Raw genomic sequence first — 57671 nt, 5'->3', positions numbered from 1 at the left:
GCGGATGGTGATCTCGGCCCCTTCGGGCAGCGACGTGATGTAGCCGCCGATGCCGCGCGCCAGGAACGAGAGCTCGGGGTGGTGGAGCATGGCCGTGCTGACCGGCGTGGAGTCGGACTCCGGCAGGGGCGCACTGTGGTGGACGACGCCACCACGCGCGCGGGGCGCGCTAGGGTACGGGGTATCCATCAGGAAGGGCTGCTTCCTCGTTGGTCAGGCCCTCGATCGGGATGCCAGTCCCGGCCGGGGGCCGAACGTTTTTCAGTTCGTGTTCGGCGTGAGCATATGCCAGGCAACCACCTGGAAATCCAGCCGAGTTGGCAAGGTTCCCCCAGGAGAGTGACGCCCGCGCGCGCGGTTGCCGTCGGAGGGGGACAGGGAGGGGGGAGGGGGTGAACCACCCCTCCCCCCTCCCCCTTGAGAACCCCCTGGTTACCTCGTGGAACGCCGCTTCGCGGGCGACCGCGACGCGGTACCGCAGCGCGCGGAACGAGGGGTCAACGCGCGCCCATGGGACAGCACTCGCTCACGGGCGCGCGTACGGCACCGTCATGATCTCCATGTTGTGGCCGTCCGGATCGTCGAAGTACGCGCCCCGGCCGCCGAAGAGGGTGTTCACCTGATGCGGCTGCCGGTGGGCCGGGTCCGCGTAGTAGGTGACCCCGGCCGCCTCCAGGCGGCCGATCATGGCGTCGAAGTCCTCGTCGCGGACGAGGAAGGCGTAGTGCTGGTCCTGGATGGGCCCTTCGGCGGCCTGGTAGAAGTCGAGCGTCACGCCGTTGGCGAGGTCGACGGGGAGGAAGGGGCCGAAGGGGGCGCCCACTTCGAGGCCGAGGATCCCGGCGAGGAAGGCGGCGGAGGCGGAGCGGTCGGAGGAGTGGATGACGGTGTGGTTGAGCTGGACCTGAGGATCTGTCACCTTCCGACCGTACGTCACCCCTTCCACGTCCGACCATCGCGTTTCGGCCCGGACGATCAGGCCCGGCGGCCGAGTTGGCGCTGGTGCTCCAGGGCGCGGCGCAGCTCCGCCGCGAGCGGGTGGTAGGGGCCGTACAGCCGCTCCGCGTCGAGGAGGAGCCGGTTCAGCTCGCCCTGGCCCTCCGCGTGCTGCCCGGTGGCGACGAGCAGGAGGCCGGTGCGGCGGCGGATGTCGAAGGCCCGGCCCGGGTCCCGCGCGGGGCCGTGCTCGAAGGCGGGGAGGACGGCGCGGAAGGCGGCGAGGGCGTCGGCGGTCTCGCCGAGCTGCTCCAGGCAGAGCGCGATGTCGTAGCGGAACTGGGCGTTGCCGGGGTCGTCGGCGGAGAGCCGGCGCAGTTCGGGCAGGGCGCGCCGGTACTGCCCGTCGTCCAGGAGCGTGGAGGCGTACTGCTTGCGCAGGATCCGGACGATCGGGGAAGCCTCGCCGTGCTCGGCGGCGGCGGCCGGGAGGATCCCGCCCAGCATGTCGACGGCCTGGGTCAGGGCGCCCTCGCTCAGGAGCCGCTTCACCTCCTCGACGGCTCCCGCCACGTCCGCGCGCCGGGGCGCGTGGGCCGGGGCCGGAGGGTGCGGCGGGGGCTGGCGGGGCTGCGGGGGTGCCGCGACCCGGGGGTCCGCGACGGGCGGGCGGGCGGCCGGGGCGGCGGGCGGGCGCGGTGTGGCGGGCCAGGGGGCGTGCGGGCGGAGGAAGGGGCGGGTGGGGTCCATGGGGCCGGAGGGGGTGCCGCGCGCGGGGAGCAGGGGGAGCAGCGCCTCGTACACCTCGTGGGCGCCGGAGGGGCGGGCGGCCGGGTCCTTGGCGAGGAGGCGCAGGACGAGGGCCTCCAGGAGGGAGGGGACCTCGGGGCGCACCTGGCGGAGCGGGAGGGGCGGCTCGTGGAGGTGGCGGTGGAGGACGCCGAGGGCGGTGGAGCCGGCGAAGGGCACGTTCCCGGAGAGGAGTTCGTGGAGGAGGACGCCCAGCGCGTACAGGTCGGTCCGCGGGCCGACGGCGCCGCCCATGGCCTGTTCGGGGGCCATGTAGGCGGGGCTGCCGATGGGTTCGCCGGTGTGGGTGAGGCGGGTGGTGTCGGTGTCGAGGACGGAGGCGACGCCGAGGTCGAGGACGGTGACGGTGCCGTCGGGGCGGACCATCACGTTCCGCGGCTTGAGGTCGCGGTGGACGATCGGGACCGCGTGGACGGCGGCGAGCACCGCGCAGAGCTGGGCGGCGACGCAGACGGCCCACTCCCACGGGTAGGGGTCGTGCTCGGCGAGGTGGTCGGCGAGGTCGGCGCCGTCGAGGTACTGCATGACGAGGTACAGGTCGTCCTCGTCGCTGCCGGCGTCGTGGACGGTGACGAGGCCGGGGTGGTCGACGTGGGCGGTGACCCGGCACTCGCGGACGAAGCGGCGGCGCAGTTCGTCGGCGGCGGTGGCGGGGCCGGTGAGGGCGGTGGGGCTGAGGAGCTTCACGGCGACCCTGCGGTCGAGGCGGGTGTCGTACGCGGTCCACACCTGGCCCATGCCGCCCTGACCGATGACGGTGGAGAGCTCGTACCGCCCGCCGACGACGCGGCCGTTCACTTGTCGCCCTCCTTGCGGAGGAGATCGCTGAGCTCGTCCAGTTCGGCGCGGACCTGGTCGATGCGGGGGGAGGGCGGGGGCGTGGGGGTGTTCACGGGGGGCGCCGGGTCGGCGGGGACCGGCGGGGTGCTCGCGTACGGGTTGGGGGCCGGGGGCTGCGGGGTGTACGGGCTCGGGACCGTGACGGCCGTCGCCGGGTTCGCGGAAGGGTAGCCGTACGCGGGCGCGTGCCCGGGCATGGGCGTGTGGGTGGAGTGCGGGGTGTACGGGTTCGCCGCCGCGGCCGCGAGCGCGCGGTGGTGCTTGATGTCGGTGGCCAGGTAGTACCAGGTCACGGCGACGGCCATGACGAGGATCAGGCCGACGCCGACATTGACCTGCCAGGAGTTCTGGTCCTCCTCCTGGAGGAGGACGCAGCAGCCGACGGTGAAGGCCACCTGGGTCCAGAAGAGGACCCAGTCGAGGACGGTCCTGCGCATGATCGCGAGGCGGAGCATCGCCACCCAGGCGAGGAAGCCGAGGGAGAGCACGGGGATCGCCGCCAGGAGGACACGGACGGCGACCGTCCCGGCGGACGGCCCGCCGGGTCTCGGCGCGGGAGCGGCAGGCATCTGTCCGTACATGCGAATTCCCCCCTGGGACGGCTGTTCAGGCTACGAGATTAGCCCCGGTCTCCCCCTGGCTGAACGCTTCCGTCCGCGAGCCCGTCGTACAGGCCCTGGACCAGCTGTTCGCCGAGCCGGGCGGTGAGTCGCAGGGCCTCCTCGAAGGCGGCGAGGGAGCGGTAGCGCTCGCCGTGCCGGCGCTGGTCGGCGAGGGGGAGCCGGGGCAGCTGGAGACGGCGGACGTCGAGCCGGGTGGCGGTCGAGGCGAAGCTGCTGGCCTGCCGGTTGTTGGCGGTGCCGCGCAGGAAGCCGGCGAGGAACCAGGGGTCGAGGGCGTCCGGGTCGGGGCGGAGCAGCTGGAGGCTGCGGCCGAGGGCGGCGCCGGCGGTGGCGGCGTCGACGACCCGGGCGGACGGGCCGCCGCCGAGGACGGGGACGACGACGTCGCCCTCGCGGACGAGGACCGGCTCCTCGCTCCGGCCGTCGGCCGCCTCGGGGAGGGTGCCGGAGGGGGCGGCGCCGGTGAGGACGTCGTGCTCGGTGAGGACGGGGATCTCACGGCCGGCGGGTGCGGCGCCCTGGCCGCCGGTGCGGAGCTGGAGGGCGCCGGTGCGGGCGAGTTCGCCGACGGTGGTGAGCGGGCGGGGCGCGGGGCGGGCCGGCTCTGGCGTCGGGGCGAGGGCGAGGGTGCTGCGCAGGGTGGCGTCCAGGCGCTCGCGGACGGCGGCGAGTTCGGCGGCGGAACCGCCCGCGTCGGGGGCGGTGAGGTAGCGGGCGGGGGCGAGGTCGACCTCGTCGTCGAGGAGTTCGATGACGGGGACCGCGCGGGCGAGGGTGTCGTCGCCCGCGCGTCCGGCCCAGGCGTCGAGCACCGCGTGGTGCAGGGCCGCCCAGGGGAGCTTGTCGCGGCCCGCGTCGGGCACGAGCCCGGCGGTGTCGACGAAGAGGGCCTCGGCCGGGGGGCGGCGGTCGGCGGCGGGGCGGACCAGGACCCAGAGGTGGAGCGGGATGCCGTACGGGGGCGCGGCGCCGGCCGGGAGAGCGATGACGGCCCGCAGGGCGCCTCGGCGCAGCAGGTCGGCGCGGATGCGGCGGCCTGAGCGGCGGGAGGCGACGGCGGGGGGCATGAGGAGGACGGCGGTGCCGCCGTCGCGGAGCCGGGCCAGGGCGTGCTGGACCCAGGCGAGCTCGGACTCGGTGCGGGCGGGGAAGCCGTACTCCCAGCGGGGGTCGTAGGCGAGTTCGTCGTGGCCCCAGGCGCGCTCGTTGAACGGCGGGTGGGCGAGCACGGTGTCGGCGCGCAGCTCGGGGAAGGCGTCGGCGCGGAGGGTGTCGCCGACGGCGGAGCGGATGTCGGCGTCGCCGTGGAGGGCGAGGCGGAGCGCGGAGAGCGCGGCCAGGCCGGGGTCGGCGTCCTGGACGGCGAGGGTGGCGGGGTGGGCGGCGGCGCGGAGGAGGCCGCCGGTGCCGGAGGCCGGGTCGAGGAGGACGCCCGCGGGCGGGTCGCCGGCGCCCGCGGTGGCGGCGGCGGCGAGGGCGGCCATCAGCTCGGCGAGCGGAGGCGGGGTGAGCGTGTACTGGCGGGGGTTGGCGTCCAGGTGCCGGCCGAGGAGGAACTCGAACGCCTGCCGGGGGCCGCCCAGTTCGGCGGCGAGCTCGACGGCGGCGCGGAGCAGCGGGGCGGCGGGGGACAGCTCGCCCCGGGTGGGGGTGGGGACGGCCCTGGACGCGCCGAAGCGGACGGTCAGGACCTCTTCGAGGGCGGCGGGCAGGGCCTCGGCGAAGCGCGGGTCGGGGAGGGCCGCGAGGGCCGCGAGGGCGGGGGGCCGTTCGCGCAGGAGCAGCAGGGCGCAGCCGGTGTGGACGAGGCCGGCGAGGGTGCCCGCGGGGTGGCCGGCGAGCTGCTGCCAGACGCGCTCGCGGAGCGGGACCTCGGCGAGCTTGCCCTGGTCGCGGAGCCACCGCTCGACCTCGGCGAGGGAGAAGGAGGGGCTGGTCTCGGTGCCGCCCACGGGCTTGGGGAAGTCGGTGTGACGGCGGCGCCAGTTGCTGACGGCGGCCCTGCCGACGCCGGCGAGCCGGGCGATCCCGGCGGCGGTGACCTCTGTAGCGCTGTCCTCGGGCACCTGCACCCACCGTCCTCCCGCTCGTGCGTCCTGTGAACGCGGCCTGTGCGCGGCCGCGTGGACGACGAGCATACCGACAGAACACGTTCACAGCGTGAGCCGACTTGAATCCCGTGAACATGGTTGACTCGGTTCACAGACTCTGTTGTGATTACGACATCGAAACACGGAGTCCCCAGGAATCCCTCGACACCTGAAAGGTGTTCACAGCCATGTCGAAGTCTCAGACGCAGCGCAGCTGGTTCGCCCGCCACAAGGTCCTCACCGCCGCCGGAGCGGTCGTGGTCGTCGTCGCCGTCGGCGCGGCGATGGGCGGGGGCGGGGGCGAGGGCGGCGCCGAGGCGAAGCCCTCCGCGTCGGCCTCCTCGGGCGGGAAGGCGACGGGCTCCGGCTCCAAGGCACCGGAGTCGAAGGCGCCGGAGAAGGAGGCACCGGAGAAGAAGGCCGTCACGATCGACGGGGACGGCGACTTCGAGGTCGGCTCCGACGTCCGTCCGGGCCTCTACCGCTCGACGGGCAACGAGGACGCGATGTGCTACTGGGAGCGCTCGAAGGACGCCACCGGCGAGCTCGACTCGATCCTCGCGAACGACAACGTGACGGGCACGGCCTACGTCGAGCTCAAGAAGAGCGACAAGTTCTTCAAGTCCACGGGCTGCTCGGCCTGGGAGGCCGTGGACCCGAAGGCCGCCGGCACCCCCGGGAGCACGCTCAAGGGCGACGGCGGCATGTTCAAGGTCGGCGTCGACGTGGCGCCCGGCACCTACAGGTCGACGGGCAACAAGGACGCCGGGTGCTACTGGGAGCGCTCGAAGGACGCCGGCCACGGCATGAACGGCATCCTCGCGAACGACAACGTGACCGGGACGGCCATCGTCAAGATCTCCGCCGGGGACGGCTACTTCAAGTCCGTCGGCTGCGGCGACTGGACCAGGACGTCCTGACGCTCAGCCCGCGGCGACCGCGTGCCGCACCCAGACGTTGGGCTCGACGTAGACCGCGTACCCGAGCGCGGCCTCGCAGTGGACGGGCACCAGCGCGCCCGGGACCTCGACCGGCCCGTCGGCGTCGAAGGGCAGCCCGGTCCACTCCCGCCACTGCTCCAGGGAGCCGGAGATCGTCATGGAGGCGGGCGCGACCGCCTCGATCCTGCCGCCGGCGCGGACGTGCACCCGCAGCCACGGGTCCTGCGGCAGACCGTCGGACTCCCGGGTGCGGAAGGCGTACTCGTGGAGGGAGGCCGAGGCCTCCAGGTGCTTGGCGTTGGGCCGGACCGGGGCGACCAGTTCGGCGAAGCCGAGCCGGCGCGTGTTCTCCCGCATCGCGGCGAGCATCGCGTGCGAGACGCCCCGGCCGAGCGCGCCGGTGTCGACGGTGACCTCCAGCGCGCTGACCGTGTCGGGCTCCCGCCCGTGCCGCAGGTCGGAGAAGGCCCACAGCACCACCTCGTCCCAGCCCCGGGCCGGCAGCGCGCCGCGCCCCTCCTCGTCCAGCCGGAAGGGCACGCTGAAGCCGCGGGCGACGACCGCGCCCTCCGCGTCGGTCGCCACGAGCACGTACTCCGGGAACCGGCGCACCACCTGCCCCATGTACGCCCAGCTGACCGGGTCGTGCATCGTGAAGGCGGGCCAGAGGTCCTTCATGGACCACATCGGCCCTTCGAGCCCGGGCCGCTCGGCGAGCGTGGTGATCGTCAGTTCGTGGTCCATGGGCGCAGGTTAGGAGGCCTCCACCGGACCGCCAACCGATTATCGGACCGGCCGTCCGCTCAGTCGCCGCACTGGCGGAGCATCGTCGCGCGGTCCGCGGTGGTGACCGGCAGCTCGTACTTCTCCGCCACCTGCGCGAAGCGGACCGCGTAGGCGCAGCGGATCGTCCTGGCCGGCGGCAGCCAGGACGCCGGGCCCGAGTCGCCCTTGGCGGAGTTGGCGCGGCCCTGCACCGGCAGGAGGTTGAGGGGGTCGTTGGCGAGGCGCTTCCGCTGCTCGGCCGGCCAGCGGGAGGCGCCCATCTGCCAGGCGTAGGAGAGCGGGACGACGTGGTCGATCTGCACCTCGGCGGCCTTCTGCTTGCGCCAGTCGATGGTGGTGCCGGTGTACGGGTCGTCCAGCGTCATCGCGACGACCACGCAGTCCGAGCCGTCCCGGAAGCGGAGCTCGCGCCCGTCGCGGCGGAGCAGGTCGTTGCGGGTGTCGCAGCCGTTCCGGGCGAACGGCACGCCGTCGGCCTTGTCCAGCCAGGCGTGCCCGAAGGCGTCCCGCGCGTATCCGGTGCGCGGCCCGCGCCCCTTGGTGTCGAGTCCGCCGATGAGCGTCCGGGCCCGGGCCCGCTCGTCCCGTGCCGTCACCGGCGCGAGGCCCGGCCGTGTGCCGTCCGGGTTCCCGAGCGGGCTCGCGACGCGGGCGCCCGGCGCGGAGCCGCCGGACGACTCCTGTCCGCCGTCGCCCGGCAGGGTGCATCCGGAGAGGAGGACGAGCCCGGACAGCAGGGCGGCGGGCACGGCGGCGGGGTGGGGCCTTCGGCGTATGGGCACCCGGGAATCCTAGGGGTGAAGCCGCCGATAGCGATCATTTCATCAGATCCTGCCGATCCCGAGCGTGTTCTCCGCGGGCAGCAGGCCCGAGCCGACGGCCGCGAGCCAGGGCCCGCCGAGCAGTTCGGCGAGACGCCCGGTGGCGTCGGGGCCGAGCGCGGTCCAGGGCGCGGCGGCCAGTTCGTCGGTACGCCGCTCCACCTCGGCGCGCAGCTCCCGCCCGGCCGGCGTGGCGGCGCCTGCGGCGTCGACCAGTCCCCGCGCGGCCAGCCGCTCCCGGCCGGCGGCCCACTCCCCCGCGCTCCAGCCCCGGCTCGCGAAGACGTCCTCGGGCGCGGCCCCGACGGCGGCGAAGGACACCAGCGCCTCGACCGGGTCGAGGCCGGCCGCGAGCAGGGCGGCGACGTGCCCGTCGCCCCGGTGCTCGCGGAGCAGGGTCGCGGCCTGCCAGAGGACGAGGTGCGGCGCCTCGGCCCAGGGCAGTTCGGCGTGGGCGGCGGCGAGCGGCCGGCCGGCGGGGTCGGCGGCCTCGGCGGCGCGGCGCGCGAGCGCGGCGGCCTCCCGCACCTCCGTGACGTCGAACAGCGCCCGGTACGTCCGGTCCACCGCCCGCAGCCGCGCGGCGAGCACGTCACCGGGCGCGGCGGTCCCCCAGGCGGCGGGGACGTACCGCGCGACCATGGCCGGGCTGAAGCTGTAGAAGGCGGAGGCGACCCGGGCAGGTCCGGCGGCCCCCAGCGGCGCGGCCCGCCAGGCGAAGTAGGAGGGCCAGCGCCCGCCGGTGTCGTACCCGAGCGCGGCGGCCTCCTCGAAGGCCTCGGGGGCGTAGTAGTGCAGGGCGTGGAGCGGTTCGAGCAGGTGCCACATCTGTCGTACGCGTGCGGTGTCCACGGGGACCTCCGGGAGGGCGAGCACTCTCATCCGTCACTCTCATCTATCCACTGACTAGATTGCGCCCGCGCGGGGCAACTTGTCAATGACTAGATGAGGGCTAGGCTGCTGCCATGACACCTCGGAGCACGGAGCGGAGCAGCTACCACCACGGCGACCTGCGCCAGGCGGTCCTGGCGGCGGCCCTGGAGGTGATCGCGACGGACGGCCCCGGCGCCCTCAGCCTGCGCGACCTGGCCCGCCGGGCCGGCGTCTCCCACGCCGCGCCCGCCCACCACTTCGGCGACCGGACGGGACTGCTCACCGCCATCGCCGCCCAGGGCTTCGGCCTCCTCGCCGACGCGCTCGCGGGCGGCGCCGACCTGGCGGACCGGGGCCGCCGCTACGTCCGCTTCGCGGCCACGCACCCCGCCCACTTCCAGGTCATGTTCGCCCCGGCGCTGCTGCGCGCGGACGACCCGGAGCTCGCGGCGGCCCGCGAGCGGGCGGGCGCCGAACTGCGCGCGGGCGTCGCCGACCTGCCCGGCCGGGACGCCCGCGCGACCGGCATCGCGGCCTGGTCGCTGGCCCACGGCTTCGCCACGCTGTACCTCACGCACAACGTGGACGAGGCCGTGGGCGGCCTGGCCCCGGAGGAGTACTTCGCCTCGCTCACCGGCTTCCTCACCGACCCGGGGAAGTGAACCCGGGGAGTGGACCTGGGGTGCTGAACCTGGGGAACTGGACCCTGAGAGCTGAACGCGCGGGAGCTGAACCCGGAGACCTGGACCCGCGGGACCTGGACTCGCTGGACCTGGACTCGCGGGACCTGGACCCTGAGGCCTGGTCCCGCGGGACGGGAGTGAACGGGCCCAGGAGGGACCTCAGTCCAGGATCGTCGTCAGGAACTCCCCGGTCCACGCCAGCAGTTCCCGCCCGACGAGCGGCTTCCCGCCGATCGGACGGGTGGCCGGGCGCGGCACCAGGATCTGGTGGACGGCCGGCTTGATCACGGACTTCGGGTGAAGGCGCTTCAGGCGCAGCTCCTGGGACTCGCGGAGCTCCACCGGGGCGAAGCGGATGTTCGGACCCTGGAGGACGATCTCGGCGACCCCGCAGGCCCGGGCCAGCATCCGCAGCCCGGCCACGAGCAGCAGGTTCTCCACCGGCTCGGGCAGCTTGCCGTAGCGGTCGGTCAGCTCCTCCCGCACCGCCTTGATGTCCTCCTCCGAGTTCGCCGAGGCGATCGCCCGGTACGCCTGGAGGCGCAGCCGCTCGCCCGGCGCGTAGTCGTGCGGCACATGCGCGTCGACCGGCAGCTCGATCTTGACCTCCAGCGGCGGCTCCTCCTCCACCCCGCCCTCCAGGGAGGCGCGGTAGTCCGCCACCGCCTCGCCGACCATCCGCACGTACAGGTCGAAGCCGACGCCCGCGATGTGGCCGGACTGCTCGCCGCCGAGCAGGTTGCCCGCGCCGCGGATCTCCAGGTCCTTCATGGCCACGTACATGCCCGCGCCCATCTCGGTGTGCTGGGCGATGGTCGCGAGGCGCTCGTGCGCGGTCTCCGTGAGCGGCTTCTCCGGCGGGTAGAGGAAGTAGGCGTAGCCGCGCTCGCGGCCCCGGCCGACCCGGCCGCGCAGCTGGTGCAGCTGCGACAGGCCGAAGTTGTCGCCGCGCTCCACGATCAGCGTGTTGGCGTTGGAGATGTCGATGCCGGACTCGACGATCGTCGTCGAGACCAGCACGTCGAACTTCTTCTCCCAGAAGTCGACGACGACCTGCTCCAGGGCGCTCTCGGTCATCTGGCCGTGGGCCGTCGCGATCCGCGCCTCCGGGACGATCTCGCGCAGCCGGGCCGCCGCGCGGTCGATGGAGTCGACCCGGTTGTGGATGTAGAAGACCTGTCCCTCGCGGAGGAGTTCGCGGCGGACGGCCGCGCCGATCTGCTTCTCCTCGTACGGGCCGACGAAGGTGAGGACCGGGTGCCGCTCCTCCGGCGGCGTGGTGATGGTGGACATCTCGCGGATGCCCGTGACCGCCATCTCCAGGGTCCGGGGGATCGGGGTGGCGGACATGGTGAGCACGTCGACGTCGGCCCGGAGCTTCTTCAGCTGCTCCTTGTGCTCGACGCCGAAGCGCTGCTCCTCGTCGACGATGACGAGGCCGAGGTCCTTGAACTTCGTCTCGGAGGCGAAGAGGCGGTGGGTGCCGATGACGACGTCGACCGAGCCCTCGCGCAGCCCCTCCAGGGTCGCCTTCGCCTCGGTGTCCGTCTGGAAGCGGGAGAGGGCGCGGACGTTGACGGGGAACTGGCCGTACCGCTCGGAGAAGGTGCCGTAGTGCTGCTGCACGAGCAGCGTGGTCGGCACCAGGACCGCGACCTGCTTGCCGTCCTGGACCGCCTTGAACGCGGCCCGGACCGCGATCTCCGTCTTGCCGTAGCCGACGTCGCCGCAGATCAGCCGGTCCATCGGGACCGTCTTCTCCATGTCCTCCTTGACCTCGGCGATCGTGGAGAGCTGGTCGGGGGTCTCCGCGTACGGGAAGGCGTCCTCCAGCTCGCGCTGCCACGGGGTGTCGGGGCCGAAGGCGTGGCCGGGGGCGGCCATCCGGGCGCTGTACAGCTTGATGAGGTCGGCGGCGATCTCCTTGACCGCCTTCTTCGCCCGCTGCTTCGTCTTCGTCCAGTCGGCGCCGCCGAGCCGGTGCAGGGTGGGCGCCTCGCCACCGACGTACTTCGTGACCTGCTCCAGCTGGTCGGTCGGGATGTAGAGCCGGTCGCCGGGCTGGCCGCGCTTGGCGGGGGCGTACTCGACGAGCAGGTACTCGCGGGTCGCGCCCTGCACCGTGCGCTGCACCATCTCCAGGTAGCGGCCTACGCCGTGCTGCTCGTGCACGATGTAGTCGCCGGCCTCCAGGGTCAGCGGGTCGATCGTCTTGCGCCGCTTGGCCGGCATCCGCTGGCCGTCCTTGCCCGCCGCCTTCTGGCCGGACAGGTCGGTCTCCGTCAGCACGGCCAGCTTCAGCTCCGGGTCCACGAAGCCGAAGTCGATGGAGCCGCAGGCCACGTGCACGACGGCCGGGTCCACCTCGGTCAGGTCGGCGGTCAGCCGGGCCGGGATGCCCTCGCCGCCCAGCACCTCGACGGTGCGGGACGCGGGCCCATGGGCCTCCGTCACGTACACCGTCCGCCAGCCCTCGGCCAGCCGGCCCTTGGTGTCGGCGAGCGCGCGGGCGGTGTCGCCGCGGTACGCCTCCGGGGCGTGCATGCCCAGCGTGAGGGTGTCGGCCTCCTGGTCGAGGCCGGCCGCGAAGGGCGACACCGACCACCACATCATCCCGAGCTCCCGCGCCCGGTCCCGCACGTCCGCGATCCCCCACAGGGAGGCCGCGCCGACGTCGATCGGCGCCTCGCCGCCGCCGGCCGTCGCCGCCCACGAGGCCTGGAGGAACTCCTGGCTGGTGGCGACGAGGTCGGCGGCGCGGGTCCTGACCCGCTCGGGGTCGCAGACGACGGCCATCGCGCCGGCGGGGAGGACGTCGAGCAGCAGCTCCATGTCGTCCACGAGGACCGGGGCCAGGGACTCCATGCCCTCGACCGCGATCCCCTCGGCGATCCTGTTCAGCATCTCGCCGAGCTCCGGGTGCTCCTCGGCGAGGGCCGCGGCCCTCTCCCGCACCTCGTCGGTGAGCAGCAGCTCGCGGCAGGGCGGTGCCCACAGTCCGTGCTCGGCGACCTCCAGGGAGCGCTGGTCGGCGACCTTGAAGTAGCGGATCTCCTCGACGTCGTCGCCCCAGAACTCGATCCGGAGCGGGTGCTCCTCGGTCGGCGGGAAGACGTCGAGGATGCCGCCGCGCACGGCGAACTCGCCGCGCTTCTCGACCAGCTCCACCCGGGAGTACGCGGCGGCGGCGAGCCCCGCGACGATCTCGCCGAGATCGGCCGTCTGCCCGGACCGCAGCGCCACCGGCTCCAGGTCGCCCAGACCCTTCACCTGCGGCTGGAGCACCGAGCGGATCGGCGCGACGACCACGCTGACCGGCCCCGCGGCTGGGTCGTCCGGCCGGGGGTGGGCGAGCCGCCGCAGCACGGCGAGGCGCCGGCCGACGGTGTCCGAGCGGGGCGAGAGACGCTCGTGCGGCAGGGTCTCCCAGGACGGGTACTCGGCCACGGTGTCCGGGTCGAGGAGCGACCGCAGCGCCGCCGCCAGGTCCTCGGCCTCCCGGCCGGTCGCCGTCACCGCGAGCACCGGCCGCCCCGAGTCCCGCGCCAGCGCGGCCACGGCGAAGGGCCGGGCCGCCACGGGCCCGACCAGATCCACGTGCGGACGCTTCCCGTCGGACGCGGCCGCCACCGCCTCCGCGAGGGCCGCGTCCTTGACGACGAGGTCGAGCAGACCGTGCAGGCTCATGGAGCTTCCATCCCGGTACGTACGAGGGTGGGCAGGGACGACACCGAACGCGCGGCCACCGGACATCCGGGCGCCCGGACAGGCAACGCGAACGGCCCGACACGTCGCACGGGCCGGGGCCTCCACCCTACGACGCCCCTCCGACACCGGCGCGGGGGATCCGCTCACCCGGGGGCGCGCGCACACCCTCGATGGGGTGAAGCACCTGACCCCACGGACTCACGGTTCCACCGCCCCACGGCCTGACAGGCGCCCCCAGGTCCACGGGCCCCCCGGGCAGCCGTACGGCCCCGGAGCGGCGGGCGCTCCGGGGCCGTACGCGTCCCGCGGCGGGGTCAGTCGCTCGCGATCGCGTTCAGGACGTTCATGCGGCCCGCGCGGAAGGCGGGGACCAGGGCGGCGAAGAGGCCCACGAAGGCCGAGCCCACGAAGACCGTGAGGATCGTCGGCCACGGGATCTCCAGGACGCCGAAGCCCTCCAGCGCGAGGAGCTTCTGCGCGGCCGTGCCCCAGCCCATGCCCAGCCCGAGGCCGAGCAGGGCGCCGAAGAGGGCGATGACGACCGACTCCAGCCGGATCATCCTCCGCAGCTGGCGGCGCGAGAGTCCGATGGCCCGCATGAGGCCGATCTCCCGGGTGCGCTCGACCACCGACAGGGCCAGTGTGTTCACCACGCCCAGGATCGCGACGACGATCGCCAGCGCCAGCAGGCCGTAGACGATGTTCAGGAGCTGGCCCACCTGCTTCTGGAGGGCCTCCTTGTAGTCGGCCTGGTTCGAGACCTTGTACTGCGGGTACGGCTCCAGCGCCTTCTTCAGCGCCTCGTACGCCGCCTCCTCCTGCCCGTCCTTCGCGCTCGCGAGGAGCAGCGCGCTGGCCGGCATCCGCTCGGCCGGGACATGGGCGCGGGCGGTGGTGACGTTCGTGTACATGGCGCCGTTGTCGACGTTCCCGCCGTCCTTCGTGATCGCCGCGACCCTCAGCTTCGCCGTCGAGCCGTGGGCGAAGGCGACCGCGAGGGTGTCGCCGACCTTCACGCCGTGCGCCGTCGCGTAGTCGCTGCCGACGGACATCGCGCCCGGGCCGTACGCGGCGGCCAGGTCACCGGAGGCGACCTCGCGCTTCAGGTCCCCCGGGTACGAGGGCTCGGTCGCGGCCAGCCACTCCTCGGTGACCTTGCCGCGCGGGTCGGTGATCCGCACGTCGACCGGCCGGTACTCGGTGACGTGGTCGAGGCCCGCGACCTTCTCCACCGCGGCCTGCGCCTGCGGCACGATCGGCGCGCCCATCTGGTTCTGCACGATGTAGTCGGCGCCGACGGACCGGTCCAGCTCGTCGGTGGCCGAGGCCACCATGGAGGAACCGACGACGGAGAGGCAGGCGACGAGCGCCAGGCCGATCATCAGGGCCGCGCCGGTCGCGCCGGTGCGGCGCGGGTTGCGGAGCGCGTTCCGCTCGGCCATCCGGCCGACCGGGCCGAAGATCCGCAGGACGACGACGCCGAGGACCCGGACGACCCCGCCCGCGAGGAGCGGGCCGATCACGACGAAGCCGAGCAGCGACAGGACGACGCCGAGGCCGAGCCACAGGGAGCCCGTACCGGCCTTCTCCGCCTGCGTCGCCGCCCACAGCGCGCCGCCGCCGGCGAGCGTCAGCAGCAGGCCGAGGGCTCCGCGGACCCGCCCGGCGCGCCCGTCGGCCGGGGTGCCGGAGTCGCGGAGGGCGGCCATCGGGGAGACCTTGCCGGCCCGGCGGGCCGGGACGTACGCGGCGAGGACGGTGACGAACACACCGAGGGCGAGGCCCACGACGGGGGTGGTCCAGGCGACGGTGAGGTCACGGGTGGACAGGTCCATGCCCATCGAGGACATGAGCTTCATCAGGCCGACGGCGAGGCCGACACCGGCGGCGACGCCGGCGACGGAGCCGATCACCCCGAGCAGGACCGCCTCGACGAGCACCGAGCGGTTGATCTGCTTGCGGCTGGAGCCGATGGCCCGCAGCAGGCCGATCTCCCGGGTGCGCTGGGCGACCAGCATCGAGAAGGTGTTGACGATGAGGAAGATGCCGACGAGGAAGGCGATACCGGCGAAGCCGAGCATCGCGTACTTCATGACGTCGAGGAAGCCGGCGACGTCCTCGCGGCCCGCGTCGGCGGCCTCGGCGGCGGTTTGGAGTCCGTAGCCGTCCCCGAGGGCCGCGGCGACGTCCGCCTTCAGCGTGGTGTCGGCGACACCCGGCTCCCCCTCCACCATCACCTGCGTGAACAGGCCCTCCGCGCCGAGCAGCCGACGCTGCGCGGTGGCGGTGTCGAAGTAGACGACGGTGGCGCCCGGGTTGGTGACCTTGAACTCGACGATGCCGGAGATCTTCGCGGTGTGGTCGCCCGTGGCGGAGATCGTACGGAGGGGGGCGCCGACCTTCAGGCCGTGCTTGTCGGCGGTGCCGCGGTCCACGACGACGTCGGTGGGGCCGCGCGGTTCGCGGCCCTCGGCGAGCCGCACCGAACGGAGCTCGTACGGGCTCCAGTTGACGGCGATCGTCGGGGCGCCACTGGTCGGGCCGACGTTCTTGTTGTTCTCGTCGACGACGGTGACGCCCATCGAGGTGACCGAACCCTGCGCCTCCGCCACGCCCTTCACCGCGCGCACGTCGGCGACGACGGAGGCGGGGAGGGCCTCGGGGCGGCCGGTGTCCGGGGTCTCGTCCTCGGGGTCGGCCTCCTTCGGGGAGACCGTGACGTCGGAGGCGGTGACGGCGAAGAGCTTGTCGAAGGTGGTGTTCATCGTGTCGGTGAAGACCAGCGTGCCCGACACGAACGCGACCGACAGGAGCACGGCGACGGCGGAGAGCGCCATCCGGCCCTTGTGCGCGAGGAGGTTTCTCAGCGAGGCGCGGAAGACGGTCACGACGTCCGCCCGCGCGCGTCGAAGTCCTTCATCCGGTCGAGGACGGCGTCGGCCGTCGGCCGCTCCATCTCGTCCACGATCCGCCCGTCCGCCAGGTACAGCACCCGGTCCGCGTACGAGGCGGCGACCGGGTCGTGGGTGACCATGACGATCGTCTGCCCCAGCTCGTCCACCGACTGCCGCAGGAAGCCCAGGACTTCGGCGCCGGCCCGCGAGTCGAGGTTCCCGGTCGGCTCGTCCCCGAAGATGATCTCCGGCCGGGCGGCGAGCGCCCGCGCGACGGCCACCCGCTGCTGCTGGCCGCCGGACAGCTCGGTCGGGCGGTGCTTCAGCCGCCCGGCGAGCCCGACGGTGTCCACCACCCGGTCCAGCCACTCCCGGTCGGGCTTGCGGCCGGCGATGTCCATCGGCAGCGTGATGTTCTCCAGGGCGCTCAGCGTCGGCAGCAGGTTGAACGCCTGGAAGATGAAGCCGATCCGGTCCCGGCGCAGCTGGGTCAGCTTCCTGTCCTTGAGCCCGGTGATCTCGGTCTCGTCGAGATAGATCTGCCCGCCGGTGACGGTGTCGAGACCGGCGAGGCAGTGCATCAGGGTCGACTTGCCGGACCCCGAGGGGCCCATGATCGCGGTGAACCGCCCGCGGGCGATGTCCACGTCGACGTGGTCGAGCGCGACGACCCGGGTCTCCCCCGAGCCGTACGACTTGACGACCTGTCGCGCCCGCGCGGCGACGGCCGCACTCCCTCCCGCCACCCGACCACCGCCCCTCACCGAGGCGCTGCGCGCCGCCCGTTCTTCTCCCCCGTGCCCGGGGATGGTCACAGCCGTGGTCACGGTCTTCTCCTAGGGATGGTGACGACAGAGGGGCGGCGCCCGTGAGCGAGGCCGCCGTATAAGAACAAGCTAAGAACCGGCCCCGTCCCTTCTCGTCCTCCGCCGGGACGACCGTCCCCTGGCTCGCATGGGGGAGCTCCCCCTAGGGGTTCCTCCACCCCCGGTCGGAGTGAGAGTCTGACCCCACACATTTAGGTGTACGAAGAAAGAGAAGGGCGGGACAGCAGGGTGACGGACGGCAGAACGGCCCCCGCGGGAGCCACCACCGAAGCCGCACCCCCGGACCGCCGCCGCGGTGCCGTCGTCGCCGCCCTCATGCTCTGCATGGCGCTGGCCGCCCTCGACGGCACGATCGTCGCCACCGCCGTCCCCCAGATCGTCGGCGACCTCGGCGGACTCTCCGTCTTCTCCTGGCTCTTCTCCGGCTACCTCCTCGCCGTGACCGTCACCCTCCCCGTCTACGGCAAGCTCAGCGACACCTTCGGCCGCAAGCCCGTCCTCGTCGCCGGCACGATCCTCTTCCTCGCCGGCTCGCTGCTCTGCGCCGCCGCCTGGAACATGGCGGCCCTCATCGCCTTCCGCGTCGTCCAGGGCCTCGGCGGCGGCGCCCTCCAGGGCACCGTCCAGACGATCGCCGCCGACCTGTACCCGCTCAAGGAACGCCCCAGGATCCAGGCGCGGCTCTCCTCGGTCTGGGCCACCTCCGCCGTCGCCGGCCCGGCCGTCGGCGGCCTCCTCGCCGGATACGCGGACTGGCGCTGGATCTTCCTCATCAACCTGCCGCTCGGCGGCCTCGCCCTGTGGCTGATCCTCCGCCACCTCAGGGAACCCGCCCGGGCCCCCCGTACGACCCCGGTCCGCATCGACTGGCCGGGCGCGCTCGGCGTCTTCGCGACCGGCGCGCTGCTGCTCACCGCCCTCGTGCAGGGCGGCGTCGCCTGGCCCTGGCTGTCGGCCCCGTCGCTGGGCCTGCTGGGCGGGGCGGCGCTGCTCGGCGCGGTCACGGTGGTGGTCGAACGCCGGGCGGCGGAGCCGATGCTCCCCGGCTGGGTGTGGCGCCGGCGCACGATCGCGGCCGTGAACCTGGCCCTGGGCGCCCTCGGTCTCGTCATGGTCGCCCCGACCGTCTTCCTGCCGACGTACGCGCAGTCGGTGCTCGGCCTCGGGCCCATGGCCGCCGGCTTCGTCCTCTCGGCGTGGACGCTGAGCTGGCCGATCACGGCCGCGTTCTCGAACCGCGTCTACACCCGCATCGGCTTCCGCCTCACCGCCGTGCTCGGCATCTCCGGCGCCCTCGCCTGCCTCCTCGCCTTCCCCTTCCTCCCCTATCCGGGCGAACCCTGGCAGCCCGCCCTCCTCATGCTGCTGCTCGGCGGCTGCCTCGGCTTCTTCCAGCTCCCGCTGATGGTCGGGGTCCAGTCCACCGTCCCGTACGGGGAGCGCGGCACCACCACCGCGTCCGTCCTCTTCTGCCGCCAGGTCGGCCAGAGCATCGGCGCGGCGGCCTTCGGCGCGGTCGCCAACGGCGTCCTCGCCGCCCGCCTCGGCGGCGACACCGACCTCGACTCCCTGGCCGGTTCCCTCAGCGCCTCCGACGAGATCCGCCGCGCCGTCGACGCGGCCGTCGACTGGGTCTACCTCGGCGCGGCCGTCGCGGCGGCCCTCGCCCTCCTGGCGCTGCTCACTCTGGCCCCGCGTCGCTTCCCGGTGCTGAAGGAGGAGTGAAGGAGGAGTGCCGGACGCGAGAGGGCCGGTGCCCGGGAAGGAGAACCCGGAACCGGCCCGTCACGTCACTTCACTTCACTTCACGCCGTCAGAACGCGGTGTCGAACCGGGTCGAGCCGGTGACGTCGGTCTTCGCACCGGCCTTGAGAGGCGCCTTCCAGTTCCCCGTGCCGGCGTAGAAGGTGACTCCGGTGGTGCCGGTGGCCATCAGGTCGGCCCGCCCGTCCCCGTCGGCGTCACCGATGCCGACCAGGTCCCGGAAACCGCCCCAGCCGCCGCCGATCCTGGTGCGGGCGGCGAAGGTGCCGTCACCCTTGCCGAGGTACAGCCACAGCACACCGGAAGTGTCCCGCGCGAGGAGGTCGCCGGCGGGGCCGCCGGCGAGGTTCCCCACAGCCGACACCTCGTTGTAGACGCCCCACCCGCCGCCGACCCGCTTGCGGGCGGAGAAGGGGGCGGAGGCGTTCCCGGTGCCCGGGTACAACCACAGCACACCCGCCCTGTCGGTGGCGACGAGGTCGACCCGCCCGTCGCCGGTGACGTCGGATCCGCCGGCGAGCCGGTCGTACGCCTGCCAGCCGCCGCCGATCCGGGTCCGGCCGGAGAGCGGCTTCGCGCGGTTCCCGGTGCCCTGGTAGAGCCAGAGGACCCCGGCGCCGTCCCGGGCGAGGACGTCGGGCGCGGTCGTGCCCGCGATGTTCCCGGCGGTCTCCAGCCGGTCGTACGCCTGCCAGCCGCCGCCGACCGACACGGACTCCCCGGCGGCGACCGTGCCGCCCGCCCCGGGCCTGCTCCCGAAGAGCCGCAGGAGCCCGCCGGGCTCCCGTGCGAGGAGGTCTGCGGTGCCGTCCGCGTCGAAGTCGTGAGGTGCGGGAGGACGGTTCACGGTGAACCGGCCGGTGGCGACGAGGTCGGGGCCGATGCCCTCGTCCGGTGCGGCCGTGAGGCGCCACTCGTAGGTGCCCGCCCGCGCCGGGCCGTGTACCTCGGACCCCAGGTCGGTGCCCTCCCAGTTCCAGGCGATCCTGCGGGCGCCCGTCCCCGTCGGGTCCCAGAAGGTGGAGCCCTGCGCGCCGCTGGCGAGGTGGGTGAGGGTCAGACCGGCCCGGACGTCGCCGCGCGAGAGTTCCCACGCGAAGTCGAGGCCCTTCGCGACCTGCCCGCCCGTGAGCGCCCCCGTGGGGACGGTGGAGCCGGTGAGGGTCACGGTGGTCGGCTCGCCGGTGGAGGCGACGAGCTCGACGACCGGCCGGCCGCCGTCGGCGCGCGGCGAGATCCGGTACAGGCCCTCGCCGTGCTCGGCGGAACCGCCGCGGACGAGGAGCGAGCCGCCGGGGCCGGGGACGGCGGAGGAGAAGGCGGAGAGGGCGGTGAACTTCTGGTCGGGGTTCTCGATCGACTGGAGGGTGAGGGGCCGGACCGTCTTCCGGCCGGCCTCGGCGGTCATGCCGAGGTGGGCGTGCTGTCCGGAGGCGATCCAGCCGCCGACCAGGTGGAGCGGGTCGGTGAGGTCGGCGTCCGACGGGATCCAGATCTCGTCGTAGGGGCCGCCGCGCTTGTGGGCGACGATCCCGTCGCCGCCGGGGACCCGGCCCTCCCGCCAGGCCACGTAGCCGGCGGAGACGGAACCGTCGAAGGCCCACCGGTCCCGGCCCATCGGGTACCAGGGCTGGTGGCCGGTGGCGAGGTCGACGAAGATCTTGGCGGCGGAGGCGCCCTCGATGTCGCAGTCGTAGAGCGCGCCGCCCGCGACGGCCCAACTGCCGTCGCCGTTGTCGCAGTCGACCTGGACGCCCCCGGCGAGCCTCCGGAACACCGGAGCGCCCCCGGCGAGCACGGCGGCGTCGAGGGTGGTGGCGTACTGGACGGTGCTTCCGTCCGCGTACCGCTCGACGAGGAGGGTGTCGCCGGTCAGGCCGGAGGCGGTGTAGTCGCCGAGCGCGTCGAGGTCGAGCTCCACCGGCGCCGCCCCGGGCCGCGCCATGTCGTACACCTTGAGCACCGAGCTGACAGTGAGCATGCCCCGGTTCCCGGTGACGACGAGGTCCGTGGCGCCGCCGGCGGCGCCGGAGGCGCCCGGCAGCACGACCGGCGCCCCGCCGTCGTAGGGGGTCCACCGGAGCTCCGGCGCGTCCCCCCGGGTCCGGGTCAGGAACCCGCTCGGGCCCGCCCCGACGACCTCGGCGTCGCGCGGGAAGGGCAGGGCGCTCTGCCCCGGGTCCTCCTGCGCGGCCGCCGGCCCGGCGGCCGAGGCCGGGAGTGCGGTGAGGGTGCCGCCGGTGGCGGCGAGGGCGATGGTGACGGCGGCCGCCGCGAGACGGCGGCCGCGCGTGCGCGCATACTGCATGAACGTTCTTCCTCCCCTGGGAGAGGGGAGGCTACCGGACGGCTCGCGTCCGGTGGCGGGCAGGTCGGCGCAGGTCAGAACAAGGTGTCGGAACCGACGATCAGGTCGGTGCGCCGACCCGCCGCGAACGGCGCCTTCCAGTCGCCCGTGCCCCGGTAGTACGTCACCAGGTCGCCGTCCCCGGCCATCAGGTCGGCCCGCCCGTCCCCGTCGGCGTCACCGATGCCGACCAGGTCCCGGAAACCGCCCCAGCCGCCGCCGATCCTGGTGCGGGCGGCGAAGGTGCCGTCACCCTTGCCGAGGTACAGCCACAGCACGCCGGAAGTGTCCCGGGCGACCAGGTCCCCCGGGCTCGCGCCGCCGATGTTCCCGGGGGCGGTGACCTCGTTGTAGACGCCCCAGCCGCCGCCGACCCGCTTGCGGGCGGAGAAGGGGGCGGAGGCGTTCCCGGTGCCCGGGTACAGCCACAGCACACCCGCCCTGTCGGTGGCGACGAGGTCGGCCCGCCCGTCGCCGGTCAGGTCGGAGCCGCCGGCGAGCCGGTCGTACACGTTCCACCCGCCGCCGACGCGGACGCGCGGGCGGAGCGGCTGGGTGAGAGAGCCGGCGCCCTGGTAGAGCCAGAGCACTCCGCTCGTGTCCCGGGCGACGACATCGGCGAGCCGCGTACCGGCGACGTCGCCGACCGACTCCAGCCGGTCGAACGCCCGCCAGTCGGTGCCGAACACCGCCTCCCTCGGGCTGACCGGCTCCCCGGCGGCCCGGTCGAGGACCAGGTCCAGCGCCTTGGCCCGCCCGCCGGACTCCCGCACCAGCAGCTCGGGCGCGCCGTTGCCGTCGAAGTCGTGCAGGCCGGGGGTGCGGCGGACGGTGAAGGTGCCGGTGTCGCGGACGTCGTTGAGATGGTTGAACTGCTCCGCCTCGAACTCCCAGGTGTACGTGCCCGCCTCGGCGGGGCGGCCCGGCGTACCGAAGTCCTCGCCGTTCCAGCGGAAGCGGAGCGCGTCGCTCCCTATCGGGTCGAGGTCGCGGATCACGACCGGCTCCTCGTGGTGGGGGCCGCTCGTACGGGTGATCGTGAGGCGGGTGTACGCGGCCCGTCCGGCGAGCTTCCACACGAGGTCGGCCCCGGGCTGCCGGTCCAGGTCGATCACGGCGGGCACCTCGGCGCCGCCGTACACGAGGACCGTCGGCTCGCCGGTGGAGGCGACGAGTTCGGCGACGGGCAGCCCCTCCGCGCCGAGGGTGATCCGGTACAGCCCCTCGCCGTGCTCGACCGACCCGCCCCGGGCGAGGAGGGAGCCGTCGGGGCCGGGGACGAGCCAGCCCATCGAGTCGAGCACCCGGACGGGCTCCCCGCTCCCGTCGGCGCGCTCGGCCCTCAGCGGCCCGCCCACGCCGGACATCAGGGGCAGGGTCTGCGAGCCGTGCACGAGCCAGCCGCCGAGGAGGGCGTACGGGTGGTAGGTCGCGACCGCGGTCCGCCGGACCGTGCCCGTCCCTCCGGTGCCCCGGGCGGCGACGGTCACGTGGCTCGGGTCCGCCGGGTCGGGCCAGGCCGCGTGGGTCGCGGAGACGGAGACGGGCGGGCTGTTGTACGCGTTCTCACGGGGGAAGTCGTCGGTGACGGCTCCGGACGGGACGTCGAGGACGCTGCGCGTGTACCGGACGGCGTCCTGCGGCCCTGCCGTCACCACGAGCACGGCCGAGTCGGCCGTGGTGTGCTCGACCCGGAAGCCGCGGTGGTCGACGGGAAGCCCCGTGACCGGGCGCTGTTCCGTACCGTCCGGGCCGGCGGTCACCAGCCGTCCCTCCACGGTCCCGTCCGCCTTCTTCACGGCGACGACGAGGGTCGCGCCGACGGCCCCCCGGTAGAGGTACTGCTCGCCGTCCTCCGCGAGCGCGCCGAGGTCGACGGTGTACGGCTGCGCGCCCGAGGCCGCGTCGTGGACCTTGAGCCTGCGAGCCTGCTCCCACGTGGACGTGGCGTCCTCGGCCGTCACCAGGACGTCCGACGCGCCGACGGCGTACCGCTGCCCCGGCGCGACCGGCAGCTTCCTCGTGACGCCGGTCGCGTAGGAGGTCCAGCTCACGTCGTACTCAATCCTGGTGAAGAAGCCCGCCGTACCGCCCCCCAGCAGTTCGGCGTACCCCCTCGGGTACGGGACGGACGTCCCCTGCTCGTCCTGCGCGGCGAGCGGTGCCGCCGTCGCCGGGAGTGCGGTGAGCGCGCCGCCGGTGGCGGCGAGGACGACGGTGACGGCGGCGGCCGCGAGTGTGCGGGCGTACATGCGCTGGCGGATCACGTGACGGGTTCCCCTCCCCTTGAAGATCGGGAGAGTACCGCTGCCGGCCGCTCACTCCTGACGCGGGGGCCTCGCCGACAGGCAGAAGGGGTGGCCGGCCGGGTCCAGGAGGACGCGCCACAGGTCGGGGCGGGGCTGTCCGGCGGGGAGCGTGGCGCCGAGCGCGGTCAGTTCGGCCACCGCCTCGTCGAGGTCGTCGACGTCGAAGTCCAGGTGGAGCTGCTGCGGGACCTCGCCGTCCGGCCAGGTCGGGGGGCGGTGGCCGTCGGCCTTCTGGAAGCCGATGACCAGGCCGTGTTCCCCCACGAGACCCGCGAACCCGGCGTCGGAACGCTCGTGCAGGGGCAGGCCCGTCGCCTTCGCGTAGAACGCGGCGAGGGCGAGCGGGTCGGGGCAGTCGAGGTTCACGGCCGTCAGTCGCATCTGCATGGGCGCGACCCTAGGGCCTGTCGTCACAGTCCCGTCCGCCCCGCGACGCCATGCCCGCGCTCGGGCCGCCCTTCGGGCGACGGCGGGAGCTCGACGACAGCCCTCAGGCGCCAAGTCCCTCCCCGCGCTCGGGCTTTCCCTCGGGTCCAGGCTCTTCCCCGGACTCGGCCGCCTCGACCTTGTCAGGTTCCCCGGGCGCGGGCGCCACCGCCGGGCGGCCCGTCAGGGCGGCCAGGGAGTTGCGGATGTGCTCCATATGGGAGTGCATCTCGTCGCGCGCCTCGTCGTGCTCGCGCAGCACCCGCTCCGTCTCCCGCTCGATCCGCTCGGCCTTCACCCGGGCCTGGGCCAGAAGCTCCCCGGCCTTCGCGTCGGCGTCCTCCTGGCCGTGCCGGGCCGCCTCCTCCGTACGGGCGAGGGCGCGGCGGGCCTCCTCCAGCAGGGCCTCGGCCGCCGTGATCCGCTCGTCGTGGCGGGCGTCGAGCGCGGCGGCGGCCGTCTCGGCGGCGCGGTCCGCGTCGGCGAGGCCGGTGCGGTGCTCCTCGGCCTGGCGGGACCGGAGTTCGGCCGCGCGGTGCTCGGTCTCCTCGTACGCCTCCGTCGCCGCCGCCCTGGCCCCCTCGGCGTCGCGGCGGGCGACGGTGCCGAGCTCGCCGGCCCGCTCGCGGGCGGCCTCCAGGGTCGCGCGGGACTGCGCCTCGGCCGCGGCCCGTACCCCCTCGGCGTAGGCGCCGGCCGCCTCCCGCGCCTCCCGGCCGGCCGCGTCGGCGGCCTCCGCGAGCGCCTGGGCCTCGGCCTCCGCCGCCCGTACCAGCCGCTCGTCCTCCCGCTCCGCCAGCTTCAGGATCTGCCGGGCGTCCTCGCTCAGCGACTCGTACCGCTGCGGCTTCAGCGCGGCGACGGCCTCCCTCAGCGCGGCGAGCTCCGCCTCCTTCTCCCCGGCGAGGGCGGTGAGCCGCGCGGCCCGCTCCCACGCCTCGTCCCGCTCCCCCGACAGCACCGCGAGGTGGTGGTCGACCTGCTCCGGGCGGTACCCCCGACCCCGTCCGACGGCAAAACTCATCCCTGGCGCCCCTTCCTACGGTCCCCTCCAGGATGCGCCATAAGAACGGACAAAAGGCGCCCGGTGCGATCACACACCGAGCGCCCTTCGTCACATTCCGCCTCAGAAGGCGTCAGAAAACACCCCTGCGGGCCGGCTCAGAGCAGCCCGTCCCACATCTGCTCCAACAGCACCGACCACCAGTTCTCCGGCGCCGACAGAGCCGCCGGATCCAGCATCGCCAGCTGCGCCTGGAAGTCCACCGTCCAGCGGCCCGCCTGCTCCGGCGTCAGCCCGAACCGCAGCCGCCACATCCGGCCGAGCAGCGCCATCGACCGGGTGAACTCCGGCAGGCCCGTGTTCACGAACTGCGGCGGCACCGACGCCCCGCCCGGACCGGCCTCCACCGGCACCGCCACGATGTGCGCGGTCCCGTACTGGACGCAGACGGCCCGCCCGAAGTCCGACCCCAGCACCAGATACGAACTCGCGTCCGCGGCCGCCTGCACCTGCCGCTGCTGCGCCAGCTCCGCCAGCGTCGGCACCACCGGCATCGCCGGCTGCGCCCAGAAGAACGGCCCGAAGTCCGCCGGCAGCCCCGCCCACATGAGCGTCACCGCCACCAGCTCCGGCACCCCCTGACGGGAGACCGCCCGCTGGTCGAACCGGAGGATCCCCGGCCCGAACGCACCCGCCAGCTCCTGCGCCACACCCTCCGGCGGAACCGGCGGCGCGGGCTGCACCTGCGGCAGCGGCGCACGCACCGGCGCGGGACGCGCCGGACCGTCCGCCACCTGGTGCAACTCGCCCTGGTGCGTGAGGAGCTGACGCATCCCCTGCTGACGGGCCGCGTGGTCACCGCCGTACGGGGCGATGCTGGTGATCCGCGCCTGCGGCCACGTCTCGCGGATCATCCGCGCGCAGTAGCCACCGGGCAGCTCGCAGGAACCCAGCTCCGTGTGGAGCTCCAGCACGTGCTGCGGCGGCACACCGAGGCCGCGCAGCTCGTGCAGGATCTGCCACTCCGGATGCGGGGTGCCCGGCGCCGAACGCCGGATGATCTGCTGCTCCGAACCGTCCGGAGCCCGGTACCGCAGCACCGCCTGGTATCCCGGACCGACCGTCGGCACCCCGGCCGGCGGCTGCTGCGGGTACCCGTACGCCGGAGCCGGAGCGGGCACCGGTACCGGGGCCGAGGCGGGAGCGGGCGCGGGGCCCGGCGGAGGCGGCGGCGCGCCCGGACCCGACGGACCCGGCTGGGCCAGCATCGTCGGCGCGTGCTCGATCCCGTGCGCCGGCGTCCCCGCACCACCGGGAGCACCCGGCGGCGGCGGGGGCGGCGGCGCGGCCGGACCGCCCCCGGGACCGGCGGGACCCGGATGCGCCAGCATCGTCGCCGCGTGGTGCACCGGCTGCGGAGGCGTCACCGGACCCGGCGGCGCGGGCGGCGGAGGCGTCCCCGGCTGACCCTGCTGCGCCGGCACCGGACCCGGCGGCGCGGGCGGCGGCGTCTGCGCCACCAGCTGCGTCGGTACGTACGCGGGCGCGGGCGCCGGCCCGCCGGACGTCGCACCGGGCACACCCGGCGGAGGCGGAGGCGCCACCGGCCCGCGGGCGGCCTTCTTCGGCGGCAGCGTCGCCTTGCTCGTCGCCGCGTCCGCGATGTCCCCTGCCCCCGGCACGGTCGGCGGAGCCACCGGAGGCGGCGGCGTCTGGCCCGGGACGACCGGCGGCGGCGTCGCACCCGGGGCGGCGGGCGGCGGCGGGGACGCGGCCGGGTCCAGACGCGGCGCCACAGCCGTCTTCGGCAGCGCGCTCCCGCCGTGCATCAGCGCCGTCGGCGCGTCCGCGCCCACCACCGGCTCCGGCGTGTCCTCGTCGTCGGCCCCCGACAGCGGCGGCGCGAACACCGTCGCCGGCAGCGGCACGCCCTCCACGCCGCCGGAGCTCGCGTTCGCGTCCACCCACGGACTGCTCGCCGACGACGAGGCCGGAACACCCTCCGTCGCCGTCGGCTCGTACTCCGCGTCCGACTCCGCCGACGACACGGAGGACCCCGAAGCGGAGGAAGAGGAAGAAGAAGGGGAGGAGGGAGAGAAGGAAGAGGAGGACGACGCGGGGACGTCCGACAGCGGCGTCGCGGCCGCCGGGGTCTCCGACCCCGTGGACGACACCGCACGCCCCTCCGACGCGCCGGACTCCGCCGACGACACCGAAGCCGAGGACACCGAAGCCCCCGACCCCGCACCGACACCCGAGCCCACCGGCGAATCCCCGTCACCACCACCGGCACCACCGGCACCGGAGTCCGCCTCGTCAAGCTCCTCCTGCGAGGCGTTCGGCCGCTGCGGCAGACCGATCTTGTCCGCCGCGTCCTGCAACCACTCCGGCGGACTCAGCAGGAACGACGTCTGGTTCAGATCGATCCGCGCCGGCGGCGCGGCCGGAGCCGGCACGACCGCCTCCTCGGCGACCCCGTACTCCTCCTCGTACCGCCGGATCACCTCACCCACCGGCAGCCCCGGCCACAACGTGGCCTCGCCCGAATCCCGGGCGATCACCAGCCGCTGCCGGCCCGTGTCGGCGGTCGGACCGCCCTCGCGGTCCTCCGCCCACACCACGAAACCGAGACCGAACTCCCGCACCCGCACCTCTTGGTGCTGATACGGAGGCAGATCACCGTTGATCCACTCCTCGGCGCGCTCCTGCGCCTGCGCGAACGTCACCACAGCCGGCTCACCCTCCCACCGGGGCCACGGGCACGGCGCGCGCGAAGCCGCCGTCCACCATCAGGTTCGCGACCGTCTCCAACTCCGGCGGATTACCCGCGAGACGCAGCAGAAACGCGTCGAAATCCACACCACAGGGCAGCAGCAACCGCTCCACCCGTTCGTTCACCGACCACCCCGCGGCCTCCTCACCGGAGTCCCGCACGTCGTCGTACGCACAGAACCACACCGAGCCGACCCCGGCACCCCGCACCTTCACCGCCACCAGACCGCCCTGCACGAACGCCACCCCCAGGTAGTCCTTCGTCAGATGGTCCCGCAGACACTTGTTCACGTAGACGAGGTCATTGATCCCCGCCTCCTCGCGCACCGTGAAGAACGGCTGGTCCACCAGCAGACCCAGCTCCGCGTCGAGCGCCGCGCCCACCGGGGCGCAGCCACCCGCCGCCTTCAGGAACGAGCGGTACGCCCCCGGCAGCCGGTAGCCGAGATCCTCCTCGACCCCCTGCAACTGCTGCTCCGACACCGCCACCCGGCCCTTCGGCAGACCGAAGTGCACCGGACGCGTCTCCTGCAGCGGCCGCGTACCCCGCTTCGAGTGATCCACCGCCGCCGTCGCCACACCACCGTGGTGCCGCAGCAGCGCCTTCACCTCGACCGGCACCAGCTCCAGCCGCCGCGACCCCAGCACGTGGTGCCACGTCCACCCGTGCGGCGTCGCCACCGACGGAATCGTGTCCCACAGCTCGTGACCGGTCGCCGCCATCGCCGCGTTCGCCGACACGTAGTCCGTCAGCCGCAGCTCGTCGACGCCGAAACCCTCCGGAGGCTCCGCGATCTCCGCCGCCGCACGCGCGTACGGCGAGAAATCCGGGAACCCCCGCTCGTCCACCCGCACCCCGCGCGGATGCCGCGAAGCACGCACCGGATCCGGGAAACGCACGACCTGCCCGGCATAGGCCGCGTTCGGAGGCGCGGTGGACTGCCCGAGCCGACCTGTCGTCATGGCGGTTGCCCCCTGCATGGCGTCACTGGCTGCTACTGCTTGCTACTGCCTGGTCCTGCTGGCGGACGCCACTGCACGCAGCCACGCCCGACCGATCCCGCACAGCCTATGCGCTGCCACAAGACCCCGAACCGGCCCGCGCCCCCACCCGGCCACCCCACCCACGCACCGTCACCAACCGTCACGAACCCATGACAGGCCGACCACGGCTCCGACACACCACCACGCCGAAACCCGCACCCAGCTTCCCCATATGGCTCCCTATTTGGCAGGCTGTGCACCGCAACTCGGGGGATTGCAGGAGGGGAAGACCAGCACCATGTACGCCAGCACCACGCCCACGCAGGGTGACCCACGCCTCAACTGGAGCAGCGACACCGACAACGGTCGCGCCCCCTTACTGCTGCACCGCCGCGACGGCATCCTCCCCGCCGTCGGCGCCGCCCTCTCCGTCCGCGGCGAGACCCTCACCTGCACCGCCGGACGCGGAGACGTCCCGCCCGTCCTCCACGCCCTCGTGCAGGACTTCCTCGACACGCTCACCAGCGGCCAGCGAGAACGCTTCACCGGGCGATGCCCCGAAGCCATCCTGCTCTCCCGGCACCTCACCGCCACCGAGACCAACCGCTCCCGGCGCGCCCAGCGCAGACCCCTCACCGCCGGCGAGGCCCGCCGCAGCCTCAAGCACGCCAAGATCACCGCCCGCCGCATCCGCGAGGACGGCGACCCCCTGCACGGCAGCTACGCCGCACCCTGTCGCTCCTGCGCCGCACTCCTCGACCACTTCGGCGTCCGCACCGTCGACCCCACACCCCCCACGCCCGACCGGAACGGCTGACCCCACCCCATGTCCGACACCACCCGCTTCCCCGTCAACGTCGACGCCGCCCTCCGCGACGCCGGCTGGCAGCCCGGACGCTGGGACATCAAACTCGCCGAGGAATGGGCCGACACCCTCCGCGCCCACACCTCCCCCGCCGGCCACCGCCACAGCGTCTTCCCCGCCGTCGTCGAGGCCTGGGCCGAATTCGGCGGCCTGCACCTCACCGCCCCCGGCCACGGACGCCAGATAGCGCCCGCCACCCTCCGCTTCGACCCGCTCGCCGGACTCCACCTCGCCCGCACCCTCGCCGACCTCGGCCGCGCCCTCGGCACCGAACTCGCCCCCCTCGGCGAGGAGGGCGACCACCAGGCCGTCCTCGCCATGGACGCCGAAGGGCGCGTCTACAGCCTCGACCACGCCGGCGACTGGTACCTCGGCCGCGACATCGACGCCGCGCTCTCCACCCTCGTCACCGGCACCCAGCCCGCCCGCCTCACCACCGGCTAGGACACGCTTCCCGGCACGGGACTCCCCGGCAGGGAACGCCCGGGCTGGGAACGCTCCGCCACGGGAATCACCGCCGACACCCTGAAACCGCCCGCCTCCGTCGGCCCCGACACGAAGGCCCCGCCCAGCCGCACGACCCGCTCCCGCATCCCCACCAGGCCGTTCCCCCCGCTCGGCAGACCCGCGTCCGCCGCCCCCTCGTCCGACGGACCGTTCTCCACCTGCATCGCCACCTCGGCGCCCCGGTGCGCCACCCGCACCACCACCTCCGCACCCGGCGCGTGCTTGTGCACGTTCGTCAGCGCCTCCTGCACCACCCGGTACGCCGTCCGCTCCACCTCCGGCGGATACGCCCCCGGCTCCCCCAGCTCCACCAGCTCCACCACCGCCCCCGCCAGCCGCGACTGCTGGCACAGGTCCTCCACCGCACCGAGACCCGGCCCGTCCTCGGACCCCGCCGCCTCCGCGGCCGCCGCCGCGGCCCGCCCCACCGCCGCCAACGGCACCGCCTCGGCCCCCACCGGAACGGCCTCCTCCCGCAGCACCCCCAGCATCTCCCGCAACTCCGTCAACGCCTGCCGCCCCATGTCACCCACCAGCGCGGCGTTCCTCACCGCCTTCTGCGGATCCTTCAACGCCACCGCCTGCAACGCCGCCGCGTGCACCACCATCAACGACACCCGGTGCGCCACCACGTCGTGCATCTCGCGGGCGATCCGCCGCCGCTCCTCCTGCCGCGCCCACTGCGCCCGCTGCTCCGCCCGGTCCGCCAGCAGCGACAACTCCTGCTCCAGCGAGTCCGCCCGCTCCCGCAGACTCTCCATCAGCCGCCGCCGCGCCCCTATATAGAGCCCGAACAGCACCGGAGGCGCGTTCAGCCCCAGCGTCATCAGCAGCGCCATGAGCGGCACGTACCAGGCACTCGGATCGAAGTCGTCCGCCTGCGCCGCGATGTCCCGCCGCAGCTCCACGGCCGTCACCACGAACACGGCCACCGTCGCCATGCCCGCCAGCACCGCCGTGAACCGCCGCGGCACCTCCGAGGCGGCGAGCGTGTACAGCCCGACGACCCCCATCAGATAGCCCATCTCGGCCGGCGCCACCGCGATCGACACCAGCACCACGGCGATCGGCCACCGCCGCCGGACCAGCAGCACCGACCCCACCAGCAGGCCGAACAACGCCCCCAGCGCCTCCGGAGCCCCCGCCCTCCCCGCGAACAGCACCCCCTCGACGGCACACTCCACCGCCGACACCAGCGCCAACCCGACGTCGAGCACGGCACTCCGCCGCCGCCCCCACCACCAAACCCCCGCGCCCGGCGCGTCCCGATCTGCCCCCGTTGTGGTCATGCCCCCACCCTACGGTCGCCTCCCGGCGAATTCCGAGGAGCGTCAACGCCCCGCACGCCAGTCCCTCGAACTGTTGAATCGATGGGATTTTCGACCCGAGAGTCCGCATTCCGGACGACGCTCATCACATGACCTCGGAATTGAACCGCTACGCGGACTTCGAGAGCCTGCGCGAGCAGGCGGTGACCCTCCGCCGCGAGGGCCTCAGCCGGCGCCAGATCCGTGATCGGCTGCATGTCCACAACAACGACCTCCTCAACCGCCTGCTGGAAAGCGAACCCCCACCGGATTGGACGAAGCGGCCCCGCGCCAAGGACGACCTCCGCGAGCGCGCCCGCGAGCTCCGCCTCCAGGGCATGACCTACGACCGCATCCAGGTCGAGCTCGGCTGCTCGAAGAGCTCGATCAGCCTGTGGGTCCGGGACCTGCCGAAGCCGGAGCGACGCCCCCCTGCCGAACAGGCCCGCCTCGCCAATCGGAAGCGCTGGGAACACGAGCTCGCCGTTCGGGACGAGAGGCGTCGCGCGACCAAGGCCGATGCGGCCCGCACCGTCGGCGAGATGTCCGAGCGCGAACTACTGCTGGCCGGTGTCGCGCTCTACTGGGCAGAGGGCACCAAGGACGAGCCGTACGATCGCCGCGAAACAGTCAACTTCGTCAACAGCGACCCTGGAGTCATCCAGCTCTACCTCGCCTGGCTGCGCCTCCTGAAGGTCGAACGAGGACGGCTCTCGTATCGCGTCATGATCCATGCGACGGCGGACGTCGAAGCCGCCGAACACTACTGGGCGGATCTGGTCGGCGTGCCCGTCCCGGCGCTGCAGAAGACGACGATCAAGAAGCACAACCCCAAGACCGTCCGGAAGAACGTGGGCGAGGACTACCGGGGGTGCCTGGTCATTCGCGTCGCGCAGGGAGCCGAGCTGTACCGGCGCATCGAGGGCTGGTGGTCTGGCATGGTGGAGGCCCAACGCCTAACCGCGTAGGCTGGCCAGGCCATCCCGGGTTGCTCTGTCGGCAGGGGCAACTGGACTTTGAATCCAGGTAAGACGCAGGTTCGACTCCTGCCCCGGGAGCCCATCAGGTTCGGGTCCTGACCGCACAGGTCAGGGCCCTTCCTCATGTCCGCCCCCCGACCCCCCGGTATCCTTCGTGCGTCCACCACCTAAAGCCGAAGGGCATATCCGTGAGCGCCAACCGCCCCCAAGTTCTCGGCTCCGCTCGCACAGGGGGGACCCCCTTGGCAGCCGTCGTCGTCCTCGCAGCGGGTGAGGGCACCCGCATGAAGTCCAAGACCCCCAAGGTGCTGCACGAGATCGCCGGGCGTTCGCTCGTCGGGCACGTCGTGTCCGCCGCGCGCGAGCTGGAGCCCGAGCACCTCGTCGTGGTCGTGGGGCACGCGCGGGAGCGGGTGCGGGGGCACCTGGAGGAGGTGTACCCGGGGACCCGTACCGCCGTGCAGGAGGAGCAGAACGGGACCGGGCACGCGGTGCGGATGGCTCTGGAGGAGCTGGGCGCCGCGCCCGAGGGGACCGTGGTCGTGGTGTGCGGTGACACCCCGCTGCTGTCCGGCGCGACGCTGGCGTCGCTGGCGGAGACGCACGCCGGCGACGGGAACGCGGTGACCGTGCTGACCGCCGAGGTGCCGGACTCGACCGGGTACGGGCGGATCGTGCGGGACCTGGCGACCGGGGCCGTGACCGCGATCGTCGAGCACAAGGACGCCTCGCCGGGGCAGCTGGACATCAAGGAGATCAACTCCGGGGTGTTCGCGTTCGACGGGGCGCTGCTCGCGGAGGCGATCAAGCAGCTGCGGACGGACAACAGCCAGGGCGAGGAGTACCTCACCGACGTGCTGTCGATCCTGCGCGAGGCGGGGCACCGGGTCGGCGCGTCCATCGCGGCCGACCACCGCGAGATCCTCGGGATCAACAACCGGGTGCAGCTGGCCGAGGCCCGCACGCTGCTGAACCAGCGTCTCCTCGCGGCGGCGATGACGGCCGGCGTGACCGTGGTCGACCCGTCGTCCGTCCTGGTGGACGTGACCGTGACGTTCGAGCCGGACGCCGTGATCCACCCGGGTACGCAGCTGCTGGGCGCGACGCACGTCGGCGAGGACGCCGAGGTCGGTCCGAACACGCGGCTGACGGACACCACGGTGGGCCGGGGCGCGCGGGTGGACAACGCGGTGGCGGTGTCCGCGGTGATCGGCGACGGCGCCTCCGTGGGGCCGTTCGCGTACCTGCGTCCGGGCACGCGGCTGGGCGCGAAGGCGAAGGCCGGCACGTACGTCGAGATGAAGAACGCGACGCTGGGCGAGGGGACGAAGGTCCCCCACCTGTCCTACGTGGGTGACGCGACGATCGGCGAGTACACGAACATCGGCGCGGCGAGCGTCTTCGTGAACTACGACGGCGAGGCGAAGCACCACACCACGATCGGGTCGCACTGCCGGACCGGGTCGGACAACATGTTTGTGGCTCCCATCACCATCGGGGACGGCGTCTACACGGCCGCCGGGTCCGTGATCACGAAGGACGTGCCGGCGGGCGCGCTGGCGGTGGCGCGGGGCCAGCAGCGGAATATCGAGGGTTGGGTCGCCCGGAAGCGGCCCGGCAGCGCCGCGGCGCAGGCCGCCGAGGCGGCTTCGGAAGGGTCCGCCGGCGAAAGCTGACCGGAAACAGGTACGTCGAACGAGGCGTACCGTGATACGTGCACACAAATTCGGCTGGTTCGCACACGCGCTCGGGAGCGCGGGTCTTGCGGCCAGAGAACACGTCTGAGGAGACAGTGCTGTGACCGGGATCAAGACGACCGGCGAGAAGAAGCTGATGCTCTTCTCCGGCCGCGCCCACCCCGAGCTGGCCGAGGAGGTCGCGCACCAGCTGGGTGTCGGTCTCGTTCCGACCAAGGCGTTCGACTTCGCCAACGGTGAGATCTACGTCCGCTTCCAGGAGTCGGCGCGCGGCGCGGACTGCTTCCTGATCCAGAGCCACACGGCTCCGATCAACAAGTGGATCATGGAGCAGCTGATCATGATCGATGCTCTGAAGCGGGCCTCGGCCCGGAGCATCACCGTGATCGTGCCGTCGTACGGCTACGCCCGCCAGGACAAGAAGCACCGCGGCCGCGAGCCGATCTCGGCGCGTCTGGTGGCGGACCTGATGAAGACGGCCGGCGCGGACCGGATCCTGACCGTGGACCTGCACACGGACCAGATCCAGGGCTTCTTCGACGGCCCGGTGGACCACCTGTCGGCGCTGCCGGTGCTGGCGGACTACGTGGGCGGCAAGGTCGACCGTTCGAAGCTGACGATCGTCTCCCCGGACGCGGGCCGCGTGCGGGTCGCCGACCGCTGGTGCGACCGTCTGGACGCGCCGCTGGCCATCGTGCACAAGCGCCGTGACAAGGACGTCGCCAACCAGGTGACCGTCCACGAGGTCGTCGGTGACGTGAAGGGCCGCGTCTGTGTCCTGGTGGACGACATGGTCGACACCGGCGGCACGATCTGCGCGGCGGCCGAGGCGCTCTTCGCGCACGGCGCCGAGGACGTCATCGTGACGGCGACGCACGGCATCCTTTCGGGTCCCGCGGCCGACCGCCTGAAGAACTCCAAGGTGAGCGAGTTCGTGTTCACGGACACGCTGCCGGTGCCGGGTTCGCTGGAGCTGGACAAGATCACGGTGCTGTCGATCGCGCCGACGATCGCGCGCGCGGTGCGCGAGGTGTTCGAGGACGGTTCGGTGACGAGCCTCTTCGAGGAGCACTGAGCCGTACCGGTCTCCGTACCGAGGGCCGTCTCCCCGTTCGGGGGAGGCGGCCCTCGGGCGTTGCCGCCCCGGACCCCCCGGGGTGATCCATTTGGGGGGCCGGGGGCTGCCGGGTAGACTGCTCAGGTTGCTCGGCGAGGGAGGCTGTGCCCGTTCAGGGTCGGCGCTCCGTTATCGACGCGCTCTTCGTAGCAGGCCATCGCCAGTCGGCGGCCGGGTGACAGTCACAACCGTCACCACCACTACGAGGAGTGCACATGTCCGAGGTGAAGCTCGCCGCCGCCGTCCGCACCGAGTTCGGCAAGGGCGCCGCCCGCAAGATCCGCCGCGCCGCCGCCGTTCCGGCCGTTCTCTACGGTCACGGCACGGACCCGGTCCACCTGACGCTGCCGGCCCACGAGACCACGCTGGCGCTGCGCACCCCGAACGTCCTGCTGGCCCTGGACATCGAGGGCAAGGGCTCCGAGCTGGCCATCCCGAAGGCCGCCCAGCGCGACCCGCTGAAGGGCAGCCTGGAGCACGTCGACCTCCTCCTCGTGAAGCGCGGCGAGAAGGTCACCGTCGAGATCGTCGTCGAGACCGAGGGCGACCTGGCCCCGGGCGCCTTCCTGGTCGAGAACGTGCTGAACACGCTCTCCGTCGAGGCCGAGGCCACCCACATCCCGGAGTCCGTCACGGTCTCCATCGAGGGCCTGTCCGCCGGTGACTCGATCCAGGCCAAGGACATCGCGCTGCCGAAGGGCACCTCCCTGGTGACGGACCCCGAGGCCGTCGTCATCCAGATCCTGGCCGCCCAGGCCGAGGAGCCGGCCGCGGAGTCCGCCGAGGGCGACGAGGCTGCCGCCGAGGCCTGAGCCGTAGGCTCTTGTCCGACGTGACGGGGTGACGGGCCGTACGGCCCGTCACCCCGTTTCTCTTTTCCTGTGATCAAGGAGTTGGCGATGACCGACGACGCGAACGCGCCCTGGCTGATCGTCGGCCTGGGCAATCCGGGGCCGGAGTACGCGGGCAACCGCCACAACATCGGCTTCATGGTGGTGGATCTGCTGGCGGAGCGGATCGGCGGGAAGTTCAAGCGGGCGCAGAAGGCGCAGGCGCAGGTCGTCGAGGGCCGGCTGGGGCCGGTGGGTCCGGCGAACCGGCGGGTGGTGCTGGCGAAGCCGATGTCGTACATGAACCTGTCCGGCGGTCCGGTGACGGCGCTGCGCGACTTCTACAAGGTGCCGACGGCGCACGTGCTGGCGGTCCACGACGAGCTGGACATCGACTACGCGACGCTGCGGCTGAAGCTGGGCGGCGGGGACAACGGGCACAACGGCCTGAAGTCGATGACGAAGTCGATGGGTCCCGACTATCACCGGGTGCGGTGCGGGATCGGGCGTCCGCCGGGCCGGATGCAGGTGGCGGACTTCGTGCTGAAGGACTTCTCCTCTACGGAGCGCAAGGAGCTCGACTGGTTCGTGGACCGGTCGGCGGACGCGGTGGAGTGCCTGGTGACCGAGGGCCTGGAGCGGGCGCAGTCGGCGTACAACTCCTGAGGTCGCTCCCGGCGGCTCCTGGGCGTCGCCCTCCGGCCGTACGACTGTACGATCGCGGGTCATGACGCACGTCCGCAACGCCGCCATGGTCCTCGTCGCCGTCCTGCTCGTCGTCGCGGGGGTGTGGGCGTCGTGGGGTTCGGCGCAGCACGTCCTGCTGGCGAAGGGGCGTGAGCACGGGACGCTGACGGTGGCGGGCTGCACGGACGAGATGTGCAGCGGCGCGTACGCGCCGGACGACGCCGGAGCCCCCCGTCGGACGCTGACGATCGAGCGGTCGGTGGCGGCGGGGCCGGGGGCGGTGATCCCGGTGGTGGTGAAGCCGGGGACGGACGAGGGGGTGCGGACCGGCTGGGGCGGCGGGCTGCACGCGTGGCTGCCGCTGGGCGGCGCGCTGGTGCTGGCGGCGCCGCTGCTGGCGGGGGGTCTGCGGCTGCGGCGGACGGCCTGGTCGCTGGCGGGTGCGGGGGCGGCGCTGTGGGTGGCGGCGTTCCTGACGCTGTGAGGCGGCCCGGGACTGGCCGGATTCCACCAGTTCCTGGCGGGATTGTTATGAAGCTCTGGGTTAAGCGTGGCTTAAAGCGACGGATAGGCTGCGTCCGCTGCCACCCCCCACGGCATCCCTCATCCACAGATGGACGACTGCACATGCGACGCTCCCTGATCCCCGCCGCCACGCTTGTCGCGGCCATGGCGGGTTCTCTCGCTCTGGCCCCGACGGCCTTCGCGACCGGCGGCGAGTACGAGCTCCCCCTGCACCAGTCGACGCCGGTCAAGGCGGCCGACTTCCAGCAGGGCGAGTGCCCCGAGACGATCCCGGCCGACCAGGACGGGTGGCACTTCGTGATCCCCGGCGGCGGCGTGGACTTCGTCAAGCTGACGGTCACGTTCGACAACGGCGCCCCGATCGAGGTCACCTCCTTCGGCCCGCCGAAGGACGACCACGCGTACGTGGCGTCCGCGGCCGGCGCCCAGCTGACCTCCGCCGTCGCGATCGTCGACGGCAAGGTGAAGCAGGGCTTCTTCAACCTGTCGCACACGTGCGCGGCGGAGGAGGCCGGCGGCACCACCGGCGAGACGACCACCGGCGAGACGACCGGTGAGACGACTACCGGCGAGACGACCGGTGAGACGACTACCGGCGAGACCACCGCGGGTGAGACGACGACCGGTGAGACCACCGGTGAGACCACCACGGGCGAGACGACCGGTGAGACCACCACCGGCGAGACGACCACCGGTGAGGCCACCACGGGTGAGACGACCGGCGAGACGACCGGCGAGACCACCACCGGCGAAGCCACCACCGGCGAGACCAGCACCGGCGGGACCGCCACCACCGGCGAGACCACGACCGGCGAGACCACCACGGGTGAGACCACCACGGGTGAGAGCACCGGCGAGGCCACCGGAGAAGGCACTGCCACCGCCACCGGCGGCGACGCCGCCACGGGCGAGACCGCCGCCGGCAGCGAGACCGACACGAAGGGCGGTTCCGAGGAGGGCAACCTCGCGGAGACCGGTTCGAGCGCGCCGGTCGGCGTGATGGCCGGTGTCGCCGCCGCGCTCGCCGCGGCCGGTGCGTTCCTGGTGCTGCGCCGCCGCAAGGCCGCGCAGGGCTGACGTACCCCTGGGCTCAGGACGTGAAGTGCCCCCACGGGATTCCCGTGGGGGCACTTCGCCGTGGTGAGGGGGTCAGCCGGTGTTGCGCAGGCCCGCGGCGACGCCGTTGACCGTGAGCAGCAGGGCCCGGGCGAGCAGCGGGTCCGGGTCCTCGCCGGTCTCGACGGCGGCGCGCTGGCGGGCGAGGAGGGCGACCTGGAGGTAGGAGATCGGGTCCAGGTAGGCGTCGCGGATGGCGAAGGTCTGCTGGAGGACCGGCTGGGAGTCGAGCAGCTTCTCGCCGCCGGTGACCTTGAGGACCTCCTGCACGGTGAGCGCGTGCTCGGCCTCGATCGTCTCGAAGACGTGCTTGAGCTCGTCGGGGACGAGGGTGTCGACGTAGTGGCGGGCGATCCGCAGGTCCGTCTTCGCGAGGGTCATCTCGACGTTGGAGAGGAAGTTGCGGAAGAAGTGCCACTGCTCGTGCATCTCGCCGAGGACCGCGTCGAGACCGGCCTCGCGCAGTGCCTTGAGGCCGGAGCCGACGCCGAACCAGCCGGGGACGATCTGGCGGGACTGGGTCCAGCCGAAGACCCACGGGATGGCGCGCAGACCGTCGAGCGAGACGCCGGAGCCGGGGCGGCGGGCGGGCCGCGAGCCCAGGTGCAGGTCGGCGAGCTGGTCGACCGGCGTGGAGGCGAGGAAGTACGTCGGCAGGTCGGGGTCCTCGACGAAGGCCCGGTAGGCGGCGTGGGCGGCTTCGGAGACGACGTCCATCGCGGCGTCCCAGCGGGCGAGGGCCTCGTCGGACTGGCGGGGTGCCGTGTGCAGGGCGGAGGCCTGGAGGGTGGCCGCGACGGTCAGCTCCAGGTTCTCCCGGGCCAGCGACGGGATGAGGTACTTGTCGGAGATGACCTCGCCCTGCTCGGTGACCTTGATCTCGCCCTCCAGGGTGCCCCAGGGCTGGGCGAGGATCGCGTCGTGCGAGGGGCCGCCGCCGCGGCCGACGGTGCCGCCGCGGCCGTGGAAGAGGCGGAGGCGGACGCCGTACCGGTGGGCGACGTCGCGCAGGCGCCGCTGGGCGCGGTGGATCTCCCACTGGGAGGTGGTGATGCCGCCGAACTTGGAGGAGTCCGAGTAGCCGAGCATGACCTCCTGGACGTCGCCGCGGAGCGCGACGAGGCGTCGGTAGGAGGGGTCGGCGAGCATGTCGTTGAGGATGACGTCGGCGGCGCGGAGCTCGTCGGTGGTCTCCAGGAGCGGCACGATGCCGATCTCGGCCCAGCCGGCGTGGAGGTCGATGAGGCCGGCCTCGCGGGCGAGGACGGTGGCGGCGAAGACGTCGTCGGCGCCCTGGCACATCGAGATGATGTAGGACTCGATGACCTCGGGGCCGAAGCGCTCGAAGGCTTCCTTGATGGTGTGGAAGACGCCGAGGGTCTTCTGCCCGGCCTCGTCGAGCGGTGCCGGGGTGGGGGCGAGGGGGCGGCGGGAGCGCAGTTCCTTGGCGAGCAGCCGCTGCCGGTAGTCGCGGGGCATGTCGGCGTACCGCCAGGACTCCTCGCCGAGTCGGTCGAAGAGCTGGCCGAGGGCGTGGTGGTGGGCGTCGGCGTGCTCGCGGACGTCCATGGTGGCGAGCTGGAGGCCGAAGGCGGCGAGGGTGCGGATGGTGCGGTCCATGCGCCCGTCGGCGAAGAGGCCGCCGCGGTGCTCGCGCAGGGAGGTCTGGATGAGGGTGAGGTCGCGGATCAGCTCGGCGGTGCCGAGGTAGTCGCGGCCTTCCTGGTGGGGGGTGCCGTGCGCGAGGCGTTCGCGGGTGTTGAGGAGCTTCTGGCGGACGCAGGTGGTCTTGAGGCGGTACGGCTCCTCGGCGTTGAGCCGCTTGTAGCGGGGGCTGATCTCCGGGAGGAGGTCCAGGTCGCGCTGGAGGGAGTCCAGGAGTTCCTGGGTGGCTCCGGTGTAGCGGATGGAGTTGGAGAGCAGGCCGCGGAGGAAGTCGATGAGCTCCAGGGCGTCGGTGATGCCGTGCTCGTGCTGGAGGATCAGGACGTCCCAGGTCACCTGGGGGGTGACGTTGGGGTTGCCGTCGCGGTCGCCGCCGATCCAGGTGCCGAAGGTGAGCGGGCGGGTGCCGGAGGGGAGCTCGTAGCCGACGCGCTCCAGTTCGGCGGCGAGGTCCTCCAGGACGTCGCCGACGGCGTCGGCGTGGAGCTCGTCGAGGTAGTAGATGGCGTTGCGGGCCTCGTCGGCGGGCTCCGGGCGGACGACGCGGAGTTCGTCGGTCTGCCAGATGAGGTCGATGTTCTCGGCGAGCCGGAGGTCGTGGCGGCGGCGGTCGGCCTCGATGACCGGCGCCTCCAGGAGGGCGCCGATGCGGCGGAGCTTGTTGAGGACGGAGCGGCGGGCGGCCTCGGTGGGGTGCGCGGTGAAGACCGGGCGCACGTTGAGGTTCTTGACCGTCTCGCGTACGTGGGCGGGGTCGCCGTCCTTGAGCATGTCGGCGGTGCGGGCCAGGAGGCCGCCCTCGGCGGCGCGCTTCTCCCGGAGCTCGCGGCCGCGGTGGACCTGCTCGGTGACGTTGGCGAGGTGGAAGTAGGTGGAGAAGGCGCGGACGAGCTTGGCGGCCGTCTCCAGCTCGACGCCGCGGAGCAGCTCGGCCGCGGCGTCGCCGTCCTCTCGGGTCAGGCTGCGGACCCGCTCGACGAGGTCGAGGAGGTCGTGGCCCTCTTGGCGGACGAGGGTCTCGCCGAGGAGGTCGCCCAGTCGGCGGATGTCGGCGCGCAGCTCGGCGTTGGTGGTGGGAGTCTGGTCGGCACTGCTCACAGGTGCGGCTCCTTGCAGTGTTCAAGCACGTCTGGAGGGTTCTGGAGGCTTGCGGACCGCGCTGTCCGACGCACCCAGGATAGGTGTCCATTCCCTGGACGTCGGGCAGCCCCCCGCTTGTGCCCTCTTGCCGGGTGCCGTCGCGCTGCCATACTTACGTCGCCGTAGGTTACGCAGCCGTAGCCTCGGCCTGTTCCGCACCGTACATACCCTCACCCTCACCCCCCAGGGGACACGCATGACCATCAGCCCCGAGGTCACCTCGGCGTCCGAGGCGACCGATCCGGTCCAGACCCTGCCCTCCGCCACGCTGGGCGGCGACAGCAAGGGTTCCGTCGAGCAGCTCGCGCTGGCGCTGTTCATCGTGGTGCCCTTCGTGGCCCTGCTGGCGGCGGTGCCGCTGGCCTGGGGATGGGGGGTGAGCTGGCTGGATCTGGGGCTGATGACGGCGATGTACTACATCGGCTGCCACGGCATCACGATCGGCTTCCACCGCTACTTCACGCACGGTTCGTTCAAGGCGAAGCGTCCGCTGCGGATCGCGCTGGCGATCATGGGGTCGCTGGCGGTCGAGGGGCCGCTGGTGCGCTGGGTGGCGGACCACCGCAAGCACCACAAGTTCTCGGACGCGGAGGGCGACCCGCATTCGCCGTGGCGGTTCGGGGAGACGGTGCCGGCCCTGATGAAGGGCCTGTGGTGGGCGCACATCGGCTGGATGTTCGACGAGGAGCGGACGCCGCAGCACAAGTACGCGCCGGATCTGATCAAGGACGCGGCGATCCGGCGGATCTCGCGCAACTTCATCCCGTGGACGATCGTCTCGCTGGCGATCCCGCCGGTGGTGGGCGGTCTGGTGACGTGGTCGTGGTGGGGCGCGTTCACCGCGTTCTTCTGGGGTTCGCTGGTGCGGGTGGCGCTGCTGCACCACGTGACGTGGTCGATCAACTCGATCTGTCACGCGGTGGGCAAGCGTCCGTTCAAGTCGCGTGACCGGTCGGGGAACGTGTGGTGGCTGGCGGTGCTGTCGTGCGGCGAGTCCTGGCACAACCTGCACCACGCGGATCCGACGTCGGCGCGGCACGGTGTGCTGAGGGGGCAGGTCGACTCCAGCGCGCGGCTGATCCGCTGGTTCGAGCAGGCGGGCTGGGCGTACGACGTGCGGTGGCCGGCGCAGTCGCGTATCGACGCCCGGCGCCGGTCCGCGGCCGCCGACGCGGCATGATGGAGGACGTGGCGATCGACGGCGGTTCCAGCAGCACCAGCGGTACGGGCGGTACCGGGGCGAAGCCCCGGCGGAGCCGGCGGGTGAGGATGACCGGCGCGGAGCGCCGGGAGCAGCTGCTGGACATCGGGCGCACGCTCTTCGCCGAGAAGGGTTTCGAGGGCACGTCGGTGGAGGAGATCGCGGCGAAGGCCGGGGTGTCGAAGCCGGTGGTGTACGAGCACTTCGGCGGCAAGGAGGGCCTGTACGCGGTCGTGGTCGACCGGGAGATGCGGCAGCTGCTGGACGGGGTGACGGGGGCGCTGACCGCCGGCCATCCGCGGGAGCTGCTCGAACAGGCGGCCTTCGCGCTCCTCGACTACATCGAGAACTACACGGACGGTTTCCGGATCCTGGTCCGGGACTCGCCGGTGGCGCAGTCGACGGGCACGTTCGCCTCGCTGATCAGTGACATCGCGACGCAGGTCGAGGACATCCTGGGCCTGGAGTTCAAGGCGCGCGGCTTCGACCCGAAGCTGGCGCCGCTGTACGCGCAGGCTCTGGTCGGCAGTGTGGCGCTGACGGGCCAGTGGTGGCTGGACGTGCGCAAGCCGAAGAAGGCCGAGGTGGCGGCGCACCTGGTGAACCTGGCGTGGCACGGCCTGGACGGCCTGGAGCAGAAGCCGCGGCTGATAGGGCACCGGAAGAACTGAGCGCGCGGCCGGGTCCGGCGGGTGTCCGCCGGACCCGGCCTTTTCCGTCCGGTCCCCGGGTGGGGGATCGTGAAAAGCTTCGTTGCCGTCTCAACGATCAACGCTATGATCCCTCCACATCCGGGGGAGGGTGTTTCGCCCTCCGCACGTGGCCCTCGTGTGCCGTGCGGAGGTGGTGCGGAGCCCTGTCCTCGGTACCTGTTCTCACGTTCCCCAGGGGGGGATCACTTTGCGTTCCGTATTCTCCGGGCGCGCCCGCCGCGTCTCCGCGTGCACCGCGCTCGCCCTCGCCGCCGGCATGCTGCTGGCGACCCCCGCTTCGGCCGGCACGCCCGTGCCGGCTCCCCCGGTCGCGCAGCCGACCGCCTCCGTCGAGCTGCCCGGCCGGTCCTACACCGTGCCGCAGGGCACCGGCCGCGCCTCCGCCGCGGGCGCCACGGGTGACACCCGGCCGCTCGCGGACCTGAACAGCGACGGCTGGGAGGACGTCATCTTCCGCGCCATGGACGGCAAGCTGTACTCGTCGCTGTCCGACGGCGGCGGCGCGGAGTTCCTGACGAGCCGCACCGAGGTCGCCAAGGACGTCATCCCGATCGGCAACCAGGGCGGCAACAACAGCCGTCCCGAGGTGCTCGTGCTGTCCGGGACCGGCACCCTGACGATGTACCAGGACGCCCACCGCGACAGCTACGACGGGGAGTGGCGGGTCGGCACCGGCTGGCAGATCTACAACAAGGTCTTCTCCCCCGGCGACCTCAACGGCGACGGCCGCGCCGACGTCCTCGCCCGCACCCACGCCGGTGAGCTGTACGTGTACCTGGGCACCGGCCACATGACCGGCCCGCTCTCCACCCGGAAGCGGATCGGCGGCGGCTGGGGCGTCTACGACCAGCTGGTCGGCGTCGGCGACGCCAACGGCGACGGCAAGGGCGACCTGTACGCCCGCGACACCACCGGCCGCCTGTGGTTCTACGCCGCCACCGGCAACCTGAGCCGTCCGTTCGCCGGCCGGCGGGCGATCGGCCAGGGCTGGAACACGTACAACCAGATCGCGTGGGCGGGCAGCGGCGCCGTCGTCGCCCGCGACAACACCGGCACGGTGTACCTGTACGACCCCCGGGGCAACGGCACCCTGTCGCCGCGCCGCAAGGCGAGCGCGACGGGCGGCTGGGCGGGCGTCGCGCAGTTCGCGAACTCCGGCAGCATCCCGCACACGGGCAAGGCGGCCGTGATGGCCCGGACCCACGCCGGCAACCTGTACTGGTACGGCGCCACCACCCGGGGCGTCCTGACCGCCCGGGACCAGCTGAGCGAGGACGGCGGGTGGAGCGACGTCACGGTCTTCCACCCCTCCTCGCTCGACGGGGACGGCCACTCCGACTTCGGCTGGGCCTACGAGGGCCGTCTCGGCGTCAACGGGAACACCATCGGTTCGGGCTGGGGCGTCTACAACGCCCTGGTCGGCCCCGGTGACCTGAGCGGCGACGGCAAGGGCGACCTGCTCGCCCGGGACCGCTCCGGCGTCCTGTACCTGTACGAGGGCAACGGCCACGCCACCGCGTTCGCCTCCCGGGTCCGGGTCGGCGACGGGTGGAGCACGTACAACAAGCTGGTCGGCGCCGGCGACTACACCGGTGACGGCCGGACGGACCTGCTGGCCCGCACCACCTCCGGCGACCTGTACCTGTACGCGGGCACGGGCAGCGCGAGCGCGCCGTTCAAGGGCCGGGTGAAGATCGGCGGCGGCTGGGGCGCGTACCAGCAGATCGCCGCCCCCGGCGACCTGAACGCCGACGGCAAGGCGGACCTGCTGGCCGTCACGTCCGGCGGCACGCTGTACCGCTACATGAACACCGCGCCGGGCAGGTTCTCCCCGCGCACGCAGCTCGCCACGGGCTTCGGCATCTACAACACGCTCTTCTGACCCTTCCGGTCCCGAACGGCGTTGCCCCGCACCGGGATTCCCGGTGCGGGGCACTGTTCGAAATCCGTTCGCGTCCTTGTCGGCGGGGCGGGTTACACTCACGCACACATCCGGTCGGATGTTCGCCCCTCGCACGTCAGAGCACGTGCGAAGGCGCCGCGAACCCGTCCGGGTCCACCTTTCTTCGTTCCCCAGGGGGGGATCTCTTTGCGTTCCATGTTCTCCGGGCGTGGCCGCCGCGTCGCCGCGTGCACCGCTCTCGCCCTCTCCGCCGGCATGCTGCTGGCGACGCCGGCCTCCGCCGAGACCCCGGCCCCGGTCGTCAAGGCCGAGAAGAAGGCCCCGTCCTTCACGCCTCCGAAGCTGGTCCGCCCCGCCCAGGACGGTGCCCGCGCCGGTGCGCAGAACGCCGAGGCCGGCTCCCTGCCGCTGTCGGACCTGGACGGTGACGGTCTCGACGACCTCATCTTCCGCACCGTCGACGGCGAGCTGTACTCGGACCTCTCCGCGGAGCCGTTCGAGCTGTACCGCTTCGAGGAGGGTGTCGCCAAGGACATCGTCCCGATCGGCCAGCAGGGCGGCTACACCTCCGAGCCCGAGGTGCTGGTCGTCTCCGAGGACGGCACGCTCACCCTGTACCAGGACGCCGCCGCGAACGGCACCCCGTACGAGTACCGCGTGGGAGGCGGCTGGCAGATCTACAACAAGATCACGTCGCCCGGTGACGTGAACAACGACGGCCGGGCCGACGTGCTCGCCCGCACCTTCGACGGCCAGCTGTACCTGTACCTGGCCACCGGCAACCTGGCCAAGCCGCTCGGCGGCCGCATCCTCGTCGGCCCCGGCTGGGGCGTCTACGACCAGCTGGTCGGCCTCGGCGACGGCAACGGCGACGGCCGGGCCGACCTGTACGCCCGCGACACCTCCGGCACCCTGTGGTGGTACGCCGGCACCGGCGTCAACACCAAGCCGTTCGCCGGCCGCGTGTCCATCGGCGGCGGCTGGAACGACTACAACCAGATCATGCCCGCCGGCGGCGGCGACCTCTGGGCCCGCGACAACAACGGCACGCTGTACCTGTACACGGCCAAGGGCAACGGCACGCTGAACACCCGCCAGAAGGTCGGCGACACCGGCGACTGGGCCGGCATCGCCCAGTTCGCGGGCGCCGGCAGCAACCCTTACACCGGCAAGGAAGGCGTCATCGGACGCGACTCCGCGGGCACGCTGTGGTGGTACGCCAACAACACCAAGGGCGGCCTGTACCCGCGCCAGGACCTGTTCGAGGCCCCGGGCCTGTTCAAGGGCATCAACTACGCCCACCTCTCCTCGATGACCCCGGACGGCCTCTCGGACGTCTCCGTGGTGTTCGACGGCGTGCTGACCATCGAGGGCCAGGAGATCGGCAGCGGCTGGCAGGTCTACAACAGCATCGTCGGCCCCGGCGACCTGAGCGGCGACGGCAAGGGCGACCTGCTCGCCCGGGACCGCTCCGGTGTCCTGTACCTGTACAAGGGCGACGGCACGGGCGCGAAGCTCTCCTCGCGCATCCGGATCGGCTCCGGATGGGGTGCGTACAACACCATCCTCGGTGCGGGCGACTACACCGGTGACGGCCGCAACGACCTCCTCGCCCGCACCACCGGCGGCGACCTGTACCTGTACCCGGGCACCGGCAACGCGACGTCGCCGTTCAAGTCCCGGTACAAGATCGGGAGCGGCTGGAACGCGTACAAGCACCTGGCCGCCCCCGGCGACCTGAACGCCGACGGCAAGGGCGACCTGCTCGCCGTCGCCGGCAACGGCAACCTGCTCCGCTACCTCGGCACCAAGCCGAACACGTTCTCCAAGGCGACGCCGGTCGGCCCCGGCTACCAGATCTACAACACCTTCTCCTGACGCCTCACGGCGAACGGGAACGCCCCGCACCGGAGGATTCCGGTGCGGGGCGTTCCCGTTCGCCGGAGGGTCAGTTCGGCCTGCGGGCGACCGCGAAGACGCGGCGGAAGGGGAAGACCGTGCCGTGCGGGCCGGCGGGGTAGGCCTCGCGCAGCAGGTCGCGGTACTGGGCGAGGAAGGCCTCGGCGGCCGGCGGGTCGTCGCCGAGGGCGGTCAGGACCGGGCGCAGGGCGGTGCCCTTGACCCAGTCGAGGACGGCGTCCTCGCCCTGGAGGAGCTGGCAGTAGACGGTCTCCCAGACGTCGGTCTCGCAGCCGAGGCCGGTGAGGCGGGCGAGGTAGTCGGCGGGTTCGAGGATGTGGACGAAGCGGCGGCCCTGGCCGGCGAGGCGCGCGCGCCACTCGGGGAGGGCGCAGAGCTCGCCGAGGAGGGCGTGGCTGGGGGAGGTGAAGTTGCCGGGGACCTGGAAGGCGAGGGTGCCGCCGGGGCGGAGGCCGTCGATCCAGCGGGCGAAGGACTCGGGGTGGTCGGGGACCCACTGGAGGGCCGCGTTGGACACGATGAGGTCGTAGGGCTCGCCGGGGGTCCAGTGGGCGGCGTCGGCGGGGCGGAAGTCGATCCAGCCGCCTCCGGGGGTGCTGCCGGCCCAGTCCTTCTCGGCCTGTTCGAGCATCTCGGGCGAGAGGTCGTAGCCGGTGATGTGGGCGTCGGGCCAGCGGTCGGCGAGGAGGGCGGTGACGTTGCCGGGGCCGCAGCCGAGGTCGGCGATGCGGGCGGGGCGGTCGGGGTGGGGAAGGCGGGGTATTCGGTGGAGGAGATCGAGGAAGGGGCGGGTGCGGTGGGTGGAGTGGCGGAGGTACTGCGCCGGGTCCCACACCGGTGCGGCGACGGAGTCCACGGAATGCATGTTCGAAGCTCCCTTGCAGGCGAGAGTCGGCCAAACGGAACCGGTTCCGGCCGGGTCCTTCCCCACTGCCCGGCCAAATATATCTTGATGTCGAGATACATGATATCAAGAAACTCGAATGCAAGAGACTTTATGTCAACAGACCCACTACACTGATCGACATGGAGGACGAGGTCGACCGTCTGGTCGCTGCATGGCGCCGTGAGCGCCCGGACCTCGACGTGGAACCGTTGGAGGTCCTCAGCCGCGTCTCCCGGCTGGCCCGGCACCTCGACCGCGCCCGCCGGCTCGCCTTCTCGGAGCACCAGCTGGAGCCCTGGGAGTTCGACGTCCTCACCTCGCTGCGCCGCGCCGGAGCCCCGTACCAGCTCTCCCCCGGCCAGCTCCTCACCCAGACCCTGGTGACCTCCGGCACCATGACCAACCGCATCGACCGGCTCACCAAGAAGGGCCTGGTCGAGCGGCTGCCCGACCCCAGCGACCGGCGCGGGGTCCTGGTCCGGCTCACCCCCGAGGGGCGCGACCGCGCCGACGAGGCGCTGGCCGGACTGCTCGCCCAGGAGCGGGCCATCCTCGCCCAGCTCTCCCGTCCGCAGCGCGCCGAACTCGCCGCCCTGCTACGCCGGCTGACCGCCCCGTTCGACAACGTTCCCGGCTAGTTCCGGCAGCGGCGCCGGGCCCACGCCCGCGCGGCGGGCCAGGGCCACCGCCGCCAGCGTCGAGTGGACGCCCAGCTTCCCCAGCACGTTCTGCATGTGCGTACGGACCGTGTGCGGGGAGAGGAAGAGCCGCTCCGCCACCGCCTTCCGGCCCAGACCCGCCACCATGCAGCGCAGCACCTCCCGCTCGCGCGGGGTCAGCGACTCCACCAGGCGCTCGCTGTCCGTCCGGTGCTTCCGGGCCGCCGTCAGCTCCCGCAGCACCCCCGTCAGCAGCGCCGGCGGCAGATGCGTCTCGTCCCGCAGCACCCCGCGGACCACGGCGAGCAGCCGCTGGAGCGAGCAGTCCTTCGCCACCCAGCCGGAGGCCCCCGCCTGGAGCGCGAGCGCGGCCCTGCCGGCGTCGTCCCGCTCGGCCAGCACCACCGCGCGCACCGCGGGCTGCGCCTTCCGCACCCCCGCGACCAGCGAGATCCCGTCCACGGCGGGCTCGCCCTCCGGCCCGTTCGAGGCGACCGGCGAGGCCGCGGGCGCCACACCCAGGTCGGCGTCGACGAGCAGCACGTCGAAGCGGCGCCCCTCCGCGACCCCCCGGTCGAGGCAGCGCAGGGCGGCGGGACCGCTGCCCGCGGCGGCGACGTCGACGTCCGGCTCTGCCGCGAGCGCGGCCGCCAGCGACTCGGCGAAGACGCGGTGGTCGTCCACCACCAGGACCCGGATTCGTGCCACGGACAACCCCCAAGTGTCGAGGAGAGACCGGCGCGGTACGGCGCCGGGGGCGGGTCCGTCGGGCGCACGGCCGCCGCCGTGCCCTGATCGCTACCCCGCTCCCGGCGCCGTACCCGACGGGTCTCGCCCCCTGAACGGCACCGGCCCCCACCGGCGCTGCCCACAGAGTAGGGGCGGGGCGGCACGGTGGGGGCCGATTGGCGGAAGTGTCCGAAGTCGACCGTACGTGTGGCCGAACGGGGTCAGAGTCGGCGGGCGCCCGCCGAAGGGACCGCGGGGAAGACACCCGGCTCCGCGTACCCGGCGCCGGCGAACGCCTTCCGGACCGCCGCGCCGATCTCCTCCGCCCGGTCCGCCTCGACCAGCACCACGGCGGAGCCGCCGAAACCGCCGCCGGTCATCCGGGCGCCGAACGCGCCGGCCGCGTTCGCCGCCTCCACCACCAGATCCAGCTCCGGGCAGGAGACCCGCAGGTCGTCGCGGAGCGAGGCGTGGCCCTCGGTGAGGACCGGGCCGATCGCGCGGGTCTCGCCGGCGTCGAGCAGGCCGATCACCCGGACCACCCGGTCGTTGTCCGAGACCACGTGACGGACGTACCGCCGAACCGTCTCGTCGCCCAGGCGGTCGAGCGCGGCGGGCAGATGCGCGGCGTCCACGTCGCGCAGGGCGCGCACTCCGAGCGCCCGCGCGCCCGCTTCACAACCGGCGCGTCGCTCGGCGTACGCGCCGTCGCCGAGCGCGTGCTTCACGCGGGTGTCGACGACCAGCAGCGCCAGTCCCTCGGCTGCGAGGTCGAAGGGCACCTGCCGGTACGCCAGGTCCCGGGTGTCCAGGTGGAGGGCGTGGCCCTCCTCGGCGCAGGCGGAGGCCATCTGGTCCATCACGCCGCAGGGCACGCCGACGAAGGCGTTCTCGGCGAGCTGGGCGGTCCGGGCCAGTTCGGGGCGGGTCAGACCGAGGCCGAAGAGGTCGTTCAGGGCCAGGGCGGTGACGACCTCCAGGGCGGCCGAGGAGGAGAGCCCGGCGCCGGTCGGCACGGTGGAGGTGAGGTGGACGTCGGCACCGGTCACCGGGTGCCCGGCCGCCCGCAGCGCCCAGACGACGCCGGCCGGGTAGGCGGCCCAGCCACCGCCGGCGAGCGGTTCGAGGGCGTCGACGTCGAGCTGGACGACCCCGCCGTCGATGTCCGCCGAGTGCAGGCGCAGGACGCCGTCGTCGCGGCGGGAGACGGCGGCGACGGTGGTGTGCGGCAGGGCGAGCGGCAGCACGAAGCCGTCGTTGAAGTCGGTGTACTCCCCGATGAGGTTGACCCGCCCGGGGGCGGCCCAGACACCGTCGGGCGCGGTGCCGTACAGCGCCTCGAAGTCGGCGGCGACGTTCACGGGCGGGCTCCTTCTCTCTGCCGGGCGAAGGCCCAGGCGTCGGCGACGACGTCCGCCAGGTCGGGGCGGGACGGGATCCAGCCGAGCCGCTCGCGGGCGGTGTCGGCGGAGGCGACGAGGACGGCGGGGTCGCCGGGGCGGCGGGCGGCGGCGAGCTCCGGGATCGCGTGGCCGGTGACCTCGCGGGCGGTCTCGATCACCTCGCGGACGGAGAAGCCGTTGCCGTTGCCGAGGTTGCAGATCAGGTGCTCGCCGGCGGGCACGGTGCCCTCCGTCATGGCGTCCAGGGCGAGGACGTGGGCCTCGGCGAGGTCGGCGACGTGGATGTAGTCGCGAACGCAGGTGCCGTCGGCGGTGGGGTAGTCGTCGCCGTACACGGAGATGGCCTCGCGGCGGCCGAGGGCGACCTGGAGGACGAGCGGGACGAGGTGCGACTCGGGCTCGTGGCGCTCGCCGAGTTCTCCGTACGCCCCGGCGACGTTGAAGTAGCGCAGGGAGGCGGCGGCGAGTCCGTGGGCGGCGCACTCGCCGGTGATCATGTGGTCGACGGCCAGCTTGCTCGCCCCGTAGGGGCTGGTGGGGGCGGTCGGCGCCGACTCGGTGATCGGCACGGTCTCCGGCTCGCCGTAGGTGGCGGCGGTGGAGGAGAAGACCAGCTTGCGGACGCCGGCCGCGCGCAGGGCGGCGAGCAGGGCGAGGGTGCCGCCGACGTTGTTCTCCCAGTACTTCTCCGGCTTGGCGACGGACTCGCCGACCTGCGAGAAGGCGGCGAAGTGCAGGACCCCGTCGTAGGAGCCGTCGAGCCACCGGGCGGCGTCCTGGATCCGGCCCTCGATGAACTCGGCGCCCGCGGGGACGCCCTCCCGGAAGCCGGTGGAGAGGTCGTCGAGGACGGTGACCCGGTGGCCCCGCTCCAGGAGGTGGGCGGCGACCACGCTGCCCACATAGCCCGCCCCGCCCGTGACCAGGTACTTCCTGGAAGTCGTCATGCGCTTGCCACCTCTCGGATGCGCCGGGCCGCGTCCTCCGGCCGGATGTCGTTCATGAACGCGCCCGCACCGGACTCGGTGCCGGCGAGGAACTTCAGCTTCCCGGGAGCACGCCGGACGGTGAACAGCTCCAGGTGCAGTCCGAACTCCTCCCGCCGCTCGTCCGTGAACGGCGCCTGGTGCCAGGCGGCGATGTAGGGCGTGGGCGGCTCCGCCGGGCCGAAGATCCGGTCGAAGCGCCTCAAGAGTTCCAGATAGACCTGTGGGAACTCTGTCCGCGCGGCCTCGTCGAGGGCGAGCAGGTCGGGCACCCGCCGGGTGGGGTGGAGGTGGACCTCGTACGGCCAGCGGGCGGCGTAGGGGACGAAGGCGATCCAGTGCCCGGTCTCCAGGACCACCCGCTCGGCGTCGGCGCGTTCGCGCGCGACGAGGTCGTCGAAGAGGTTGCGGCCGGTGGCCCGGCGGTGCTCGTCGGCGCGGCGGCGCGTCAGGGCGGTGCGGGGCGTGACGTACGGGAAGGCGTAGATCTGGCCGTGCGCGTGGGGCAGCGTGACGCCGATCTCCCGCCCCCGGTTCTCGAAGCAGTAGACCTGCTCGACGCCGGGCAGGGCGGAGAGCTCGGCGGTGCGGTCGGTCCAGGCGTCGAGGACGAGCCGGGCCCGCTCCTCGGTGAGGTCGGCGAAGGAGGAGGTGTGGTCGTCGGTGAAGCAGACGACCTCGCAGCGTCCGACACCGCCCGAAAGGGAGGGGAAGCGGTTCTCGAAGACCACGACCTCGTAGTCCTCCTCGGGGATCTCGCTCTCGTGCCCGGCGCGGGCGGGGCAGAGCGGGCAGGCGTCGGCCGGCGGGAGGTAGGTGCGGCTCTGCCGGTGGGAGGCGACGGCGACGTGGTCGCCCGTCAGCTCGTCGTACCGGATCTCCGAGCGGGAGGTGACGGGGGTGAGCGGGCGCGGGTCGGCGGCGGTGCGCACGGCGTCGTCGCGCGTGTCGTAGTAGATGAGCTCGCGCCCGTCGGCGAGCGTGGTGGCGGTCTTCTTCACGGGGGTGCCCTCCGGGCGCGCGAACAAACAGAACCACGCACAAAGAACCACAATCAAACATCGGAGTCAATGGCGAGGCACCCCCACCCGCCCGGACGGGACCTCAGTACCGCTTGCGCTGCCCCGGCACCGCCCGCTCCAGCAGGCCCGTCCGGGCCGCCAGCGCCGCCGCCTCGAGACGCGAACCGACCCCCAGCTTCATCAGCACCCGCTGCACATGCGTCCGCGCCGTGCTCGGCGCGATCCCCATGCCCGCCGCGATCAGCCGGGTGTCCTCCCCCTCCGCGACCCGCACCAGCACCTCCACCTCCCGGTGGGTCAGCAGCCGCAGCAGCCGCTGCGCCTCGTCGTCCGGCTGCGCCGCCGGATTCAGCAGCTCGGCGAAGGCCCCCGCGAGCAGCTGCGGCGCCACCGCCGCCTCCCCCGCCCTGGCCTTCATCAGCGCCCGCTCGACGCCCTCGATCCGCTCGTCGTGCCGGACGTACCCGGACGCCCCGGCCGCGAAGGCCGCCGCGATCCCGCGCGGCGACGGCACGGGGCCCAGCACCACCACGGCCACCTGCGGGCGCTCCCGCTTGATCCGCGCGACCGGTTCGAAGGCACCGGGCGCGGCCGGCGCGGCCGTGCCGAAGAGGCAGACCTCCGGCGCCCGGCCCACCACGACCTCCGCCGCCCCCGCCGTCGGCGCGGCCGCCGCGAGCACCCGGTGCCCGCGCAGCTTCAGTGCCGAGGCGAGCGCCTCCGCGAGCAGGCGGTGGTCGTCCACGACCACGAGCCGTACGCCCATCCCGTCATCCCCCATCCCCCGGGCCCGCCGTCCCCCGGCACCCCTGACCCGGCAAGCTACACGCTCCCCCGCCCCACGGCCCGTCAACCTCGGTCGCCCGAAAGGAGGACCGGTCCCCCCGCACGTGCGCGAAGGGCCTCCCCGGTCGTCCGGGGAGGCCCTTCGCGCGGGCGGTCGCGGGGTCAGCCCTTCGTGCTGAACGACACCGCGTGGTACTTCTTGCCGTAGGAGCTCTCGGACTCCCGCGCCTTGTTCGCGTAGGTGGCCCCGATGAAGAACCGGCCGTCGGCGTAGAGGAGTTCGGCGCCGGTGAGGGAGAAGCTGCTCACGATGTCCCGGTTCCCCTTGTCCGAGGGGGTCGCCATGAGCAGGGTCTCCTTCATCGTGCCCGCGTTGACGGAGACGATCTGCCCGCCCTTGTCGTACGGACCCGCCTTGTACGCGATGATGTCGCCGCCGTCCATGCGCAGCGGCATCAGCGTGTACCCGTCGCCCGCGTCGGCCTTCTCCGGCGCGGTCCGGCCGGTGGCGAGGTCGAACGCGATGATCTCGTTGGTCTCGTCGCTGTACTCGCCGGTCGAGCCGTCGTGCTCCTCGGTCGGCACGTAGAGCCGGTCGTCGCCGACGAGGACCTGCCGGCACTCCTCCACCGAGGTGGCGCCGCACTCGGCCGCGTAGCGGTCGGCGTTGGCCGTGATCTTGGTGCGGAGCTTCCCGGTCTTCTCGTCGATGGAGAAGAAGTCCGAGATGCTGCTGCCGTCGTCGGCGGCGTCGCCGACATTGGCCGCGACGACCAGCGGCTTGGTCGAGACGATCGACGCGTACTGCACGCCGGACGGCATCTTGTACTGCGAGAGCGGCTTGCCCGAGACCGGGTCCAGGTTCTGCACCAGGATGCTCTGGGCGCCGTACTTGCCGCACTTGCGGACCGCGACGAGCCCGGCGCCGCCGCCGTAGCCCATGTCGAAGCAGTTCTGGTCGTCGGACTGCGGCTTCCAGCGGACCTTGCCGGTGGCCGCGTCGAAGGCCGCGCCGCCGTCGGTGCCGCCGGCCGCGACGGTGGCGCCGCTGAGCGTCACCTCGCTGAAGCGGGCCTTCTGGTCACCGCCGCCGCCGACCGAGGCGGACCAGAGCAGCTTGCCGGTGTTCAGGTCGAGCATGCCGACCTGGTTGCAGCTCTGGTAGTAGCGGGGCGCGACGCGCTTGGACTCCTCGAAGAGGATCGGCACCTTGTGGTCGGCGGTCATGTGCCGGGACGCGCCGCAGACCTGGCCGGCCAGCGGGATCGTCCAGGAGACCGCGCCCGTGGCGATGTCGTAGCCGACCACCGAGTTGACGCCCGTCTTCACGTACGTCCTGTCGGTGAGCCAGGAGCCGTCGACGGGCGTGGTGTCGGGGACCTTCGGCACGTCGATGCGGAAGGCCAGGCTCGCGCCGGTGTCCGCGCCCGGCTTCTCCTTGCCGTTGCCGCCGAGCCCGCTGCCGCCGGTCGTGGCCTCACCGCCGCCGCCGTTCGGGCTCTGGCTGGTGCCGCCCGCGGGCTTGGCGTCCGTCGGCTCGTCCGAGCCGGAGTTGGCGTACCAGACGCCGCCGCCGACGATCAGCGCGACGGCCACGACCGCCGCGACGATGATCATCGCCTGCGCCGACAGCTTCTTCCGGCCGCCCGGCGGAGGCACCGGGAGGTGCTGCTGGGGCGCGGTCGGATAGCCGTACGGCTGCTGGGGCTGGGTCGGATAGCCGTACGGCGGCGGCACCGGCTGCGGGGCCTGCTGCTCCGGGTACCCGTAGCCGGGCTGCGGGGCCTGCTGCTCCGGGTATCCGTAGCCGGACTGCGGGGCCTGCTGCGGGGCCTGCGGGTAGCCGTAGCCCGGCTGCCCCTGCGGCGGGGGCGTCGGCGCGCCGAAGCCGCCGTGGGCCTGGCCCTGGCCGCCCTGGGCCGGGTCCTGCGGGGCACCGAAGCCACCCGCCGCCGGGGGCGGCGGGTAACCGCCGGGCGGCTGGTTCGGGGGCTGGTCCGGCGGCGGGAACCCGCCGGGCGGCTGGTTCGGCGGCGGAGGGGGTGGCTGGGTCATCGGTCCGCGTACCTCACTTGCTGAAGCCCATCATCGTCTTGATCTCCTTCTCCTCGGCGTCGCTGGACGCCGAGACGCGCCCCGCCGCCACCACGAACGTGCCGCCGCCGTAGGCGTAGCCGGCGCTGAAGAAGCCGCTCTCGATCTGCGAGACCGACACCGGGTGCTTGAGGAGGATCTTGGGCGCGCCGCCGGCCGGGGCGATCGTCGCGACCGCGCCGCCCTTGTCGTACTTGGGCGCGACGTAGACCAGGACCTCGCCGCCCTCCATGCGCAGCGGCGTCATCTGCTGCTCCTCGGGCGCCTTGGAACGCCACTTGGGCTTGCCGTTCCTGAGGTCGAAGGCGACGACCTCGTTGGAGGTGCCGTAGGAGGCGTCGGTCGCCATGTAGAAGGTGTCACCGGCCGCGGCGACACCCGTGCAGCCCTGGAGGTTGCGGCCGAAGATGACGAGGCCGCCGCCGCAGCGCGGCGCGAACTTGTCCTTGCCGCCCTGGATCTGGGAGCGCACGGAGCCGTTCGGGTTGAGCGCGACGACCGACCACTTCTTCTGCTCGCGCTGGAAGGCGGAGACGACCAGCGGATTCACCGAGTAGACCTTGTCGACCTCCCAGGTGAGGGCCAGCTTGTAGGTCCACTTGGCCTTGCCCGTGTTGGGGTCGACCTCGCTGACCGTGTGCTGCTCCTTGTTCACGTCGCCCGTGCGGCACTGGCTGGCCGCGATCAGCTTGGTGGCGTCGCCGGCGTACGCGTACGGCTTGCAGTCGCCGGTGGGGCCGGTGAAGACCTGGCGGCCGTCGGTGAGGGAGAAGCCGTAGGCGCTGCTGCTGCCGGCCGCCGTCACCGTGTTGCCGCCGATGGCGAGGGTGTTGTCGGAGAAGGCGAAGAGGCCGGTCGGCTTCGGGACGGCCTTCTTCCAGCCCGCCTTGCCGGTCTTCAGGTCGATCTGCTGGAGCATCGAGCACTTGGCGCCGTCCTTGGCGCTCTCCTCGTACCCGAAGACCATCAGGCCGCCGGCGCTCGGCTGCGCCGGGGTCGCACACAGCTTGAAGGGGACGTCGACCTGCCACTTCTTGCTGCCGTCGGCGAGGCTGTAGCCGGCGACGCCCTTGTACATCGCCTTGACCACGGTGTCGCCGACGATCCAGGGCCCGAAGACCTCGGAGCCGTTGCGGGGCAGGTCGACGTCGTTGGTGGTGAGGAAGTTGACCTTCGCCTCGCCCGCCTCGCGGGCCGCGTTGAGGTCGTCCGTGCCGCCCTTGTCGCCGCCGGAACCGTCCTCGCCCCCGCCCTCGGACTCGGACTCGGTCGGCTGCGGCGGCGCCGAGGTGGCGCCGGTGGAGGCGCTCGACGTCGGGTTCGCGACGGTCGGCTTGTCGTCGTCGCCCTTGCCGACGACGGCCCAGGTGGTGACGGCGGCGACGGCGACCACGGCCGCGGCGACGGCCGCGACGAGCACCGTGCGGTTCCTGGACGGACCGCCGGAGCCGCCGGAGGGGGCGGGAGCGGGCGGGTACATCGGCTGCGTCTGGCCCGGGTAGCCGGCGTAGGGGCCGGGCTGCTGCCCGTACGGCCCCGGCTGCTGGCCGTAGGGCCCGGGCTGCTGCGGCTGCTGGCCGTACGGGCCCTGCTGCGGCTGCTGCGGGTAGCCGTACGGCCCCGGCTGCGGCGCCTGCTGCGGGTAGCCGTATCCGGGCCCGCCCTGCGGCGGCTGGGCCGGGGGCTGCTGGCCCTGCGGCGGCTGGGCCGGGGGCTGCTGCGGAGGCGCGGGCGGCATCTGCGGCGGCTGTCCGGGCATCTGCGGCGGGACGGGCGGCGTGCCACCCTGGTTCGGATCCTGGGGAGCTCCGAAGCCCCCCGGCGGCTGGTTGCTGGGCGGCTGGGTCATCAGCGCTTCCCCCTTGGCTGTGAGCGGGTTTTCTTTCTACCACTCACCCGGTGGCGCAAAAGCGACCGGTCCATCCCTTGTGCCCAAGGGAGGACCGGTCCGTGATGCCCTCGTTATGCGTTCTCCGCCAGTTCGAGCCAGCGCATCTCCAACTCTTCACGTTCTCCCTGGAGTTCCCGCAACTCGGTGTCGAGCTTCGCGACCTTCGCGAAATCCGTCGCGTTCTCGGCGATCTGCGCGTGCAGCTTCGTCTCCTTCTCGGAGATCTTGTCGAGCTGCCGCTCGACCTTCTGCAGCTCCTTCTTCGCGGCGCGCGCGTCGGCGGCGGAGACGCCGGCGGCGGCGGGCTGCGCGGCCGGGGCCGCGGTCGCCGGGGCCGCGGTCTCGATCATCCGGCGGCGCCGCTCCAGGTACTCGTCGATGCCGCGCGGCAGCATCCGCAGCGTCCGGTCGCCGAGCAGGGCGAAGGTGCGGTCGGTGGTGCGCTCCAGGAAGAAGCGGTCGTGGGAGATGACGACCATGGAGCCGGGCCAGCCGTCGAGGAGGTCCTCCAGCTGGGTCAGGGTCTCGATGTCGAGGTCGTTGGTGGGCTCGTCGAGGAAGAGGACGTTCGGCTCGTCCATGAGGAGGCGCAGCAGCTGGAGGCG

Annotated in this window: 45 protein-coding genes and 1 tRNA gene (2 of these 46 running past the window's edge); 18 read left to right on the top strand and 28 right to left on the bottom strand. The window is 73.2% G+C overall.

Going from position 1 to position 57671, the window contains the following annotated elements; all coding sequences use genetic code 11:
• From ACF1BN_RS15630 to ACF1BN_RS15610, 5 genes are all read right to left on the bottom strand, one after another.
• On the bottom strand, positions 1-189 hold the 5' portion of the coding sequence (locus ACF1BN_RS15630) for a hypothetical protein (RefSeq protein ID WP_392332153.1). Its footprint begins 999 nt before the window's first position; only the first 189 of its 1188 coding nucleotides appear in the window; its start codon is at positions 187-189; its stop codon lies beyond the left edge, outside the window.
• A 337-nt stretch (positions 190-526) separates the two neighbouring features.
• Positions 527-919, bottom strand: a complete 393-nt coding sequence (locus tag ACF1BN_RS15625; RefSeq protein ID WP_392332152.1) for a VOC family protein — start codon at positions 917-919, stop codon at positions 527-529.
• Between the two features lie 56 nt (positions 920-975).
• Complete coding sequence (locus ACF1BN_RS15620) at positions 976-2544, bottom strand: protein kinase (protein WP_392332151.1); 1569 nt, start codon at positions 2542-2544, stop codon at positions 976-978.
• Positions 2541-3167, bottom strand: a complete 627-nt coding sequence (locus tag ACF1BN_RS15615) for a hypothetical protein (protein WP_392332150.1) — start codon at positions 3165-3167, stop codon at positions 2541-2543. The genes ACF1BN_RS15620 and ACF1BN_RS15615 overlap by 4 nt, the downstream gene beginning before the upstream one ends.
• A gap of 38 nt (positions 3168-3205) precedes the next feature.
• Complete coding sequence (locus ACF1BN_RS15610; RefSeq protein ID WP_392332304.1) at positions 3206-5275, bottom strand: N-6 DNA methylase; 2070 nt, start codon at positions 5273-5275, stop codon at positions 3206-3208.
• A 212-nt stretch (positions 5276-5487) separates the two neighbouring features.
• Between ACF1BN_RS15610 and ACF1BN_RS15605 the strand changes: the two genes are divergently transcribed.
• A complete protein-coding gene (locus tag ACF1BN_RS15605; protein ID WP_392332149.1) occupies positions 5488-6219 on the top strand; it encodes a hypothetical protein in 732 nt (243 codons plus the stop codon).
• Positions 6220-6222: 3 nt separating this feature from the next.
• On the opposite strand, the gene ACF1BN_RS15600 is transcribed toward ACF1BN_RS15605, so the two are convergent.
• Genes ACF1BN_RS15600 through ACF1BN_RS15590 form a run of 3 tightly spaced genes read right to left on the bottom strand, consistent with a single transcriptional unit; the run spans position 6223 to position 8729 of the window.
• Positions 6223-6984 (bottom strand): N-acetyltransferase, encoded by a 762-nt coding sequence (locus ACF1BN_RS15600; RefSeq protein WP_392332148.1) that lies wholly within the window; start codon positions 6982-6984, stop codon positions 6223-6225.
• Positions 6985-7043: 59 nt separating this feature from the next.
• On the bottom strand, positions 7044-7802 hold the full coding sequence (locus tag ACF1BN_RS15595; RefSeq protein ID WP_392332303.1) for an HNH endonuclease family protein: 759 nt from the start codon (positions 7800-7802) through the stop codon (positions 7044-7046).
• A gap of 48 nt (positions 7803-7850) precedes the next feature.
• Positions 7851-8729, bottom strand: coding sequence for a hypothetical protein (locus tag ACF1BN_RS15590; protein WP_392332147.1), 879 nt, complete (start codon positions 8727-8729; stop codon positions 7851-7853).
• 83 nt (positions 8730-8812) lie between these two features.
• On the opposite strand from ACF1BN_RS15590, the gene ACF1BN_RS15585 reads away from it, so the two are divergent.
• The gene (locus tag ACF1BN_RS15585) at positions 8813-9382 is read left to right on the top strand and encodes a TetR/AcrR family transcriptional regulator (protein WP_392332146.1); all 570 of its coding nucleotides are present in this window, start codon (positions 8813-8815) and stop codon (positions 9380-9382) included.
• A gap of 180 nt (positions 9383-9562) precedes the next feature.
• Here ACF1BN_RS15585 and mfd read toward each other — a convergent pair whose 3' ends face one another.
• From mfd to ACF1BN_RS15570, 3 genes are all read right to left on the bottom strand, one after another.
• Entirely contained in the window at positions 9563-13090 is a 3528-nt protein-coding gene (gene mfd, locus ACF1BN_RS15580) for a transcription-repair coupling factor (RefSeq protein ID WP_392332145.1), read from the bottom strand.
• A gap of 335 nt (positions 13091-13425) precedes the next feature.
• The gene (locus tag ACF1BN_RS15575) at positions 13426-15999 is read right to left on the bottom strand and encodes an ABC transporter permease (RefSeq protein WP_392332144.1); all 2574 of its coding nucleotides are present in this window, start codon (positions 15997-15999) and stop codon (positions 13426-13428) included.
• Positions 15996-16832, bottom strand: a complete 837-nt coding sequence (locus ACF1BN_RS15570) for an ABC transporter ATP-binding protein (protein WP_392332143.1) — start codon at positions 16830-16832, stop codon at positions 15996-15998. The genes ACF1BN_RS15575 and ACF1BN_RS15570 overlap by 4 nt, the downstream gene beginning before the upstream one ends.
• 228 nt (positions 16833-17060) lie before the next feature.
• Here ACF1BN_RS15570 and ACF1BN_RS15565 point away from each other — a divergent pair, with 228 nt between their 5' ends.
• Positions 17061-18557: an MFS transporter gene (locus tag ACF1BN_RS15565; protein ID WP_392332142.1), complete on the top strand. Its 1497-nt coding sequence runs from the start codon at positions 17061-17063 to the stop codon at positions 18555-18557.
• A gap of 88 nt (positions 18558-18645) precedes the next feature.
• Here the strand turns inward: ACF1BN_RS15565 and ACF1BN_RS15560 are convergent, their stop codons facing one another.
• From ACF1BN_RS15560 to ACF1BN_RS15535, 6 genes are all read right to left on the bottom strand, one after another.
• Positions 18646-20904 (bottom strand): FG-GAP repeat domain-containing protein, encoded by a 2259-nt coding sequence (locus tag ACF1BN_RS15560; RefSeq protein ID WP_392332141.1) that lies wholly within the window; start codon positions 20902-20904, stop codon positions 18646-18648.
• A 74-nt stretch (positions 20905-20978) separates the two neighbouring features.
• On the bottom strand, positions 20979-23210 hold the full coding sequence (locus tag ACF1BN_RS15555; RefSeq protein ID WP_392332140.1) for an FG-GAP repeat domain-containing protein: 2232 nt from the start codon (positions 23208-23210) through the stop codon (positions 20979-20981).
• Between the two features lie 51 nt (positions 23211-23261).
• A complete protein-coding gene (locus tag ACF1BN_RS15550) occupies positions 23262-23639 on the bottom strand; it encodes a VOC family protein (RefSeq protein ID WP_392332139.1) in 378 nt (125 codons plus the stop codon).
• A 103-nt stretch (positions 23640-23742) separates the two neighbouring features.
• Complete coding sequence (locus ACF1BN_RS15545; RefSeq protein WP_392332138.1) at positions 23743-24702, bottom strand: cellulose-binding protein; 960 nt, start codon at positions 24700-24702, stop codon at positions 23743-23745.
• Between the two features lie 137 nt (positions 24703-24839).
• Positions 24840-27410, bottom strand: coding sequence for an SUKH-4 family immunity protein (locus ACF1BN_RS15540; protein ID WP_392332137.1), 2571 nt, complete (start codon positions 27408-27410; stop codon positions 24840-24842).
• Positions 27411-27417: 7 nt separating this feature from the next.
• Positions 27418-28416, bottom strand: coding sequence for an SMI1/KNR4 family protein (locus ACF1BN_RS15535; protein WP_392332136.1), 999 nt, complete (start codon positions 28414-28416; stop codon positions 27418-27420).
• 319 nt (positions 28417-28735) lie between these two features.
• On the opposite strand from ACF1BN_RS15535, the gene ACF1BN_RS15530 reads away from it, so the two are divergent.
• Together ACF1BN_RS15530 and ACF1BN_RS15525 are read left to right on the top strand one after the other, a co-directional pair.
• Positions 28736-29254, top strand: a complete 519-nt coding sequence (locus tag ACF1BN_RS15530; protein ID WP_392332135.1) for a YwqJ-related putative deaminase — start codon at positions 28736-28738, stop codon at positions 29252-29254.
• A gap of 9 nt (positions 29255-29263) precedes the next feature.
• Positions 29264-29746, top strand: a complete 483-nt coding sequence (locus ACF1BN_RS15525) for an SUKH-3 domain-containing protein (RefSeq protein WP_392332134.1) — start codon at positions 29264-29266, stop codon at positions 29744-29746.
• Here ACF1BN_RS15525 and ACF1BN_RS15520 read toward each other — a convergent pair.
• Entirely contained in the window at positions 29743-31098 is a 1356-nt protein-coding gene (locus tag ACF1BN_RS15520) for a sensor histidine kinase (RefSeq protein ID WP_392332133.1), read from the bottom strand. The genes ACF1BN_RS15525 and ACF1BN_RS15520 overlap by 4 nt on opposite strands.
• Before the next feature lie 128 nt (positions 31099-31226).
• Between ACF1BN_RS15520 and ACF1BN_RS15515 the strand changes: the two genes are divergently transcribed.
• The 8 genes from ACF1BN_RS15515 (at position 31227) to ACF1BN_RS15480 (ending at position 38029) form a co-directional block, all read left to right on the top strand.
• Complete coding sequence (locus tag ACF1BN_RS15515) at positions 31227-32084, top strand: hypothetical protein (RefSeq protein ID WP_392332132.1); 858 nt, start codon at positions 31227-31229, stop codon at positions 32082-32084.
• A 13-nt stretch (positions 32085-32097) separates the two neighbouring features.
• A tRNA-Gln gene (locus ACF1BN_RS15510) sits at positions 32098-32174 on the top strand.
• 110 nt (positions 32175-32284) lie between these two features.
• The gene (glmU, locus tag ACF1BN_RS15505; RefSeq protein ID WP_392332131.1) at positions 32285-33772 is read left to right on the top strand and encodes a bifunctional UDP-N-acetylglucosamine diphosphorylase/glucosamine-1-phosphate N-acetyltransferase GlmU; all 1488 of its coding nucleotides are present in this window, start codon (positions 32285-32287) and stop codon (positions 33770-33772) included.
• A gap of 121 nt (positions 33773-33893) precedes the next feature.
• The gene (locus tag ACF1BN_RS15500; RefSeq protein WP_030494695.1) at positions 33894-34868 is read left to right on the top strand and encodes a ribose-phosphate diphosphokinase; all 975 of its coding nucleotides are present in this window, start codon (positions 33894-33896) and stop codon (positions 34866-34868) included.
• Positions 34869-35125: 257 nt separating this feature from the next.
• Positions 35126-35722, top strand: a complete 597-nt coding sequence (locus ACF1BN_RS15495) for a 50S ribosomal protein L25/general stress protein Ctc (RefSeq protein WP_392332130.1) — start codon at positions 35126-35128, stop codon at positions 35720-35722.
• An 87-nt stretch (positions 35723-35809) separates the two neighbouring features.
• Entirely contained in the window at positions 35810-36406 is a 597-nt protein-coding gene (gene pth / locus ACF1BN_RS15490) for an aminoacyl-tRNA hydrolase (RefSeq protein WP_392332129.1), read from the top strand.
• A gap of 61 nt (positions 36407-36467) precedes the next feature.
• Positions 36468-36911: a hypothetical protein gene (locus tag ACF1BN_RS15485; RefSeq protein ID WP_392332128.1), complete on the top strand. Its 444-nt coding sequence runs from the start codon at positions 36468-36470 to the stop codon at positions 36909-36911.
• Between the two features lie 143 nt (positions 36912-37054).
• Positions 37055-38029, top strand: a complete 975-nt coding sequence (locus ACF1BN_RS15480) for an LPXTG cell wall anchor domain-containing protein (RefSeq protein WP_392332127.1) — start codon at positions 37055-37057, stop codon at positions 38027-38029.
• A gap of 72 nt (positions 38030-38101) precedes the next feature.
• Here ACF1BN_RS15480 and ppc read toward each other — a convergent pair whose 3' ends face one another.
• Complete coding sequence (ppc, locus tag ACF1BN_RS15475) at positions 38102-40831, bottom strand: phosphoenolpyruvate carboxylase (protein ID WP_392332126.1); 2730 nt, start codon at positions 40829-40831, stop codon at positions 38102-38104.
• Between the two features lie 238 nt (positions 40832-41069).
• On the opposite strand from ppc, the gene ACF1BN_RS15470 reads away from it, so the two are divergent.
• The 4 genes from ACF1BN_RS15470 to ACF1BN_RS15455 all read left to right on the top strand — a co-directional run bounded on the left by ACF1BN_RS15470 (position 41070) and on the right by ACF1BN_RS15455 (position 46568).
• Positions 41070-42053, top strand: coding sequence for an acyl-CoA desaturase (locus ACF1BN_RS15470; protein ID WP_392332125.1), 984 nt, complete (start codon positions 41070-41072; stop codon positions 42051-42053).
• Positions 42053-42745 carry a TetR/AcrR family transcriptional regulator gene (locus ACF1BN_RS15465; protein ID WP_392332302.1) on the top strand — a complete coding sequence of 231 codons (693 nt, stop codon included), beginning with the start codon at positions 42053-42055 and terminating at the stop codon, positions 42743-42745. The genes ACF1BN_RS15470 and ACF1BN_RS15465 overlap by 1 nt, the downstream gene beginning before the upstream one ends.
• Positions 42746-42974: 229 nt before the next feature.
• Positions 42975-44669 carry an FG-GAP repeat domain-containing protein gene (locus tag ACF1BN_RS15460; protein ID WP_392332124.1) on the top strand — a complete coding sequence of 565 codons (1695 nt, stop codon included), beginning with the start codon at positions 42975-42977 and terminating at the stop codon, positions 44667-44669.
• A 216-nt stretch (positions 44670-44885) separates the two neighbouring features.
• Positions 44886-46568, top strand: a complete 1683-nt coding sequence (locus ACF1BN_RS15455; RefSeq protein WP_392332123.1) for an FG-GAP repeat domain-containing protein — start codon at positions 44886-44888, stop codon at positions 46566-46568.
• A 70-nt stretch (positions 46569-46638) separates the two neighbouring features.
• Here the strand turns inward: ACF1BN_RS15455 and ACF1BN_RS15450 are convergent, their stop codons facing one another.
• The gene (locus ACF1BN_RS15450; RefSeq protein ID WP_392332122.1) at positions 46639-47475 is read right to left on the bottom strand and encodes a trans-aconitate 2-methyltransferase; all 837 of its coding nucleotides are present in this window, start codon (positions 47473-47475) and stop codon (positions 46639-46641) included.
• A gap of 161 nt (positions 47476-47636) precedes the next feature.
• On the opposite strand from ACF1BN_RS15450, the gene ACF1BN_RS15445 reads away from it, so the two are divergent.
• Positions 47637-48134: a MarR family winged helix-turn-helix transcriptional regulator gene (locus ACF1BN_RS15445; RefSeq protein ID WP_030494707.1), complete on the top strand. Its 498-nt coding sequence runs from the start codon at positions 47637-47639 to the stop codon at positions 48132-48134.
• Here ACF1BN_RS15445 and ACF1BN_RS15440 read toward each other — a convergent pair.
• The 8 genes from ACF1BN_RS15440 to ACF1BN_RS15405 form a co-directional block, all read right to left on the bottom strand.
• Positions 48093-48863 (bottom strand): LuxR C-terminal-related transcriptional regulator, encoded by a 771-nt coding sequence (locus ACF1BN_RS15440; protein WP_392332301.1) that lies wholly within the window; start codon positions 48861-48863, stop codon positions 48093-48095. The genes ACF1BN_RS15445 and ACF1BN_RS15440 overlap by 42 nt on opposite strands.
• Before the next feature lie 242 nt (positions 48864-49105).
• Positions 49106-50245, bottom strand: coding sequence for a galactokinase (galK, locus tag ACF1BN_RS15435; RefSeq protein WP_392332121.1), 1140 nt, complete (start codon positions 50243-50245; stop codon positions 49106-49108).
• Positions 50242-51234, bottom strand: coding sequence for a UDP-glucose 4-epimerase GalE (gene galE, locus ACF1BN_RS15430; RefSeq protein ID WP_392332120.1), 993 nt, complete (start codon positions 51232-51234; stop codon positions 50242-50244). Before galE ends, galK begins: the two co-directional genes overlap by 4 nt.
• Positions 51231-52274, bottom strand: coding sequence for a galactose-1-phosphate uridylyltransferase (gene galT / locus ACF1BN_RS15425; RefSeq protein ID WP_392332119.1), 1044 nt, complete (start codon positions 52272-52274; stop codon positions 51231-51233). Before galT ends, galE begins: the two co-directional genes overlap by 4 nt.
• Before the next feature lie 103 nt (positions 52275-52377).
• A complete protein-coding gene (locus ACF1BN_RS15420; RefSeq protein ID WP_392332118.1) occupies positions 52378-53061 on the bottom strand; it encodes a LuxR C-terminal-related transcriptional regulator in 684 nt (227 codons plus the stop codon).
• 182 nt (positions 53062-53243) lie between these two features.
• Complete coding sequence (locus ACF1BN_RS15415; protein WP_392332117.1) at positions 53244-55136, bottom strand: PQQ-binding-like beta-propeller repeat protein; 1893 nt, start codon at positions 55134-55136, stop codon at positions 53244-53246.
• 13 nt (positions 55137-55149) lie between these two features.
• Entirely contained in the window at positions 55150-57024 is a 1875-nt protein-coding gene (locus ACF1BN_RS15410; RefSeq protein ID WP_392332116.1) for a PQQ-binding-like beta-propeller repeat protein, read from the bottom strand.
• Positions 57025-57137: 113 nt separating this feature from the next.
• Positions 57138-57671, bottom strand: partial view of an ABC-F family ATP-binding cassette domain-containing protein gene (locus ACF1BN_RS15405; protein ID WP_392332115.1) — the 3' portion only. The gene runs 1275 nt beyond the window's last position; 534 of the gene's 1809 nt are visible here — the last part of the coding sequence; its start codon lies beyond the right edge, outside the window; it ends in the stop codon at positions 57138-57140.

The organism is Streptomyces sp. NPDC014861 (assembly GCF_043081625.1).
Lineage (GTDB): Bacteria > Actinomycetota > Actinomycetes > Streptomycetales > Streptomycetaceae > Streptomyces.
This window is presented reverse-complemented; position numbering and strand designations above follow the sequence as displayed.

What these genes read in the sequence shown, in the direction of transcription:
- ACF1BN_RS15615 (WP_392332150.1), bottom strand. Translation starts at nt 3,167, where the DNA reads ATGTACGGACAGATGCCTGCCGCTCCCGCGCCGAGACCCGGCGGGCCG.
- ACF1BN_RS15485 (WP_392332128.1), top strand. Translation starts at nt 36,468, where the DNA reads ATGACGCACGTCCGCAACGCCGCCATGGTCCTCGTCGCCGTCCTGCTC.
- ACF1BN_RS15530 (WP_392332135.1), top strand. Translation starts at nt 28,736, where the DNA reads ATGTACGCCAGCACCACGCCCACGCAGGGTGACCCACGCCTCAACTGG.
- ACF1BN_RS15470 (WP_392332125.1), top strand. Translation starts at nt 41,070, where the DNA reads ATGACCATCAGCCCCGAGGTCACCTCGGCGTCCGAGGCGACCGATCCG.
- ACF1BN_RS15535 (WP_392332136.1), bottom strand. Translation starts at nt 28,416, where the DNA reads ATGACGACAGGTCGGCTCGGGCAGTCCACCGCGCCTCCGAACGCGGCC.
- ACF1BN_RS15550 (WP_392332139.1), bottom strand. Translation starts at nt 23,639, where the DNA reads ATGCAGATGCGACTGACGGCCGTGAACCTCGACTGCCCCGACCCGCTC.
- ACF1BN_RS15585 (WP_392332146.1), top strand. Translation starts at nt 8,813, where the DNA reads ATGACACCTCGGAGCACGGAGCGGAGCAGCTACCACCACGGCGACCTG.
- ACF1BN_RS15515 (WP_392332132.1), top strand. Translation starts at nt 31,227, where the DNA reads ATGACCTCGGAATTGAACCGCTACGCGGACTTCGAGAGCCTGCGCGAG.
- ACF1BN_RS15480 (WP_392332127.1), top strand. Translation starts at nt 37,055, where the DNA reads ATGCGACGCTCCCTGATCCCCGCCGCCACGCTTGTCGCGGCCATGGCG.
- ACF1BN_RS15495 (WP_392332130.1), top strand. Translation starts at nt 35,126, where the DNA reads ATGTCCGAGGTGAAGCTCGCCGCCGCCGTCCGCACCGAGTTCGGCAAG.
- ACF1BN_RS15590 (WP_392332147.1), bottom strand. Translation starts at nt 8,729, where the DNA reads ATGAGAGTGCTCGCCCTCCCGGAGGTCCCCGTGGACACCGCACGCGTA.
- ACF1BN_RS15545 (WP_392332138.1), bottom strand. Translation starts at nt 24,702, where the DNA reads ATGAGTTTTGCCGTCGGACGGGGTCGGGGGTACCGCCCGGAGCAGGTC.
- mfd (WP_392332145.1), bottom strand. Translation starts at nt 13,090, where the DNA reads ATGAGCCTGCACGGTCTGCTCGACCTCGTCGTCAAGGACGCGGCCCTC.
- ACF1BN_RS15525 (WP_392332134.1), top strand. Translation starts at nt 29,264, where the DNA reads ATGTCCGACACCACCCGCTTCCCCGTCAACGTCGACGCCGCCCTCCGC.
- ACF1BN_RS15410 (WP_392332116.1), bottom strand. Translation starts at nt 57,024, where the DNA reads ATGACCCAGCCGCCCAGCAACCAGCCGCCGGGGGGCTTCGGAGCTCCC.
- ACF1BN_RS15465 (WP_392332302.1), top strand. Translation starts at nt 42,053, where the DNA reads ATGGAGGACGTGGCGATCGACGGCGGTTCCAGCAGCACCAGCGGTACG.
- pth (WP_392332129.1), top strand. Translation starts at nt 35,810, where the DNA reads ATGACCGACGACGCGAACGCGCCCTGGCTGATCGTCGGCCTGGGCAAT.
- galE (WP_392332120.1), bottom strand. Translation starts at nt 51,234, where the DNA reads ATGACGACTTCCAGGAAGTACCTGGTCACGGGCGGGGCGGGCTATGTG.
- ACF1BN_RS15450 (WP_392332122.1), bottom strand. Translation starts at nt 47,475, where the DNA reads ATGCATTCCGTGGACTCCGTCGCCGCACCGGTGTGGGACCCGGCGCAG.
- ACF1BN_RS15600 (WP_392332148.1), bottom strand. Translation starts at nt 6,984, where the DNA reads ATGGACCACGAACTGACGATCACCACGCTCGCCGAGCGGCCCGGGCTC.
- ACF1BN_RS15415 (WP_392332117.1), bottom strand. Translation starts at nt 55,136, where the DNA reads ATGACCCAGCCACCCCCTCCGCCGCCGAACCAGCCGCCCGGCGGGTTC.
- ACF1BN_RS15520 (WP_392332133.1), bottom strand. Translation starts at nt 31,098, where the DNA reads ATGACCACAACGGGGGCAGATCGGGACGCGCCGGGCGCGGGGGTTTGG.
- ACF1BN_RS15420 (WP_392332118.1), bottom strand. Translation starts at nt 53,061, where the DNA reads ATGGGCGTACGGCTCGTGGTCGTGGACGACCACCGCCTGCTCGCGGAG.
- ACF1BN_RS15455 (WP_392332123.1), top strand. Translation starts at nt 44,886, where the DNA reads ATGTTCTCCGGGCGTGGCCGCCGCGTCGCCGCGTGCACCGCTCTCGCC.
- ACF1BN_RS15445 (WP_030494707.1), top strand. Translation starts at nt 47,637, where the DNA reads ATGGAGGACGAGGTCGACCGTCTGGTCGCTGCATGGCGCCGTGAGCGC.
- ACF1BN_RS15605 (WP_392332149.1), top strand. Translation starts at nt 5,488, where the DNA reads ATGTCGAAGTCTCAGACGCAGCGCAGCTGGTTCGCCCGCCACAAGGTC.
- ACF1BN_RS15560 (WP_392332141.1), bottom strand. Translation starts at nt 20,904, where the DNA reads ATGCAGTATGCGCGCACGCGCGGCCGCCGTCTCGCGGCGGCCGCCGTC.